Origin of the sequence: Bradyrhizobium sp. SZCCT0153, from assembly GCF_018129995.1 — a bacterium.
Taxonomy (GTDB): Bacteria; Pseudomonadota; Alphaproteobacteria; order Rhizobiales; family Xanthobacteraceae; genus Bradyrhizobium; species Bradyrhizobium japonicum_G.
The window spans coordinates 1-54,135 of sequence record NZ_JAFCKS010000007.1; the positions used below are offsets into that span (position 1 = coordinate 1).

59 protein-coding genes and 1 pseudogene (1 of these 60 only partly in view) are annotated in these 54,135 nt (G+C 64.8%); 31 read left to right on the forward strand and 29 right to left on the reverse strand.

Annotated elements, in window-relative coordinates:
• Window positions 1-214 precede the first annotated feature (214 nt).
• Window positions 215-961, reverse strand: coding sequence for a DUF599 domain-containing protein (locus tag JQ572_RS26640; protein ID WP_211385821.1), 747 nt, complete (start codon window positions 959-961; stop codon window positions 215-217).
• 124 nt (window positions 962-1,085) lie between these two features.
• Here JQ572_RS26640 and JQ572_RS26645 point away from each other — a divergent pair, with 124 nt between their 5' ends.
• The 5 genes from JQ572_RS26645 to JQ572_RS26665 all read left to right on the forward strand — a co-directional run bounded on the left by JQ572_RS26645 (window position 1,086) and on the right by JQ572_RS26665 (window position 4,205).
• The gene (locus JQ572_RS26645; RefSeq protein ID WP_211385822.1) at window positions 1,086-1,748 is read left to right on the forward strand and encodes a glutathione S-transferase family protein; all 663 of its coding nucleotides are present in this window, start codon (window positions 1,086-1,088) and stop codon (window positions 1,746-1,748) included.
• Between the two features lie 86 nt (window positions 1,749-1,834).
• Window positions 1,835-2,203: a YidB family protein gene (locus tag JQ572_RS26650; protein WP_211385823.1), complete on the forward strand. Its 369-nt coding sequence runs from the start codon at window positions 1,835-1,837 to the stop codon at window positions 2,201-2,203.
• 177 nt (window positions 2,204-2,380) lie between these two features.
• On the forward strand, window positions 2,381-2,584 hold the full coding sequence (locus JQ572_RS26655; protein WP_007611353.1) for a hypothetical protein: 204 nt from the start codon (window positions 2,381-2,383) through the stop codon (window positions 2,582-2,584).
• 154 nt (window positions 2,585-2,738) lie between these two features.
• Window positions 2,739-3,722 (forward strand): hypothetical protein, encoded by a 984-nt coding sequence (locus tag JQ572_RS26660; protein WP_211385824.1) that lies wholly within the window; start codon window positions 2,739-2,741, stop codon window positions 3,720-3,722.
• A gap of 42 nt (window positions 3,723-3,764) precedes the next feature.
• Complete coding sequence (locus JQ572_RS26665; protein ID WP_211385825.1) at window positions 3,765-4,205, forward strand: DUF1489 family protein; 441 nt, start codon at window positions 3,765-3,767, stop codon at window positions 4,203-4,205.
• Here JQ572_RS26665 and panC read toward each other — a convergent pair.
• Window positions 4,202-5,053 carry a pantoate--beta-alanine ligase gene (panC, locus tag JQ572_RS26670; protein ID WP_211385826.1) on the reverse strand — a complete coding sequence of 284 codons (852 nt, stop codon included), beginning with the start codon at window positions 5,051-5,053 and terminating at the stop codon, window positions 4,202-4,204. The genes JQ572_RS26665 and panC overlap by 4 nt on opposite strands.
• A gap of 284 nt (window positions 5,054-5,337) precedes the next feature.
• Between panC and JQ572_RS26675 the strand changes: the two genes are divergently transcribed.
• From JQ572_RS26675 to JQ572_RS26690, 4 genes are all read left to right on the forward strand, one after another.
• Entirely contained in the window at window positions 5,338-6,261 is a 924-nt protein-coding gene (locus tag JQ572_RS26675; protein ID WP_211385827.1) for a division plane positioning ATPase MipZ, read from the forward strand.
• A gap of 345 nt (window positions 6,262-6,606) precedes the next feature.
• Window positions 6,607-7,467 carry an alpha/beta fold hydrolase gene (locus tag JQ572_RS26680; protein ID WP_211385828.1) on the forward strand — a complete coding sequence of 287 codons (861 nt, stop codon included), beginning with the start codon at window positions 6,607-6,609 and terminating at the stop codon, window positions 7,465-7,467.
• A gap of 149 nt (window positions 7,468-7,616) precedes the next feature.
• The gene (locus tag JQ572_RS26685; protein ID WP_211385829.1) at window positions 7,617-8,366 is read left to right on the forward strand and encodes a VWA domain-containing protein; all 750 of its coding nucleotides are present in this window, start codon (window positions 7,617-7,619) and stop codon (window positions 8,364-8,366) included.
• A gap of 64 nt (window positions 8,367-8,430) precedes the next feature.
• The gene (locus JQ572_RS26690) at window positions 8,431-9,156 is read left to right on the forward strand and encodes a DnaJ domain-containing protein (protein ID WP_211385830.1); all 726 of its coding nucleotides are present in this window, start codon (window positions 8,431-8,433) and stop codon (window positions 9,154-9,156) included.
• A 223-nt stretch (window positions 9,157-9,379) separates the two neighbouring features.
• Here JQ572_RS26690 and JQ572_RS26695 read toward each other — a convergent pair whose 3' ends face one another.
• A complete protein-coding gene (locus JQ572_RS26695) occupies window positions 9,380-11,227 on the reverse strand; it encodes a D-alanyl-D-alanine carboxypeptidase (protein ID WP_211385831.1) in 1,848 nt (615 codons plus the stop codon).
• 388 nt (window positions 11,228-11,615) lie between these two features.
• Between JQ572_RS26695 and JQ572_RS26700 the strand changes: the two genes are divergently transcribed.
• From JQ572_RS26700 to clpA, 3 genes are all read left to right on the forward strand, one after another.
• Window positions 11,616-11,951 carry a phasin family protein gene (locus tag JQ572_RS26700; RefSeq protein WP_211385832.1) on the forward strand — a complete coding sequence of 112 codons (336 nt, stop codon included), beginning with the start codon at window positions 11,616-11,618 and terminating at the stop codon, window positions 11,949-11,951.
• Between the two features lie 558 nt (window positions 11,952-12,509).
• Complete coding sequence (gene clpS / locus JQ572_RS26705; protein ID WP_211385833.1) at window positions 12,510-12,842, forward strand: ATP-dependent Clp protease adapter ClpS; 333 nt, start codon at window positions 12,510-12,512, stop codon at window positions 12,840-12,842.
• Between the two features lie 289 nt (window positions 12,843-13,131).
• Entirely contained in the window at window positions 13,132-15,540 is a 2,409-nt protein-coding gene (gene clpA, locus JQ572_RS26710; protein ID WP_211385834.1) for an ATP-dependent Clp protease ATP-binding subunit ClpA, read from the forward strand.
• Between the two features lie 69 nt (window positions 15,541-15,609).
• Here clpA and JQ572_RS26715 read toward each other — a convergent pair whose 3' ends face one another.
• The 6 genes from JQ572_RS26715 to JQ572_RS26740 all read right to left on the reverse strand — a co-directional run bounded on the left by JQ572_RS26715 (window position 15,610) and on the right by JQ572_RS26740 (window position 20,680).
• Window positions 15,610-16,068, reverse strand: a complete 459-nt coding sequence (locus JQ572_RS26715; protein WP_211385835.1) for a peptidase associated/transthyretin-like domain-containing protein — start codon at window positions 16,066-16,068, stop codon at window positions 15,610-15,612.
• A gap of 108 nt (window positions 16,069-16,176) precedes the next feature.
• A complete protein-coding gene (locus JQ572_RS26720) occupies window positions 16,177-17,598 on the reverse strand; it encodes an MFS transporter (RefSeq protein ID WP_211385836.1) in 1,422 nt (473 codons plus the stop codon).
• Between the two features lie 79 nt (window positions 17,599-17,677).
• A complete protein-coding gene (locus JQ572_RS26725) occupies window positions 17,678-18,025 on the reverse strand; it encodes a c-type cytochrome (RefSeq protein ID WP_211385837.1) in 348 nt (115 codons plus the stop codon).
• A 253-nt stretch (window positions 18,026-18,278) separates the two neighbouring features.
• Entirely contained in the window at window positions 18,279-19,304 is a 1,026-nt protein-coding gene (locus JQ572_RS26730; protein WP_211385838.1) for an aldo/keto reductase, read from the reverse strand.
• Between the two features lie 116 nt (window positions 19,305-19,420).
• Window positions 19,421-19,615 (reverse strand): hypothetical protein, encoded by a 195-nt coding sequence (locus JQ572_RS26735; protein WP_249129394.1) that lies wholly within the window; start codon window positions 19,613-19,615, stop codon window positions 19,421-19,423.
• Window positions 19,616-19,723: 108 nt separating this feature from the next.
• Entirely contained in the window at window positions 19,724-20,680 is a 957-nt protein-coding gene (locus JQ572_RS26740; protein WP_211385839.1) for an AraC-like ligand-binding domain-containing protein, read from the reverse strand.
• Between the two features lie 197 nt (window positions 20,681-20,877).
• Here JQ572_RS26740 and JQ572_RS26745 point away from each other — a divergent pair, with 197 nt between their 5' ends.
• On the forward strand, window positions 20,878-21,894 hold the full coding sequence (locus JQ572_RS26745; RefSeq protein WP_211385840.1) for a carbon-nitrogen hydrolase family protein: 1,017 nt from the start codon (window positions 20,878-20,880) through the stop codon (window positions 21,892-21,894).
• 11 nt (window positions 21,895-21,905) lie between these two features.
• Window positions 21,906-22,946 carry a phenylacetaldoxime dehydratase family protein gene (locus JQ572_RS26750; protein WP_211385841.1) on the forward strand — a complete coding sequence of 347 codons (1,041 nt, stop codon included), beginning with the start codon at window positions 21,906-21,908 and terminating at the stop codon, window positions 22,944-22,946.
• On the opposite strand, the gene JQ572_RS26755 is transcribed toward JQ572_RS26750, so the two are convergent.
• Window positions 22,943-23,581, reverse strand: a complete 639-nt coding sequence (locus tag JQ572_RS26755) for an HAD family hydrolase (RefSeq protein ID WP_211385842.1) — start codon at window positions 23,579-23,581, stop codon at window positions 22,943-22,945. The two genes, JQ572_RS26750 and JQ572_RS26755, sit on opposite strands and share 4 nt — an antisense overlap.
• Before the next feature lie 357 nt (window positions 23,582-23,938).
• Here JQ572_RS26755 and JQ572_RS26760 point away from each other — a divergent pair, with 357 nt between their 5' ends.
• The 3 genes from JQ572_RS26760 to JQ572_RS26770 are packed head-to-tail and all read left to right on the forward strand — an operon-like array spanning window position 23,939 to window position 24,720.
• Window positions 23,939-24,187, forward strand: a complete 249-nt coding sequence (locus JQ572_RS26760; RefSeq protein ID WP_349643113.1) for a hypothetical protein — start codon at window positions 23,939-23,941, stop codon at window positions 24,185-24,187.
• A gap of 47 nt (window positions 24,188-24,234) precedes the next feature.
• Window positions 24,235-24,477, forward strand: a complete 243-nt coding sequence (locus tag JQ572_RS26765) for a hypothetical protein (RefSeq protein ID WP_211385844.1) — start codon at window positions 24,235-24,237, stop codon at window positions 24,475-24,477.
• Window positions 24,478-24,519: 42 nt separating this feature from the next.
• Window positions 24,520-24,720, forward strand: coding sequence for a hypothetical protein (locus JQ572_RS26770; protein WP_211385845.1), 201 nt, complete (start codon window positions 24,520-24,522; stop codon window positions 24,718-24,720).
• On the opposite strand, the gene JQ572_RS26775 is transcribed toward JQ572_RS26770, so the two are convergent.
• Window positions 24,710-25,258: a type 2 periplasmic-binding domain-containing protein gene (locus tag JQ572_RS26775; RefSeq protein WP_249129397.1), complete on the reverse strand. Its 549-nt coding sequence runs from the start codon at window positions 25,256-25,258 to the stop codon at window positions 24,710-24,712. The two genes, JQ572_RS26770 and JQ572_RS26775, sit on opposite strands and share 11 nt — an antisense overlap.
• Window positions 25,259-25,486: 228 nt before the next feature.
• On the opposite strand from JQ572_RS26775, the gene JQ572_RS26780 reads away from it, so the two are divergent.
• The 4 genes from JQ572_RS26780 to tsaA all read left to right on the forward strand — a co-directional run bounded on the left by JQ572_RS26780 (window position 25,487) and on the right by tsaA (window position 28,181).
• A complete protein-coding gene (locus JQ572_RS26780; RefSeq protein ID WP_211385846.1) occupies window positions 25,487-26,446 on the forward strand; it encodes a lytic transglycosylase domain-containing protein in 960 nt (319 codons plus the stop codon).
• Between the two features lie 125 nt (window positions 26,447-26,571).
• On the forward strand, window positions 26,572-27,312 hold the full coding sequence (locus JQ572_RS26785) for an AzlC family ABC transporter permease (protein WP_211385847.1): 741 nt from the start codon (window positions 26,572-26,574) through the stop codon (window positions 27,310-27,312).
• On the forward strand, window positions 27,309-27,659 hold the full coding sequence (locus JQ572_RS26790; RefSeq protein ID WP_211385848.1) for an AzlD domain-containing protein: 351 nt from the start codon (window positions 27,309-27,311) through the stop codon (window positions 27,657-27,659). Before JQ572_RS26785 ends, JQ572_RS26790 begins: the two co-directional genes overlap by 4 nt.
• A gap of 30 nt (window positions 27,660-27,689) precedes the next feature.
• Entirely contained in the window at window positions 27,690-28,181 is a 492-nt protein-coding gene (gene tsaA, locus JQ572_RS26795; RefSeq protein WP_211385849.1) for a tRNA (N6-threonylcarbamoyladenosine(37)-N6)-methyltransferase TrmO, read from the forward strand.
• A 121-nt stretch (window positions 28,182-28,302) separates the two neighbouring features.
• On the opposite strand, the gene JQ572_RS26800 is transcribed toward tsaA, so the two are convergent.
• The 4 genes from JQ572_RS26800 to JQ572_RS26815 are packed head-to-tail and all read right to left on the reverse strand — an operon-like array spanning window position 28,303 to window position 31,302.
• Window positions 28,303-28,731, reverse strand: coding sequence for an HIT domain-containing protein (locus tag JQ572_RS26800; RefSeq protein ID WP_211385850.1), 429 nt, complete (start codon window positions 28,729-28,731; stop codon window positions 28,303-28,305).
• A 51-nt stretch (window positions 28,732-28,782) separates the two neighbouring features.
• Window positions 28,783-30,024 (reverse strand): GNAT family N-acetyltransferase, encoded by a 1,242-nt coding sequence (locus tag JQ572_RS26805; RefSeq protein WP_211385851.1) that lies wholly within the window; start codon window positions 30,022-30,024, stop codon window positions 28,783-28,785.
• A gap of 58 nt (window positions 30,025-30,082) precedes the next feature.
• Window positions 30,083-30,829 (reverse strand): glycerophosphodiester phosphodiesterase, encoded by a 747-nt coding sequence (locus JQ572_RS26810; protein WP_211385852.1) that lies wholly within the window; start codon window positions 30,827-30,829, stop codon window positions 30,083-30,085.
• 5 nt (window positions 30,830-30,834) lie between these two features.
• A complete protein-coding gene (locus tag JQ572_RS26815) occupies window positions 30,835-31,302 on the reverse strand; it encodes a RidA family protein (RefSeq protein ID WP_007603263.1) in 468 nt (155 codons plus the stop codon).
• Window positions 31,303-31,547: 245 nt separating this feature from the next.
• Here JQ572_RS26815 and JQ572_RS26820 point away from each other — a divergent pair, with 245 nt between their 5' ends.
• The 3 genes from JQ572_RS26820 (at window position 31,548) to JQ572_RS35150 (ending at window position 33,065) form a co-directional block, all read left to right on the forward strand.
• A complete protein-coding gene (locus tag JQ572_RS26820) occupies window positions 31,548-32,393 on the forward strand; it encodes a cell envelope integrity EipB family protein (RefSeq protein WP_211385853.1) in 846 nt (281 codons plus the stop codon).
• 74 nt (window positions 32,394-32,467) lie between these two features.
• A complete protein-coding gene (locus tag JQ572_RS26825; RefSeq protein WP_211385854.1) occupies window positions 32,468-32,869 on the forward strand; it encodes a RidA family protein in 402 nt (133 codons plus the stop codon).
• Window positions 32,838-33,065 carry an NUDIX domain-containing protein gene (locus tag JQ572_RS35150; RefSeq protein WP_433996206.1) on the forward strand — a complete coding sequence of 76 codons (228 nt, stop codon included), beginning with the start codon at window positions 32,838-32,840 and terminating at the stop codon, window positions 33,063-33,065. The genes JQ572_RS26825 and JQ572_RS35150 overlap by 32 nt, the downstream gene beginning before the upstream one ends.
• Window positions 33,066-33,170: 105 nt before the next feature.
• Here JQ572_RS35150 and JQ572_RS26835 read toward each other — a convergent pair whose 3' ends face one another.
• Genes JQ572_RS26835 through JQ572_RS26845 form a run of 3 tightly spaced genes read right to left on the reverse strand, consistent with a single transcriptional unit; the run spans window position 33,171 to window position 35,175 of the window.
• Entirely contained in the window at window positions 33,171-33,578 is a 408-nt protein-coding gene (locus JQ572_RS26835) for an ACT domain-containing protein (protein WP_211385855.1), read from the reverse strand.
• The gene (locus JQ572_RS26840) at window positions 33,578-34,867 is read right to left on the reverse strand and encodes a DNA polymerase IV (protein ID WP_211385856.1); all 1,290 of its coding nucleotides are present in this window, start codon (window positions 34,865-34,867) and stop codon (window positions 33,578-33,580) included. Before JQ572_RS26840 ends, JQ572_RS26835 begins: the two co-directional genes overlap by 1 nt.
• On the reverse strand, window positions 34,864-35,175 hold the full coding sequence (locus tag JQ572_RS26845; RefSeq protein WP_015685596.1) for a DUF3572 domain-containing protein: 312 nt from the start codon (window positions 35,173-35,175) through the stop codon (window positions 34,864-34,866). The genes JQ572_RS26840 and JQ572_RS26845 overlap by 4 nt, the downstream gene beginning before the upstream one ends.
• Window positions 35,176-35,403: 228 nt before the next feature.
• Here JQ572_RS26845 and JQ572_RS26850 point away from each other — a divergent pair, with 228 nt between their 5' ends.
• Window positions 35,404-35,769: a response regulator gene (locus tag JQ572_RS26850; protein ID WP_007603272.1), complete on the forward strand. Its 366-nt coding sequence runs from the start codon at window positions 35,404-35,406 to the stop codon at window positions 35,767-35,769.
• Window positions 35,770-35,783: 14 nt separating this feature from the next.
• Window positions 35,784-37,157, forward strand: coding sequence for a PleD family two-component system response regulator (locus JQ572_RS26855; protein ID WP_211385857.1), 1,374 nt, complete (start codon window positions 35,784-35,786; stop codon window positions 37,155-37,157).
• 235 nt (window positions 37,158-37,392) lie between these two features.
• On the opposite strand, the gene JQ572_RS26860 is transcribed toward JQ572_RS26855, so the two are convergent.
• On the reverse strand, window positions 37,393-37,992 hold the full coding sequence (locus JQ572_RS26860) for a TetR/AcrR family transcriptional regulator (RefSeq protein WP_211385858.1): 600 nt from the start codon (window positions 37,990-37,992) through the stop codon (window positions 37,393-37,395).
• A 130-nt stretch (window positions 37,993-38,122) separates the two neighbouring features.
• On the opposite strand from JQ572_RS26860, the gene JQ572_RS26865 reads away from it, so the two are divergent.
• Window positions 38,123-39,361: an MFS transporter gene (locus JQ572_RS26865; RefSeq protein WP_211385859.1), complete on the forward strand. Its 1,239-nt coding sequence runs from the start codon at window positions 38,123-38,125 to the stop codon at window positions 39,359-39,361.
• Window positions 39,362-40,013: 652 nt separating this feature from the next.
• Here JQ572_RS26865 and JQ572_RS26870 read toward each other — a convergent pair.
• The 5 genes and pseudogenes from JQ572_RS26870 to JQ572_RS26890 all read right to left on the reverse strand — a co-directional run bounded on the left by JQ572_RS26870 (window position 40,014) and on the right by JQ572_RS26890 (window position 44,940).
• The gene (locus JQ572_RS26870; RefSeq protein WP_211385860.1) at window positions 40,014-40,394 is read right to left on the reverse strand and encodes a hypothetical protein; all 381 of its coding nucleotides are present in this window, start codon (window positions 40,392-40,394) and stop codon (window positions 40,014-40,016) included.
• 472 nt (window positions 40,395-40,866) lie between these two features.
• A complete protein-coding gene (locus tag JQ572_RS26875; protein WP_211385861.1) occupies window positions 40,867-42,105 on the reverse strand; it encodes an acyltransferase family protein in 1,239 nt (412 codons plus the stop codon).
• A 155-nt stretch (window positions 42,106-42,260) separates the two neighbouring features.
• Window positions 42,261-42,925, reverse strand: a pseudogene (locus JQ572_RS26880) (helix-turn-helix domain-containing protein).
• Between the two features lie 397 nt (window positions 42,926-43,322).
• Window positions 43,323-43,490, reverse strand: coding sequence for a 50S ribosomal protein L33 (gene rpmG / locus JQ572_RS26885; RefSeq protein ID WP_007603295.1), 168 nt, complete (start codon window positions 43,488-43,490; stop codon window positions 43,323-43,325).
• Window positions 43,491-43,614: 124 nt separating this feature from the next.
• Window positions 43,615-44,940, reverse strand: coding sequence for an LLM class flavin-dependent oxidoreductase (locus tag JQ572_RS26890; RefSeq protein ID WP_211385862.1), 1,326 nt, complete (start codon window positions 44,938-44,940; stop codon window positions 43,615-43,617).
• 219 nt (window positions 44,941-45,159) lie between these two features.
• Here JQ572_RS26890 and JQ572_RS26895 point away from each other — a divergent pair, with 219 nt between their 5' ends.
• Window positions 45,160-45,702: a hypothetical protein gene (locus JQ572_RS26895; RefSeq protein WP_211385863.1), complete on the forward strand. Its 543-nt coding sequence runs from the start codon at window positions 45,160-45,162 to the stop codon at window positions 45,700-45,702.
• Here JQ572_RS26895 and JQ572_RS26900 read toward each other — a convergent pair whose 3' ends face one another.
• Genes JQ572_RS26900 through topA form a run of 4 tightly spaced genes read right to left on the reverse strand, consistent with a single transcriptional unit; the run spans window position 45,703 to window position 52,042 of the window.
• On the reverse strand, window positions 45,703-46,452 hold the full coding sequence (locus JQ572_RS26900; protein WP_211385864.1) for an NUDIX hydrolase: 750 nt from the start codon (window positions 46,450-46,452) through the stop codon (window positions 45,703-45,705).
• 31 nt (window positions 46,453-46,483) lie between these two features.
• Entirely contained in the window at window positions 46,484-46,924 is a 441-nt protein-coding gene (locus JQ572_RS26905; RefSeq protein WP_211385865.1) for a DUF983 domain-containing protein, read from the reverse strand.
• Window positions 46,918-49,266: a ribonuclease R gene (gene rnr / locus JQ572_RS26910; RefSeq protein ID WP_211385866.1), complete on the reverse strand. Its 2,349-nt coding sequence runs from the start codon at window positions 49,264-49,266 to the stop codon at window positions 46,918-46,920. Before rnr ends, JQ572_RS26905 begins: the two co-directional genes overlap by 7 nt.
• 19 nt (window positions 49,267-49,285) lie before the next feature.
• On the reverse strand, window positions 49,286-52,042 hold the full coding sequence (topA, locus tag JQ572_RS26915) for a type I DNA topoisomerase (RefSeq protein WP_211385867.1): 2,757 nt from the start codon (window positions 52,040-52,042) through the stop codon (window positions 49,286-49,288).
• Window positions 52,043-52,270: 228 nt separating this feature from the next.
• On the opposite strand from topA, the gene JQ572_RS26920 reads away from it, so the two are divergent.
• Window positions 52,271-52,510 (forward strand): hypothetical protein, encoded by a 240-nt coding sequence (locus JQ572_RS26920; RefSeq protein WP_211385868.1) that lies wholly within the window; start codon window positions 52,271-52,273, stop codon window positions 52,508-52,510.
• A gap of 58 nt (window positions 52,511-52,568) precedes the next feature.
• Here JQ572_RS26920 and JQ572_RS26925 read toward each other — a convergent pair whose 3' ends face one another.
• On the reverse strand, window positions 52,569-53,036 hold the full coding sequence (locus JQ572_RS26925) for a winged helix-turn-helix transcriptional regulator (protein ID WP_211385869.1): 468 nt from the start codon (window positions 53,034-53,036) through the stop codon (window positions 52,569-52,571).
• 122 nt (window positions 53,037-53,158) lie between these two features.
• On the opposite strand from JQ572_RS26925, the gene JQ572_RS26930 reads away from it, so the two are divergent.
• Together JQ572_RS26930 and JQ572_RS26935 are read left to right on the forward strand one after the other, a co-directional pair.
• Window positions 53,159-53,932, forward strand: coding sequence for an SDR family oxidoreductase (locus JQ572_RS26930; protein ID WP_211385870.1), 774 nt, complete (start codon window positions 53,159-53,161; stop codon window positions 53,930-53,932).
• A gap of 176 nt (window positions 53,933-54,108) precedes the next feature.
• Window positions 54,109-54,135: the beginning of a hypothetical protein gene (locus JQ572_RS26935; RefSeq protein ID WP_211385871.1), read on the forward strand. The gene runs 156 nt beyond the window's last position; only the first 27 of its 183 coding nucleotides appear in the window; the start codon lies at window positions 54,109-54,111; its stop codon lies beyond the right edge, outside the window.

A 54,135-nucleotide genomic window follows, 5' to 3' on the forward strand; every position in this document is an offset into this window, starting at 1 on the left:
GCTTTTCGCGCAGCGGACCGCGGGTGCCAGCCGGCACCCGGCCTTCCCTGCGCCCTCTTGGCTTAAAGAGGGTGGAGCGACCAAGCAAAGCTCGGGCGAATTGCGCCGCGAGGACGCGAAGGCGTGCCTGCAAGTCGAAATGTGTGTCGCAGGACTGTGATGTCACCCCTCGCTCCGTCATTGCGCTCGCATGAGCACGCGGAGAAAGCATGCGTCACATCTCGCTCTCGCGCTGCGGAGCCCAATGACCGCGCTTCTGCATCGCGTCGCCGTCGGTCGCCACCTCCGGCGCCATTGCAGCCCATGCACTGGAGGCGAACTGACGTCGCCAGGTCACGATCACCACGGCTGCCGTGGTCACGAACAGCACCCAGGGGCTGACGAACCAGCCGAGATAGCCGAGTGCGAAGAAGAAGGCGCGCTGGCCGCGGTTGAAGTGGCGGCCGGCCGACTCGAACACACGCGAGGTGCGGATCACATGAGCTTCGGCCTGCGGCGTGCCGCGCTGCGAGGCCGGCGGCATGCCGCCGAACAGGATCGCGACATAGTTGAACAGGCGGTAGGCCCAGGCGAACTTGAAGAAGGCGTAGACGCAGATCAGCACCAGGCCGACGCATTTCAGCTCCCACATCGCGGGCGAGGTGCTGAGGTCGATCGGCAGCTTGCCCAAAATGGTGATGGCGTCGTTGGTGGCGTGCAGCAGCGCCAGAGCGCCGCCGAGCGCGAACAGGCTGGTCGAGGCGAAGAACGCGGTGCCGTTCTGGAGCGAGGCCATGATCTGCATGTCGACCATTCGGGCCTCGCGATCGAGCAGGCGGCGGACCCAGACCTCGCGATAGCCGTTCATGCGCGCCGACAGGCTGTTGCGGCCATAGGCCGAGTGCTCGAGCGTCATGGCATAGACCAGCCATTCGATGACGAAGAAGCTGATCGCGGTGATGTCGACCCAATGCCTGCTCATGTCTGTCTCCTCGCGAGATCGCAACGATTGCCACGCATGATCCAGCCCGGCAACGATTGATTGGTGGCACGCGTTGGCGCTAAAAGCAGCCGCATCCGGCAGACTCTCGAGAAGGACTGGTGACATGGCTGCGCTGAAACTCGCGATCGGCAACAAGAACTACTCGTCATGGTCGATGCGGCCCTGGCTCGCGCTCCGCGCCAACGACATCCCGTTCGCGGAGACCGTCATCCCGCTCTACACCGACAATCCCGCGGACAAGGAGCAGATCATCTCCTTCAGTCGCGCCGGCAAGGTGCCGGTGCTGGTCGATGGCGATCTCACGGTGTGGGATTCGCTCAGCATCATCGAATACATCGCCGAGCGTTATCCGGAAAAGAAGCTGTGGCCGGACGATGTCGCCGCCCGCGCCCACGCCCGTTCCGTCTGCGCCGAGATGCATTCGGGCTTCATGGCCCTGCGCAACGAATGCGGCATGAACCTGCACCGCCCCGTGGGTCCCGTGCCGTTGTCGGCGGACGCCAAGGCCAACATCGCGCGCGTGCAGGAGATCTGGCGCGAGTGCCGGACCCGGTATGGTGCCGGCGGACCTTTCCTGTTCGGCCGCTTCGGCGCGGCGGATGCGATGTATGCCCCGGTCGTGCACCGCTTCCGCACCTACGCGATCGAGGTCACGCCGGAGACCCAGGCCTACATGGACACGATGCTCGGTCTGCCGGCGTTCCAGGAATGGACCAAGGACGGGCTCGCCGAGACGCTCGTCATCGCAAAGTTCGAGACCATGTAACCCGCAATCGTGATCGGGCCTCGCTTGACGTTGAGCAAGCCGGCGGCGCTCAATCGCCCGGTGATCGGCAAGGAGAGCAGACGGCCATGGGAATCCTGGACTCGCTGGAGAACAACCCCGCGCTCCGCAGTGCGCTCGGCCAGCTCGGCGCCGCCGTGTTGCCGGCCGTGCTGAACGAGGTGCTCGGCAGCAACAATCAGGGCGGCCTCAGCGCGATCGTCGCCAAGCTCCAGCAGGCCGGCTTCGGCGAACAGGTCAAATCCTGGCTCGGCAACGGCCAGAACCTGCCGATCTCGGCCGACCAGCTCCGCGCCGTGCTCGGCAGCGACACCGTTCGCCAATTGGCTGCGCGCTACAACATCCCGGTCGACCAGCTCGGCCAGATTCTGGCCCAGGAAGTGCCCAAGGCCGTGGACCACGCCAGCCCCGACGGCCATCTGCCCCATAGCGCCTGAAGGGCCGGTTCCGGCGGTATCATCCGCTGGCCGATCACTCTGAAAAGACTGCAAAATTGGTGCCTTTGCCATGCCGCATACTGCTGGCCAAAAAGCCCGGTCGCATGCTATATGACGGGCGGGTTTCCGGCCGGCCGCCGCAGTGGGACCATGGGCGGGGCAGGCGCTGTTTGAGTGATGGAGAGGGTGTTGAAGCACAAATTCCCGATTGGAGCGCGCGTATTGTTCACGGCCAGCAACGTCGCGCGCCCCGCTGCCAGCGGCTCGTATGAGGTCATCCGTCTGCTGCCGACCGATGGCGACGACTGCCAGTATCGGATCAAGAGCTCGACCGAAGCCTTCGAACGCGTCGCCAAGGAAAGCCAGCTCGCGCTGTCCTGAAGGCCGACGCCGCCGGCATCGGCGCCTCCGGGAATTTGTGTCCTGCCGCCGTCAAAAGGCCCGCTTCACCTTCACAAGGTGGGCCGGGGCGGTTGCCGGTTCGCGGTGCTCGCTTTGACCATTCGCTCTTTGCTCGCGTGAGGGGACGTCGCGCATGAACTGGGCATGGGCCACTTCGCTGGATCAAATCTGGCGCTCGCCGGCCTTTCCGATGTGGATGACGCTGGCGGCTGCCGGCTTCTTCGGACTGATTCTCCTGATCACGCTGCCGCGCGCCGAGAGATCGGTCGCCAACGGCGCGCTGGCCGTCATTACGCTGATCGCGATTGCCACAGCCGTGGCTGCGACCGTGCGCGTCTATGGACCGGCGGGGCAGGCCATGCCGACCGAGGCGCGCGCCCAGGCCGCCGTCACCGCGAGCCTGCCGGCGCTGTCCTGTCTCGACGATCTCGCCGGCGATGCTGTGGCCATTGGGTGCGAGAAGGCGCTGTTCGGCGCGCCTGACGCGGCGGCCGCGGCCGTCGCCGCCACAGCGGCCCGCATCGACCGGCTGACCGCGCTCGGCGATGCGGCAACCGCCGACAACGGCCTGACGCTCGACACGAAGGTGCTGCGCAAGTCGCTGGAGCGTGATCGCTATGGCCTGGTCGCGCAGGTGCTGGTCGCGCGCGACGGCTGCACGCAGTTCGACTGCGCGGCCTTCCGCTCGCTGAGCGATCAGCAACAGGTCGCGGCCAACATGGATTCCCATCTCTACGACACGCTGGTCGCACGCTATGCGCCGACCTGGAATGCGCCCGCAGCGGCGCCGTCGATGCCGGCCACGGCTGCGCTTGCCGGGCTGCCGCCGTCGATGCCGACGGGCAAGCCCACCAATGCGGAGTTCCCGAGCGCCTCGTCGACGCCCCCGGTGAGCATCATGAATCCGGAGCCGCCGGCCCGCCAGGCGGCGCCGGCCGCAAACGCAGCCGCAGCGCCGGCTCCGCGCGCGCCGGCTGCGGCCGCGGCGCAGACCGCAGTGCACGCCGCACCGGCCGCGAAGAAGCCGCCTGCACCGAAGGCTGCGCGGGCGCCGGCGGCAGCACCGGTTCCGCTCGCACCGCCGGCCGCGGCTCCCGCAGCTGCGGATAACGAGTAGATCGGCATTCCAAATGGGTGGCTGCCCGGCTAATGCTTGGGCATGCCACTACATCTGATCAAGCTCGCCGTCGGCTGCGACTCCGTCAAGGAATTGAAGGAGTGGATCGCCGAACGGATGCAGACCGCCAAGAAGAAGGGTCTGCCGCAACATCACATCCACATCACCCGCATGGTGCCCAAGCGCGACGCGGAGATTCTGTCGGGCGGGTCGCTCTATTGGGTAATCAAGGGCGAGATCGCCGCGCGCGAAAAGATCATCGGCATCGAGCCGTTCCGCGACAAGGACGGCATCGGACGCTGCCGGATCGTGATGCAGCCGAAGGTGATCCCGGTGTCGCCGCGACCGATGCGGCCGTTCCAGGGTTGGCGCTATCTCGCCGATGAATCCGTGCCGCCCGATCTCGGCAAGTCCGCCGCCGGCTCGATCGCGGCCATGCCCGAGCCGATGCGCCGCGAGCTGCGCGATCTCGGATTGCTCTAAACCGCGAGATTGTCGATCAGCCGGGTGCTACCGAGATTGGCGGCGACCAGGATCCGCAACGGGCCGTCCTTGCGCGAGGCGACCTCTGCCAGCGTCGCGGCGTGGCGCAGCTCGAAATAGTCGAGCGCGAAGCCGGCGGCCGTGATCATCCCGGCCCCGTGCGCCATCGCGGGGGCGATCGCCTCGCCGGCACGGATGCGCGCGGCGCTCTCCTTCATGGCGCGGTACAGCGTGGTCGCGGTCTGCCGCTCCTGAGGCGACAGGTAGACGTTGCGCGAGGACATCGCGAGCCCGTCGCGCTCGCGGACGGTGCGGGAGCCGATCACCTTGACGCCGAGGTCGAGATCCCGCGCCATCTGCGTCACCACCCGCAATTGCTGAAAGTCCTTCTCGCCGAAGATCGCGACGTCCGGCCGGCATTGCGTGAACAGCTTGCCGACGACGGTGGCGACGCCGCCGAAGAAGTGCGGCCGAAAGCGGTCCTCGAGGCCGGCCAGCGCCGGTCCCTCCGGCACGATGCGGGTCGCAAAGCCCTCCGGATACATGGCCTCGGCGCCGGGATGCCAGACGACATCGACGTCCTCGGCCGCGAGCTTGGCGATGTCGGCCTTCCAGGTGCGCGGATAGGCGCCGAAATCCTCGGTCGGGGCGAACTGCGTCGGGTTGACGAAGATCGACACCACGACGCGGCTTGCGCGCCGCTTGGCAAGGCGCACCAGCGACACATGCCCGTCATGGAGCGCTCCCATGGTCGGCACCAGCGCGATCGTGGCCTTGCGCTTGCGAAGATTGTCGACGGCGCGTCGCAGGGCAGGGACCGTGCGGGCGATCAAGGGGCGTGGCGACATCGGGACTCGGCGGGGTTGGGATTTGGAGCGGGCGCGGCTCGTGGTCCGGCCGGCTAACCTTAACAAGCGGGCGTCATGGACGCCATGCATCCGGATGCGGCACAGCATCCCGCGCAAGCCTGCGGAGGATGTCGCGACATTGTGGGCTGGATCACAGACGCGAGGCGGCACAGCGATTCATGATGAAAAACGGCGCGCTGCGATTTGCATGACCTGTCACGCATTTCACTTGACCGCAGACGCGGCCAATTCGAAGATCATCGTCGGGGGTGTTGAGGATCGCGATGCTTGTGCAAGCTAGCCAAGGCCAGTCCGGCTCGGCGCATGTGGTCGTGCTCGGCAACGAGAAGGGCGGCTCCGGCAAGTCGACCACCGCCCTGCACATTGCGGTGGCGCTCCTGAAAGCCGGCCAGCGCGTCGCCACCATCGACCTCGACTGCCGTCAGCAGAGCTTTACCCGTTACATCGGCAACCGGTCCGCCTGGGCACGCCGCACCAAGCTCGACCTCGAACTGCCGGTGCATCGCTGCATCAAGCTCGGCGAGACCATGCAGATCGCCGAGAACGAGAATTCCGAGTTCCAGCAGTTCATGGAGGCGGTCTCTGCGGTCGAGCGCAGCTTCGACTTCATCGTGATCGATACGCCCGGTACCGACAGCTACCTGATGCGGCTCGCGCACTCGATGGCCGATACGCTGGTGACCCCGATCAACGACAGCTTCCTCGATTTCGATGTGCTCGGCACCGTCGATCCGGCGAACTACGCCGTCACGGGCGAGAGCCATTACGCCGAGATGGTGCGGGATACCCGCCGCAAGCGCCGCCAGCTCGACGGCGCGACCACCGACTGGATCGTCGTGCGCAACCGCCTGTCCATGCTCGGTTCGCGCAACAAGCAGTTGGTTGCCGAGGGCCTCAAGGATTTGTCGCTGCGACTCGGCTTCCGCTACGTCGACGGCTTCGCCGAGCGCGTCGTCTATCGCGAGTTCTTCCCGCGTGGTCTGACCGCCCTCGACGAGATCGACGAAGCCACGCTCGGCATGCGGCCCAATCTCGGCCATCTCACCGCGCGGGAGGAGGTGACGAGCCTGCTGCGTCAGCTCAAGCTGCCGCTCGACGAGCGCGGCCGCCGCCGCGCGGCGAACCGCGCCGAGTGGTTCAATCAGGTCGACAAGCCGCTCGAGGTCCACGACATCCTCGGCGCCTGAGGCAGCGGTATATCGCTACTTCCAATCGATAAGGCGGTCGCTTCCCGCGGGAACCCAAGCCTGCGCTCGGTCGTTTTCACCACGCGTTTACTGCAAAATTGAACCCAATCGAGACCGGTTGCGTCGGATGGTGACCTGCACCCTCACGTAGCCGTAAGAAAGTGGGTGCCCAAGAAACGCGTGCGACGCACAATGAAAGGGCTGCCAATTCACAATATTTAGCCTTCCTGTCACGCGGCTGTGACATATATTAGGGAATAGGCGACCAGGGGCCGAAGAGCTCCGGAAGAAACACGATTTTCAACAGGGATCAGGCCGCAAAAGAGCCTGAGGCTGAGGACGAAAATGAAGCGTGGAATTGCCGTTCTGGTTTCCGTCGGTGCCCTCTGTGGCGTCGCCTATTTCACCGCGAGCAAGTGGGCGATCAAGCACGAGACCATCACCTTCTACGACGCTTCGCGCGACAACCGTCCGGTGCCCGTCGACATCGCGATCCGCCGCGACAAGGAAATGCAGGCCAATGCCGGCATGATCACGTTGCCCGTTGCCGTGATCAATCACGGCAATACCGTCAAGAACACCGAGTACGGTTTCCTCGCCAACATCTTCGCCGCGCGCGGCTACATGGTCGTCAGCCCGCAGCATGATTTGCCGACCGATCCTCCGATGGTGACCAAACCGGGCGAGCTCTATGTCGGCCGCCTGCCGCAGATTCTGCGCGGCGTCGCCAACATCCATCTCGCCATGCAGGAGATGAAGAAGGTTCAGCCCAACGCCGACTACGCCAAGGTGACGATGGTCGGCCACTCCATGGGCGGCGACATCACGATGTATTTCGCCAAGCAGTATCCGGATGAGGTCAAGAAGGTCGTCACGCTCGACAATCTGCGTGTGCCCTTCGTCACCGCCGGCAAGTTCAAGATCCTGTCGTTCCGTTCGCAGGATCCGCAGTTTAAGACCGATGCGGGCGTGATCCCGACCGAGGAGGAGTGCGAAAAGGCCGGAATCCAGGTCGTCAAAACCGAATTCCAGCACAACGACATGCGCGACACCGGTCCGGATGTGGCCAAGAACTCGATTCAGGGCATGCTCGACAAATTCCTGAGCGCGACCGACAGCGACGTGGCGCCGGTCAACACGCAGGCTTCCCCGCCCAAGATTCTCGAGCCTGGTCCGGTCGCTCTGATGGCGCCCGCCAAGAGCTGACAGCCTCCTCGCTGACAGCCTACTCGCTGACATCGCCCTCATCGTCAGCAGCGATTTCAAAGCCCCTGCCGGCCTCCGCTGGCGGGGGCTTTGCTCATTGACCGGGCTGCACGCGCTGACCACATTAGTTGCTCACGCAGGGTCAAGAGATGTCGGGCGAACCCATCAAACCGTGCGGCCGCGATGCCGTCTCGGCGCAATCTGGCGGCGCAGTGCCGCAGGCGGGGACGGCGACCTCGGAGGACATCGCGGCCTTCGTCGCCAAGGCGCGTGCGCTGTCGCCGCACGCTCCCGGTGCGAAAGGCCGGCTGATCTTCGCGCTGGATGCGACGATGAGCCGGCAGCCGACCTGGGACATGGCGTGCGCGCTGCAGGCCGACATGTTCCGCGAAACCGCCGCGCTCGGCAGCCTCGACATCCGGCTCGTCTACTATCGCGGCTTCAACGAGTGTCGCGCCACGGCATGGATCTCCGACAGCGCCAGGCTTGCGGCGCTGATGAGCAAGATCGATTGCCGCGGCGGCGATACCCAGATCGGCAAGGTGCTGAGCGAGGTGCGGCGCGAGGCGGTTGCGTCCGGCGTGCGTGCCGTTGTCTTCGTCGGCGACGCCATGGAGGAGAAGGTCGACGAACTCTGCGCCAAGGCCGGCGAGCTAGGCATGCTCAAGGTGCCCGTGTTCATGTTTCAGGAAGGCCATGACGCCGTGGCCGAGCAGGCCTTTCGCGAGATCGCCCGGCTTACCGGCGGGGCGTGGTGCCGGTTCGATCCGGGCGCGGCGGCGCAATTGCGCGAGCTGTTGCGCGCAGCCGCGGCCTATGCCGCCGGCGGCCGCGAGGCGCTGTTGCAATTGGCCAAAACCGCGAACGGCGCGGCGAAGCTGATCGAGCAGCTCAAGTGAGGCGGGTTTGCCTGGCGGGATGCAACGGCATGCTTTTTCGGCGTGACGCAACTATATTCCGGCCATGACCCTGATCGCCGGCGTTGTCGCAATTATCACGCTTTATCTGCTGCTCCAGATGTTCCGTTCCGCGAATCCGGCGGTGCTGGCGCGCACCATCAAGTTCGGCGGCGGCGTCGTCGCGCTGGCGGTCGCAGCCTTCACGGGCCTGCGGGGCGAACTGGCGGTGGCGATCCCGCTCGGCATATTCGGCGCCGGGCTGCTCGGCTGGACGCCGCTGGCGAACGCCGGCTTCGGCAATATCGGCGGGCTGTTCGGCGGCGGCGCGACGCGCCCGTCCGGACAGGCCTCGCGTGTGCGCTCGCAATTCCTGGACATGCGGCTCGACCACGATTCTGGCCGACTCGCGGGCCAGATCGTCGCCGGGCCTCACGCTGGGCGCGATCTCGACGAGTTCGATCTTGCAGGCCTGCTGGCAATGGTCCCGGCGTTCGATGCCGAGAGCGTGGCCCTACTTGAAAGCTATCTGGACCGCCGGTTTCCCGCTTGGCGTCAGAACGCGCAGGGCGACGCGGCAGGGGGGCAGCGTCGCACGGTTGCGACCGGCAAAATGACGACGGAGGAAGCCTACCAGATCCTTGGCTTGCAGCCGGGGGCGGGACGTGACGACATCAGCCGGGCTCACAAGTCCCTGATGAAGAAACTCCATCCCGACCAGGGGGGCTCGACGTATCTCGCTGCCCGTGTAAACGAGGCCAAGGATACTCTGCTTCGTACGCATAACGGCTAACTCCGGCTCCACGCTACAAACGCCAGTCCCGCGTGAGTCCCGCTTGCTCTGTTTGCCGTCGCCCCGATGCCCGCCATTGCCGGCGTGGTCGATCCCTTGAGTAAAGTTTTAACCGTAAATCCTTGACGAGAGGTTGTCGTGGAACGGCCTTGTCATCACCGGACCCCGAAAATCAAAATGCCCGCGCAAGGCGCGGGCATCTTGATCGAAGCGGTGCGAAAGATCAGTTGCGAACGGTGATGCAGGAGATGTCGGCGCGCTTCAGGGCGCGGCAGACGGCTTCGGCCTGGTCGCGCTCGAGCCCGGCGAAGCGGGCGCGGTAGAGCTTGCGATTGTCTTTGGCGACGACCGGCTCGGTGAACGGATCGGCTTTGCTGAGCAGGCCGCGGGCCGAGCTGCGCGCAGCGTCTATGCGCTGCTGGGCTTCGTTCTCGCTCTCGAGTGCGCCGACCTGGACGATCCAGCCGCTGTGGGTGACGACGGGCCTGGTGGTGGAGCTCATCTGGATCGGCTGCGGCGCCGGGTCGGCTGAAGCGAGCCTCGGGGCCGCCGGGGCGGCGGCCGCGGTTGCGGCCGGCAGCACACCGAGGATGCCGTTGCCGGTGCCGAAGCCCGCCGGCTGCCGCGGCAGCTCGGTCCGGGCCATCTCGGCCCTCGGCGCTTCCGGATGGCTGACGATCTCGGGCCTGTTGATGAGGTCTGCCCGCGCGACCACGGCGCCGGAGGTTTCCGCGACGTCGGAGCGGGGCGCAATCGTGCTCGTAACCTGCGGTGCGACCTGAGTTGGGGCAGCGGAGGCGACTCTCACGGCGCCGGCCTTGACCTGAACCGTCTTGACCCGGACCGGCTTCATCGGCTCGGACGAGCCGGGGATGATGGAGAGCGGCTGGCTCGAGATCACGCCATTGGTGAGCGGCGCCGGCTCGATTTTGGATTCAGTCGGCCGAACTTCGGGCTTGTTGATTTCAGGCCTGGGCTGAGCCGGTGGCACCGCGGCAGTCGCAGCTGCGAGCGTCGACAGGCGCGCGGCGAGACGTGACGGGGCTGCTTCAGGAGCAGGGGCCGCTGCGGCCTGGGCCTGGGGGGCGGGGCGCGCCGGAGTATCCGACGCGTCGGCGACCTCGGTGCTGGCGTCGGAGCCGTTGCGCTCGGTAACCGCGGCAACGGTGTGAGTGGTCGCGCCCTTGTCGAGGTTCTCCGCGAGCAGGTTGCGCATGATGGCGTCGCGCGAGCCGCCGCTGCGGCCGCCCAGCACCACGCCGATCAGGTGTCGGTTGCCGCGGCGCATCGAGGTCACAAGGTTGAAGCCGGAGGCGCGGGTGTAGCCGGTCTTGATGCCGTCCACGCCCTCGACGCTGCCGAGCAGGTGATTGTGATTGCGGATCGACTGTCCGTGCCAGTTGAACGTCGAGGTCGCGAAATAGCGATAGTAACGCGGGAAGCGCTCCTGGATGGCGCGGCCGAGCGTGGCCTGGTCGCGCGCGGTCGTGACCTGCTCGTCGTTGGGAAGGCCGTTGGCGTTGCGGTAGACCGTCTTGGACATGCCGAGCGAACGCGCCTTGCGCGTCATCATGGTGGCGAAGTCGTCCTCGTCGCCGGCGATGGCTTCCGCGATCACCACGGCGGCGTCGTTGGCGGAGCGGGTGACGAGACCCTTGATCGCGTCCTCGACGCGGATGGTCTGGCCGGCGCGCAGGTTCAGCTTGGTCGGATCCTGATCGGCGGCGTGTTGGGACACTGGCATCTCGGTGTCGAGCTTCATCTTGCCGGACTCGAGGCGCTCGAACAGCAGATAGAGCGTCATGATCTTGGTGAGCGACGCCGGATGGCGGATACCGTCGGGGCTTGTCGCCTGGAGCACGGAGCCGGAATTGCCGTCGACGATGATCGACGCAAATTTCGGGCTGGAACTCTCGGATATATCGCGCTGTACCCGGTGATGCGCGTAATGACGCCGGTGGCGCCGCGCCTCGGCAGCATCGGTGGTGAAGATGACCGCGGTGGTGACCGTAAGAAGCCCGAAAACGCCAACCCGCGCCAAGCGCGAGGAAGACAAGTTTTTACGAAGCATGAAACCCCGTCCCCGTTTCTGACTTGATCACCGGCCCGTGAGGCGAAATTGTGCCCAATGGACCCGGGATCATTACCTGCTCAGGCTGTCCGTCCGCTGGTGTTCGCCGCGGGAGACGTTGAACCTGAGCCGCTGTTCTGGCTAAGGTGATGTTCTCAAACGGCTTTTGGCCGCTTGCGGAAGTTGAACACGTCCAGGGAATCAAAGTAGGGGGCCGCGGTTTCCAAATGCTTAAGGAACCATTGCGGGAAACCCCGGGAATCTCAGCGATTTGCATGTTAGTTTTGTGCGACGCACAAGATTCTTGACTTTTTTGTGCGTTGCACTAATTGTGGGCAGAGTCAGGGAGCCGGGGCTTCCCGACAAAGTCAGGGAAAAGGATTCCAAGATGTTCAAGGTTGAAGACTTTCAGAACTACGGGAAAGAGCACTTCGAGCAGTACGTTGCCTCCGCGACCTCGGTGCAGCACGGCCTCCAGGCGATCGCCAGCGCCTATGGCGACTACACCAAGAAGTCGTTCGAAGACACCAAGTCCTTCGTCGAGAAGCTTTCCGGCGTGAAGTCGCTGGACAAGGCCATGGAAGCGCAGACTGATTTCGCCCGTTCCGCTTACGAGACCTTCGTTGCGGAATCGCAGAAGATCGCCGGCCTCTACAGCGACCTCGCCAAGCAGGCATTCAAGCCGGTCGAGACCATCGTGTCGAAGTTCACTCCGGCCAACTAACGTTCTCTGGAAGTCCTGGAATCGAAAAGCCCGGCTGATGCCGGGCTTTTTTTCTTGGTCGCAGGGGATTCGCTTCGGCGCGCCACGCAGCTTCGACAACGGCGTACCGAGGTCCTCGAATTGAATTCGGCGGTGTTCGCACCGTAGAAATCCGGAGGCATCCTGCGCGAGATCGTGCCAGCCGCGACGGCGGCCGGTTCCTGATCAAACGCCTTCAAAGCGGGCGGGGCGGAAGGTTTTGTCAAATCGGTCCGGATTGATTAACCTCGGTGAGGATCGCCCGAACCGGGAATCGGGGCCGCTGCGGCCGTCGGCCGAGCCGTCGCACGCTTGCGGCGAGCCGGGGGCGGGCCCATATTCGGTGAAGCCAATCCGGCTCGAACCGGACCGGCTGGAAGCGGCGATCCGACAGGGCGGCGCGCCTGTGCGAAGCTCCGAAGGCTGGGGCTGCGCAGTGTACTGCCATACGCTTCCGTGGGGAATTTGAACGCCTGAGCCATGCCGCAATTGTCTTCCAGACCAGACCTGTCCGCGGCCTCCGCGGCCCACGCTCCTCGGATGAGCAACGACGAGAACCGTTCCGGCGGTCCTGCCGCGCCAAATACGTCCGTCATCACCAAGGTCAAACCGAAGACCAAGCGGCCGAACCTGTATCGTGTGCTGATCCTGAACGACGATTACACGCCGATGGAATTCGTCGTCCACGTGCTGGAGAAATTCTTCCAGAAGGACGCCGAGGCCGCCACCAAGATCATGCTGCACGTCCACCATCACGGGATCGGTGAGTGCGGCGTGTTCACCTACGAGATCGCCGAGACCAAGGTGACGCAGGTGATGGATTTCGCCCGCAAGCACCAGCATCCGCTACAATGCGTGATGGAAAAGAAGTAAGGCCTCTCACGGCGCGTTCGAAGCCGCCTCTTGTGCATGTCGCAATGTGATCGCCGCGTGATGTCTGCGCGCGATGTTCGTCGCCGCCGGAAAAGCCTTGGAATTCTGCACGGACCCCGATCGCGCCCAAATGGGAACGGGTCTTGCATCGTAACCGGCGCAGGTGCGCATCCGCCTGAGTCGCGGAACCGGTCTTTCGCGGCGATATTGTATACCTATATGTGACAAAGGTTGTTGTTGCCTGACCGGGCGATGGCGATCATGATGGTGGGGGCCATAGAGGACGCGAATGCCGACTTTTTCTCAAAGCCTTGAACAATCCCTGCATCGTGCACTGGCGATCGCAAACGAGCGTCATCACCAATACGCGACGCTCGAGCATCTCTTGCTCTCCTTGATCGACGACTCCGATGCAGCCGCGGTCATGCGCGCCTGTAGCGTCGATCTCGACAAGCTCCGTACGAGCCTCGTCAATTATCTTGAGACCGAATTCGAGAACCTGGTGACGGACGGCGCCGACGACGCCAAGCCGACCGCCGGTTTCCAGCGCGTGATTCAGCGCGCGGTGATCCACGTGCAGTCGTCCGGCCGCGAGGAGGTGACTGGCGCCAACGTGCTGATCGCGATCTTCGCCGAGCGCGAAAGCCACGCCGCGTATTTCCTGCAGGAGCAGGACATGACGCGCTACGACGCGGTCAACTACATCAGCCATGGTATCGCCAAGCGGCCCGGTGTGTCCGAGGCGCGGCCGGTACGCGGCGTCGACGAGGAGACCGAGACCAAAGGCAGCGAGGACGCAAAGAAGAAGGGCGAGGCGCTCGAGACCTATTGCGTCAACCTCAACAAGAAGGCGCGCGACGGCAAGATCGATCCGGTGATCGGACGCAATTCCGAGATCAACCGCGCGATACAGGTGCTGTGCCGCCGGCAGAAGAACAATCCGCTGTTCGTGGGCGAGGCCGGCGTCGGCAAGACCGCGATCGCCGAAGGCCTCGCCAAGCGCATCGTCGACAGCGAGGTGCCGGAGGTGCTGGCGGCTGCCACCGTGTTCTCGCTCGACATGGGCACGCTGCTCGCCGGCACGCGCTATCGCGGCGACTTCGAGGAGCGCCTCAAGCAGGTGCTGAAGGAGCTCGAGGCGCATCCCAACGCCATCCTGTTCATCGACGAGATCCATACCGTGATCGGTGCGGGCGCGACGTCGGGCGGGGCGATGGATGCCTCGAACCTGCTGAAGCCGGCACTCGCCTCGGGCACCATCCGCTGCATGGGCTCGACCACCTACAAGGAATACCGGCAGCACTTCGAGAAGGACCGCGCGCTGGTGCGGCGCTTCCAGAAGATCGACATCAACGAGCCGACGGTCGAGGACGCGATCGCGATCCTCAAGGGTCTCAAGCCGTATTTCGAGGATTACCACCGGCTGAAATACACCAATGAGGCGATCGAGGCCGCGGTGCAGCTCTCCTCGCGCTACATCCACGACCGCAAGCTGCCGGACAAGGCGATCGACGTGATCGACGAATCCGGTGCGGCGCAGATGCTGGTCGCCGAGAACAAGCGCAAGAAGACCATCGGCATCAAGGAGATCGAGACCACGATCGCCTCGATGGCGCGGATTCCGCCGAAGAGCGTGTCGAAGGACGACGCCGAGGTGCTCAAGCATCTCGAGCAGACCCTGAAGCGCACCGTGTTCGGTCAGGACAAGGCGATCGAGTCGCTCGCCGCCTCGATCAAGCTCGCACGCGCGGGCTTGCGCGAGCCGGAGAAGCCGATCGGCTGCTACCTGTTCTCCGGTCCCACCGGCGTCGGCAAGACCGAGGTTGCCAAGCAGCTTGCGGCCTCCCTCGGCGTCGAGCTCCTGCGCTTCGACATGTCCGAATACATGGAGCGGCACACCGTCTCGCGCCTGATCGGCGCGCCTCCCGGCTATGTCGGTTTCGACCAGGGCGGTCTGCTCACCGACGGCGTCGACCAGCATCCGCATTGCGTGGTGCTGCTCGATGAAATCGAGAAGGCGCATCCCGACCTCTACAACGTGCTGCTCCAGATCATGGACCACGGCCGGCTCACCGACCACAACGGCAAGCAGGTCAACTTCCGCAACGTGATCCTGATCATGACTACGAACGCTGGCGCGGCGGATCTCGCCAAGCAGGCGTTCGGCTTCACGCGCTCGAAGCGGGAAGGCGACGACCACGAGGCGATCAACCGGCAGTTCGCGCCGGAATTCCGCAATCGCCTCGATGCCATCGTCTCGTTCGGCCATCTCAGCGTCGAGGTGATCGGCACGGTGGTCGAGAAGTTCGTGCTTCAACTCGAGGCGCAGCTTGGCGATCGCGACGTCACCATCGAGCTGTCCGAGCCCGCCAAGGTCTGGCTGGTCCAGCATGGTTACGACGAGCAGATGGGCGCACGTCCCATGGCCCGCGTGATCCAGGAGCACATCAAGAAGCCGCTGGCCGACGAAGTGCTGTTCGGCAAGCTCAAGGGCGGCGGCCACGTTCGCGTCGTTCTCGTCAAGGACGAGGCCGACGAGACCAAGGAGAAGATCGGCTTCGAGTTCCTCGACGGCCCGGTCACGCCGAAGCAGGAGAAGCTCCCCGGCGCCCGCAAGCGTCCGCCGGGCAAGTCCAAGCCGGGCGGCCCCGGCGGCTCGAAGGGGCCGACCTCCAAGGGCCCGCTGGTCAAGGTCTGATCCGCGCGCAATGAATCAAAAGGCCGGCTGAAAAGCCGGCCTTTTTGCTTGTCGCAGCAGTGAGTGATTCTAAGTGCCGGTGTCGGGCGCGGGTGCCGCTGGCGGCCGCGGCTTCTTCGGCGCAGGCGGCCGCGTGCGGGCAGGAGCCGACGGCTGCATCGTCACGATGACCGGATTCGGCTTGTGATCGGTTGCGGCGCCCGTTGCGGCATCGACCCCCATGCCGACGACACCGCCCAGCAGGAGATTGCCGGCAAAGCCGGCGGCCCCGCCGCCCTGAATGTCTCGGCTGAGCGGCACGATCTGCGGTTCATAGCCTTCCTTCTGGAAGGTGATGGAGATGTCGGCGTTCCGCTTGACGACCACGGCGCAGGGCGTCGTGCAGGTGGTCGGAACCTCCAGTCCGCTGACCACGGCTTCCACGCCCGAAGGTGTCGATGAGATGCTGATGTTTTCAGTCGTGCCGCGAGTCACAGACGCGCAGCCGCCCAGCATGACGCTGAGCGCCACAATTCCAAATGATCGCATGAAATGCCCCTTGTCCCATCGCCAATGAAGCGCAACCAAAGCGCGAGCGCAATCATTCTTGGGTGGCATGGTAAAACTACGGGTTGTCGCCGGCCGGGCGGTGACGCGCTATTCGCCGCGCAGGCGCTGGTCGTCCTGCACGCGGACGTGCTCCGCGCCGCGCGCGCCCGCGGGCGACAGCCGCAGCATGCTCAGCGCCGCGCCGCAGAGCGCGAAGCCGACGGCGGTGAGCAGCGCCATCTGCGTTCCCTCCAGCGGATAACGGCCGAGGAACAGCGCCACCAGCGCCGCACCCGTGGTCTGGCCGAGCAGTCGCGCCGTGCCCAGCATGCCGCTCGCGCCGCCGGCGCGCTCACGCGGGGCGGCGGCGATCATGGTGCGGTTGTTGGGGGTCTGGAACAGGCCGAAGCCGGCACCGGCCAGCGCCATCCGCCAGATCACGTCGAGCGGCGTCGGCGCCGCTGGCAGGAAGGCGAGCGCGCCAAGCCCGCAGGCGAAAAGCGTGAGCCCGATGCCGCCGAGCAGGCCGGCCGGATAATGCTCGACCAGGCGGCCGGCGAGGGGCGCTGCGAACGCCACCGCGATCGGCCATGGCGTGATCAACAGGCCCATATGCACCGCCGAATAGCCGAAGCGGCTCTGCAGGTAGAAGGGAATCGCGACGAAGGCCAGCATCTGCCCGCAGAACGAGGCGATCGAGGTCGCAATCGACAGTGCGAACACCGGGATGCGCAAGAGGTCGACCGGCAGCAGCGGCGACTTCATGTGGGTTTCGCGGTAGATCAGCAGCGCGCCGGCGACGAGAGCGATGGCGAACTGCACGAGGCAGGTGGCGGCGGCCTCGCCGTGCCCGACGCTGTCGACCGCGGCGATGCCGACGCCGAAGGTGATGGCGGACAGCCCCGCGCTTTGCCAGTCGAAGGAACGGCTCGCGGGCGTGGTGTGCGGCAGGCAGCGCAGGCCCAGCACCAGCGTCACCGCACCGAGCGGCACGTTGATGGCGAACAACCAGGGCCAGCTTCCGACCGCGAGGATGCCGGCGGCGAGCGTCGGGCCGATCGCGGCCGAGAAGGCGACGACGAGCGCGTTAAGCCCGATGCCGCGGCCGAGCTGGCTGCGCGGATAGGTGAAGCGCACCAGGGCCGAGTTGACGCTCATGATGCCGGCCGCGCCAAAGCCCTGGATGATGCGGGCGATCGTCAGCAGCGGCAGCGTATGCGCCAGCGCGCAAAATGCCGATGCCAGCGTGAACAGTGCAAGCCCGACCAGATAGACACGGCGATAGCCGACGATCTCGCCGAGCGAGGCGAGCGGCAAGAGCGAGATCGTGATCGCGAGCTGGTAGCCGTTGACGATCCAGATCGAGATAGCTGGGCTCGCGTCGAGGTCGGCCGCGATCGTCGGCAGCGCGACGTTGGCGATGGCGCTGTCGACGACGGCCATGATGATGCCGAGCGCAATGGTCAGCACCGCTCGGTTCCGCTGCGGCTGCGGCAGGCCGTCGGCATGCTCGATCGTAGTTGACGACATGGCAAACGTGTTCGGTTGAGGCGCGGTTGCTCGTCCGCAACTTGGTCCGACCCGGGATGGTTCCAGCCAAAGCCGACGGCTATTTCGGCTTCTGCGGCTCCTGAATCGCTCTGAGATAGTTTACCACGGCCTCGGCGTCGTCGCGGCCGAATCGAAACGTCGGCATGAAGCGGTGGATGCTGCTGTAGCCGTCCTGAAGGCGCTGCATGAAATCGGGATCGTAGAGCTTGTTCTCGCCGAGGCGGCGAAACGGCGGCGCCACCTTGTTTGGGCTCGTGCCGGTCCTGCCGACCGCGTGGCACTGCGAGCACATCCGCTGCAACAGTGCTTCAGCGTGCCGCTGCTCAATGTTCTCGAAGTTCTTGGCTTGACCATCGGCGCTCCATAGCACGCCAACGGCCAGCAGAACCGGCGTGAACCTCTTCATCGAGCATTCCCCGTCATTCCCAGCGCAAGTCTGCCTTGCCCCAGACGTAGAATGCGACCAAGGCGATCGTTACTGCTATCGAGAAGATCAGGATGCGGCGATCCCAATCGATCCTCTCGTTCTCACCCCTTCTGAGAGTGAGAGCCGTGAACAGGGCCTTCATGGCAAATCGGCGCATCGGGAGCCTCGCGACGGCCGCAGGATGCCACGCCCGACGCAAGCGGGCTTGACGCAGCTCAAGGGCGGGCGCGCCTTACACCGGCGGCGGATTGCGGTCGGAGAAAGTCCCCCGCTGGTGCCAGTAGGGGTAGGGCAGCGTCACCTTGCTGGCGACATCGAGCTTGGCGATCTGATCCTTGGTCAGCGACCAGCCGATCGCGCCGAGGTTTTCGCGCAGCTGTGTCTCGTTGCGCGCGCCGATGATCAGCGTCGAGACGGTCGGACGCTGGAGCAGCCAGTTCAGCGCGATCTGCGAGACACTCTTGCCCGTCTCCTTCGCGATCTCGTCGATCGCATCGACGACGCGGTAGACATGCTCGTCCGGCACCGGCGGGCCGAAGTCGGCGGTCTTGGGCAGGCGGCTCACCTCGGGCTTCGGCTGGCCCCGGCGGATTTTTCCGGTGAGGCGGCCCCATCCGAGCGGCGACCAGACCACCGCCCCCAACCCCTGGTCGAGGCCGAGCGGCATCAGCTCCCATTCATAGTCGCGCCCGATCAATGAATAGTAGGTCTGGTTGGCAACGTAGCGCGGAAAACCGTGCTTGTCGGCGACTGAGAGCGACTTCATCAGGTGCCAGCCCGAAAAATTCGAGACGCCGACATAGCGGATCTTGCCGGCGCGCACGAGCACGTCGAGGGTCGCGAGCACCTCTTCAGGCGGGGTGAAGGCGTCGAAGCCGTGAAGCTGGAACAGGTCGATGTAATCGGTGCCGAGCCGGGCGAGCGAAGCATCGATGGCCGCGAGCAGATGCTGCCGTGACGATCCGATGTCGTTGGGGCCGTCGCCGAAGCGGAAGGTTGCCTTGGTCGAGACCAAAATCTTGTCGCGGCGGCCCTTTATGGCCTCGCCGAGAACACGCTCGGACTCGCCGAGCGAATAGACGTCGGCGGTGTCGAACATCGACACGCCGGCCTCGAGGCAGATATCGAGAAGGCGGCGCGCTTCGGTCGCGTCGGTCGTCCCCCACGCAGCAAGGCGGCCCACGCCGCCGAAAGTGCCTGTTCCCAAGCTCAAGGCGGGCACCATGAGGCCTGAGCGGCCCAAGCGTCGGTATTCCATCGATATGCTCCTCGGCTGGCCGCTGATGGATCCCTGCAGCCTTGGTCCTCGATGGTAGTGCAAGCACGCGCCGTGTCCTACGCCGCGCTCACATACCGGCCTTGCTTGGAAACGGCCTAGTCATGCAGGCGCATGTCCTCGACGACTGCGTCGGTCAGGCGCGCGCTGATCGTCGTCGCCGAAAGCTGAGCGACGCCTCTTGTTGCAGACGAGGGAAGGCAGACGGCCTCGCCGTCACGCGCCTGCCGCGGCAGGAGCGTCAGGCCCCAGCCCAGCACGACCAGCACCCTCCGATCCGCCTGTCGTGACATGAGTCCTCATGTGCGCCAGCCTGATGCCGGCGGGACGATCTGACAATCTGGATTGCCGAGCATCGCCTTCGCCCGAGGCGAAGGCTCGGACCGATGCCTGTCTTGATATCAATGCCGCAATTGACTCTGCCGGAAGTCGCGCGGGGACATCCCGAAATGCTCGCGGAAGACCCGGCCGAAATGCGAGAGGTCGTTGAAGCCCCAGGCGAAGGCGATCTCGCTGATGTGGCGGTGGGCGAGCACGGGGGTGGCGAGGTCGCGCCTGCATTGAGCAAGACGCTCACCGAGGACATAGCGCTGGAACGAGGTGTCCTCGTCGGCGAGGAGATCGTTCACGTAGCGGGAGGACATGCCGAGCGCCACTGCGGTATCGGACAGCGAGAGGTCGGGATCGGCAAGGTGAGCCCGGATATGCGCCTTCAGCCGGTAGAGCAGGGCGGAGCGATGCGTCGAGGACGGCAGCGGCGTCCTGCCCAGCCGTTCGCCCAGTGCCATGGCGAGGACATCGACGGCCTGTTCCGACAGAGCGGCGGCGTGGAGCGGATCGATCTGATCCGCGCTCTGGCACAGCCGGGCGATGAAGTCGTAGGCGATCCTCTGCAGCGGCGAATCTGGTCCGAAAGAGCTGGCGGTAAGGGCTTCGGTCGCGCCGAGCCGGCGCTGCAGCATCTCGCGCGGCACCTTGAAGATGGTCTGCGAAAATGTGCCGTTGAACTTCAGCTCATAGGGCCGGGTCGTGTCGTAGAGCGCGAACTCGCCGGGGTGGATCACGGTCTCGCGGCCGTCCTGCACCACGCCGCCGTCACCGCGATTGCCGAGCGCGACCAGCACGAAATCCTGATCCGAGCGCGCGATGCGCGAGGGCGTGCGAAATACATGCTGACGGTCCGAGCAGACCTCCGAGCATACAGCCTTGCCGAGCGGAGCCTGCGTGACCGAGCCGCGAAAGGCGCTGCCGAGGTCGGACTTGCAGTCCAGCCCGACGAAGACGTCGCAGACGATATCCTGCCAGAGCGCAAGCCGCCGGTGGCCGGGGCTGTCGTCCGTGGTGAACTGGATTGGCATCTGGAGAGCCTCCCTTTCACATCCCGCAAAATCGCGTGTTGGCGCAGCTCCGACCCAACCGGAGGCAAATCCCGTACCGGGCCGCGATCCCGTCCGGTCGAGTTTTCGTTCCGCGGCGGTCGAGCGCCCGGCCGCCGGGCTTGGCCAAATAGACTGCATCGGACGTGGCTTCCGATCAACCGGCAATGGAGGCGGCAATGGGCATCGAACATCCGAAATACAAGGTCGCAGTGGTGCAGGCGGCGCCCGCCTGGCTCGATCTCGACGCCTCGATCGACAAGTCGATCGCCCTGATCAGGGACGCCGCCGAGAAGGGCGCCAAGCTGATCGCCTTTCCGGAAGCGTTCATCCCCGGTTACCCCTGGCACATCTGGATGGATTCGCCGGCCTGGGCGATCGGCCGCGGCTTCGTGCAGCGCTATTTCGACAATTCGCTCTCCTACGACAGTCCGCAGGCCGAGCGGCTGCGCGATGCCGTGCGCAAGGCGAAGCTTACCGCCGTGATCGGCCTTTCCGAACGCGATGGCGGCAGCCTTTACCTGGCGCAATGGCTGATCGGGCCGGACGGCGAGACCATCGCAAAGCGCCGCAAGCTGCGGCCGACCCATGCCGAGCGCACCGTCTATGGCGAGGGTGACGGCAGCGATCTTGCCGTGCATGCGCGGCCCGACATCGGTCGCATCGGCGCGCTCTGCTGCTGGGAGCACCTCCAGCCGCTGTCGAAATACGCGATGTATGCGCAAAACGAGCAGGTGCATGTCGCGGCCTGGCCGAGCTTCTCGCTCTACGATCCCTTCGCGCCGGCGCTCGGCGCTGAGGTCAACAACGCCGCTTCGCGTGTCTACGCGGTGGAAGGCTCCTGCTTCGTGCTCGCGCCTTGCGCGACAGTCTCGCAAGCGATGATCGACGAACTCTGTGATCGGCCGGACAAGCACGCGCTGCTGCATGCCGGTGGCGGCTTTGCTGCGATCTACGGCCCCGACGGCAGCCAGATCGGCGACAAGCTCGCGCCGGACCAGGAAGGGCTGTTGATCGCCGAGATCGATCTCGGCGCCATCGGCGTCGCCAAGAACGCCGCCGATCCTGCCGGGCATTATTCCCGGCCCGACGTGACGCGGCTGCTGCTCAACAAGAAGCGGTACCAGCGCGTCGAGCAGTTCGCGCTGCCGGTCGACACCGTCGAGCCCGCGGACATCGGCGCAGCGGCGAGCTGAGAGGGTTGATCATGGAATCCGCAATTCCCCTGCATCTCGAGACTCAGCGCTCGCGCCACAAGCGGGTGCCGGACGATTATCAGCCGCCATACCCGTCGTTCGTGGCGCGCTACAAGCCCGCGGTCAGTCGTGTCGTCATGGCCTATTTCGGCGTGCAGTATCGCGGCGCCGCACCGGCGGCGGCGATGGAGGCGCTCGCTGAAATCGGCGGCCGGTTCGCCGGCGAGTGCGGTCCCTCGCATTGGGACCGCGCGCAATATCTCGACCACACCGGCCATGAGAACGTCGTCTCGGTGGCCTATTGGGACGACATCGCGCGTTTCGACGCCTGGTTCGAACCGGGGCGTGAGGCCTGGACCGCAAGGCAGCGCGAGGGCGTCGGCACCTTCATCGAGGTGCTGCGTCCCGCACTGGCGCGGCACGAGACGCTGTTCTCCTCGCTCGGCCGGCCCGAAGGCGTGGCAGTCATCGCCGACGGCATGAGCGGCGAGGTGCAGGAGCACGCCTATTGGGGCGGCATGCGTGACCGCATCCCGCTGTCGCAAACCGATGCGCTGGCGCCCGGCGGTGCTCCGGAGCTGGTCCGCGATGGCGCGCGGCTGCGGGTGAAGGCTCACGACAATCTCTGCCTGATCCGCTCCGGGCAGGACTGGAGTGACACCGAGGCCTCCGAGCGAAAGCTCTATCTCGACGACGTCGAGCCGGTGCTGCGCGAGGGCATGGATTTTCTGAGCGACGACGGGCTCGGCATCGGCTGCTATGCCAACCGCTACATGCGCGTGCTCGCGGCCGAGGGCAGCGCGAGCGAAAAATCCTACGGCCAGAGCTGGTGGAAGAGTCTCGCCGCCCTGGAGCGCTGGGCAGAGTCGCATCCGACCCATGTCAGGATCTTCGGCGCGGCGATGAAGTACCTCTCGACGCTCGGACCCTCGGCAAAGCTGAGGCTCTATCACGAGGTCACGGTGGCGGCCGCGGACGAGCAGTTCTTCGAATATCTGAACTGTCACCCGAAGACCGGCATGCTGGCGGCGGTCGAAACGGTCGGCGCCTAGGCCACGCAATGGCCGAGCAGCTCGGGATGCGCGGCGCAGATGTGATGCGCGCCGGCGTCCCTCAGCTCGGCCTCGCTGCCATAGCCGTAGAGCACGCCGATCGCGGTCATGCCGTTGGTGCGAGCACCGACCACGTCATGGCTGCGGTCGCCGATCATGATCGCCTGTTTCGGGTCGACCTCCGCCTCGTCGAGCGCGTAGCGCAGCAGGTCGCGCTTGTCGACGCGCGTCCCATCGAGCTCGGAGCCGAACACGCGCTCGAAATAGGGCTTCAGGCCAAAATGATCGACGATGCGGGTGGCGTAGACCGCGGGCTTGCTGGTGGCCACGAACATGCGCGGCGTTGTCGTGGCCAGCGTTGCCAGAGTATCCGTGATGCCGGCATAGGCCTCGTTCTCGAACAGGCCGACATCGCTGAAGCGCTCGCGATAGAGCAGCAGCGCGCGGTCGGCGAGTTCCTCGCTGCCGGTGAGCTTTTGCAGGCTGGCATGCAGGGGCGGACCTATGCACCAGGTCAGCTCGTCCTCGTCCGGCACCGCGAGGTTCAGGCGCTCCAGGGCGTACTGGATCGAGCGGGTGATCCCGGGCTTGGGATTGGTCAACGTGCCGTCGAGATCGAAATAGATCGTAACCATGTTGCCGTGCCTGTGTTGATACCGCCGTCCGTTGTTTGACCTAAACGAGGCCACGGGCCAAGGCAACGCGCCAAGACAAGACGCAACAGCTCTCACGCCGAAATCCGCCCTACTGAGGTCGCTTACCGTTTAACGCTCGCTATTGGCGTGAGGGAAGCGTAGACTCGCGCCATCACCGCCCTTCCCATGGCATCCACCGGTGACTGAGGGTCACGAGCGCTCCCGCCGACTGAGCAGGAGCATGCATGTCTCAATTTCGTCTGGCCGAATGGATCGTGCCGCCGGTGGTCGTTCCATTGTTTCTCCTGCTTCTGGTCGCCGCTGCGGCTGTCCTGCATGGATAGGAAAGGCGCCCGTGTGAGTGCGATTCTTGTCGCATTGACGCTCGGCACATTGTCGCAAGGCGCCACCGCGGCAGGACCGGAATGCCGCGTGATCGAAAGCACGAGCGGCCGTCTCGCCTGCTACGACGCCGCGTTTCCTCCGAAGGAGAAAACGCCCGTTGCTGCGGAGAACGAGACGTCCCGCGCCGCTTACAAGGACCCGTTCGTTGCGGAAGAGGCCAGAACCGCAGCGAAGCTGAAGAACATCTGCCGCGGCTGTTGAGGGGGGCTCATTCGCCGCGTTTTGCAGCCGGCCAAAGGAAGTTCCCCGTGGTCAGCGAAACAACTTATGTCGTGCAAGCCTTCAACCCCGGCAAGGGCGGAAATTTGAAGCCGGGATCTCCGATCGTCTGCAAGTCGGAAAGCGGCGCGCTGCGAACGGCCGAGAGACTGGCATTGATCAAACTCGCCGTCGTTGCGTTCTCGTCGAGCGGCGATCCCGAAATGGGCGACTATGACGACGAGCCCAAGATATTATTCCGGAAGGGCGAGCTGCCGGCGTCCTTCGACTGAGTTCGGGCTTGGGATCGAAACGAAATTTTCAGGAGAGGCCGGATGAGCGAGCGACTTGAAACACTGAAGAAGGCCCGCGATCGCATGATCGAGGACAGGGACGCGCATGCGAAAGTGCTGGCCGCTCCCTTTGTGCGCGACACGGCCAAGCGAGCGCGCAACAAGTTCGTGGAGATCCAGGCGCTGATCGATGCGCTCGACCGCGCCATTCGCGGCGAAAGCCCGGTTCCAATCAAAAACTAGACCGGCAAGCGACAACACTGGCGGAGCGTTCATCGCCGATGGCCGCTGCCGCTCCCTCATTATTGTCTCGCCCATTCGACGATCGCCGTTGTCTCCGCTCCTGCCTGGGTTTCGCGTAGGCTCGCAAATTCAGTCTCGGTAGATCGCTGTCGCCTTCGAGCGCTTGGTCGGACCACAGCCCCGTGGCCGGCCAGATGGTCAGATAGAGCAGTTTCAGGCCGCGAGCTGCCAGTGCCTTCTCGTAGAGCGGGCGCGCCTGCACATTGGTGGCGCGGGCGAGATCCACCGATTGGACCAGGAAGGGCAGGGTGGACAATCCGAGCACCGGATCGAGCCTCGAAAGCGCCCCCGCGAAGGCATCGCCTCCGGCGATCCGACGGTCGATCGTGGCGCGCGGCATCTCGCCAGAATTGATCTTGAGGGCGTTTTCGTAGGCGTTCGCGACGGTCACAAAACCGTGCGTCCTTTCGGAGACGCGGCTGGCGAAGGTCGCGAGCCCGATCTCGGAGATGTTATTCTCGGGGTATTCCGTGGTCATCCGCCAGGAGACCTGCGCCAGACCTGCGCCATGGCCGGCGCGGCGGTCAGGAGGAGTGCGGTGAGGGCCAGGATCGCCCGGATCCGTTTGGCGAGGGAGCGCATTGGGAAAGGCAGGTCAGGCAGCATATTGGCAACTCATCGAACCATGGCAGGATGCCACAATCTGGCGGATCATCTTGTTGCACGCCGCACCGGCGCGCGCCACGGGCCCGCCTGCCCGCGGTGGATGCAGATTGCATGGCGCGTCATCACTGTACTGTTTGTTTCGGCGACAGCGGTGGCAGCAGAGGACAGCTCGCCCGCGAGCTCCGACGTCGCCGTCCCCAGTGCCGAAGAGCCCGCCAAGCCGGCGGAGAAATCCACCGACGCGCGCGAGAGCGACACGCGGGAGTCGATCTGCCTGATCGTCGAGGCGGCCGCGCGCGATGCCAACCTGCCGCTGGAGTTCTTCGCCCGCGTGATCTGGCAGGAGAGCCGCTTCCAGGCCGATGCCGTGGGGCCCATGACGCGCAGCGGCGAGCATGCGCAGGGGATCGCGCAATTCATGCCGGGCACCGCGAGCGAGCGTGGGCTGCTCAATCCCTTCAATCCGGTACAGGCGCTGCCGAAGTCGGCCGAATTCCTGAACGAGCTGCGCAACCAGTTCGGCAATCTCGGCCTCGCTGCCGCCGCCTACAATGCCGGGCCGCGCCGGGTGCAGGAATGGCTCGCCGGCACCGGTCCGATGCCGGAGCAGACACGCAACTACGTTCTCGCCATCACCGGCACATCCGTCGATGCCTGGGCCAAGGCAGGGGGCACCGGCAAGGGGCCGCCAAGCGCGCCACCGACGAGCTGCCGCGATCTGATGGCCCTCCTGAAGCGCGCTCCGAATGCCTTCGTCGCCGAGCTGGAGCAGCATGTCGAGCTTGCCGCCGCAAAGATCTGGGGCGTGCAGCTCGCCGCCGGCTTCGACCGCAACAGGGCGCTGGCGATGTATTCCCGCGCCGTCACCCGGCTCGGCCCCGTGATCGGAGAACGCGATCCGAGCCTGCTAAGCTCGGTGATGCGCAGCCGCGGCACGCGCGCCTTCTATCAGGTGCGCATCGGCGCCGACACGCGGAGCGAGGCGGACGAACTCTGCGGTCGAATCCGCAAGTCAGGCGGGGCTTGCTTCGTGCTGAAGAACCGTGGTGTGAGCGGGTAGGGCATTCCGGAACGACGGTCGCGAGCGCCACGCGTGCATGCCAGCCCCGCCGCCCGCTTGCTTGACGCCAGCCCTCGCTTTGCCCGTTATGCCAGCACGATTCCTCACCCCGGCCCAAGACTCCCGTGGCGCTTCCTCCGCTCAATTCACCTCAATGGCAAAGCCCGTGGCGCGCCTTTGCGTGGGGGCTGCGCTCGATCACGCAGACGATCCTCACAATCGTGCTGTTCGTGACCTATCTCGGAATCGGCGCGCTCGCTCACGACACCCATTTCAGTCTGCTCTGGGCGCTCTGCTCGACGCTTTTCGTATGGGCAGGTCCGGCGCAGATCATCCTGATCACGACGCTCGGCTCCGGTGCGACCGTCATCCAGTCCGCAATCGCGGTCACCGTCAGTGCGATCCGCCTGTTTCCGATGGTGGTCTCGGTGCTGCCGCTGATGCGCACGCCGACGACCAAGAGGCGCGAGCTGGTCTTTGCCGCTCACCTCACCGCGGTGACGCTGTGGGTCGAATGCCACCGCTTCCTGCCGCAGGTGCCGCGCGAGCGGCGCATCGCGTTCGTCCACGGGCTCGGCTGCGGCCTGGTCTCGGTGTGCCTTACCGCCAATGCGGTCGGCTATTTCCTTGCCGCCAATCTCACGCAGACGCTTGGCGCGGCGATCCTCTTGCTGACGCCGCTGTCCTTCCTGTTCTCGACCGCGCGCAACAGCCGCGAGGTCGCCGATGTCGTCGCGCTCGCGCTGGGGATACTGCTGTATCCGCTGGCCGCGAAGATGAACTCCGGCCTCGACATCCTCGTCAGCGGCCTGATCGCGGGCACGATCGCCTATGGCGTGCATTGGTGGCGGGAGGTGCGCGCATGAGCTATGCGCAGCTCATCGGCGACTGGCATGCGCTAGCGGTGCTGTTCGTCGCCGGCGTCGTTCCCAACCAGATATGGCGGATGCTGGGCCTGTGGTTCGGCGGCGGCATCGACGAGGGCTCCGAGCTTCTGGTCTGGGTGAGGGCGGTCGCCACCGCGATCCTGGCCGGCGTCATCGCCCAGATCGTGGTCGAGCCGCCGGGTGCGCTCGCCAGCGTGCCGGATGTCCTGCGCTATGGCTCAGTCGGCGCCGGCCTCGTGGTCTTCCTGCTGACCCGCCGCTCGATCTTCGCGGGCGTGGTCGCGGGCGAAGTCTTCATGCTGGCCGGCAAGTGGTGGTTGGGTTAAAACTCCGGCGAACAGCAGGGAACTGGAAATATGGTTCGCGAAAACGAGCTCCGCGAAGGCGAGGTCGCCATCGAGCTGCCGCCGACGGGGGATGCCGGCCTCGTCTTCATCGGCCGCATCCGCACGCCCTGGACCTCGCGGCTGGAGACGCCGCGGCAGGGGCGGCATGACGGCCCGATATGCCGGATCGAGATCTTCGAGCCGTTCCTGCCGGCGATCAAGGGCGTCGATTTCTACAGCAATCTCGAAGTGCTCTACTGGCTCGACAAGTCGCGCCGCGACATCCTCCTGCAAAGCCCGAAGAATAACGAGAAGACTCGCGGCGCCTTTTCGCTGCGCTCGCCGGTCCGGCCCAATCCGATCGGCACCTCGATCGTGAAGCTCGTTGGCATCGAGGGCAACGCGATCCTGGTGCGCGGGCTCGATTGCATCGACAATACGCCGCTGATCGACATCAAGCCCGACCGCTGCGAGTTCACCCCATTGGCCGCGCCGCAGCCGGGGGATTTCCAGACCGAATAGGGGGGGCGCTCCGCTCTAACGTCGTCGTTGCGAGGAGCCCTTGCGGCGAAGCAATTCAGACTGTCTCGGCGGGAGCAGTCTGGATTGCTTCGCTTCGCTCGCAATGACGAGTGGGAGAGACTTAGACCGCCTGCAACGCCGCGATTAGCTTGGTTGCGTTCTCTTCCAGCACCTTGACGTCTTCCTTGCGGCTGGCGGGCGGCAGCATGGCCACGCCGTCGTGGCGCGGCATCACGTGCATGTGCAGGTGAAACACCACCTGTCCGCCGGCGGCCTCGTTGAACTGCTGCACGGTGATGCCGTCGGCCTTGAACGCCTTCATCGCAGCGGCGGCGATCTTGTGCGCGCCGCGGGCGACATGCGCATAGTCGTCGGGCTTGATGTCGAGGATGTTGCGGGCAGGGGCCTTCGGGATCACCAGCGTGTGGCCGGGCACCCGCGGCATGATGTCGAGGAATGCGAGCACATGCTCGTCCTCATAGACCTTGTGACAGGAGAATTCGCCGCGCAGGATCTTCGCGAAAATGTTGTTGGGATCGTAGGCGGTCATGGCTGCGGCTCCTCGAGATTTTTGCCTACTGTCACCAGCGGCGCGAGGGCGTCAAGGCGCCTCGTCGACGCCTTTGCGGAACGGGCCGAGCTCGGCGAGCTCCCGCCCAGCCTCCGCGACATAGGCGCGCTCGCGCTTGAGGTAATCGTCGATGGCGCGGCGCAGGCCGGGATCGGCGATGAAGTGGGCGGAATGGGTCGTCCGCGGCAGGTAGCCGCGCGCGATCTTGTGCTCGCCCTGCGCGCCGGCCTCGACATTCCCCAAGCCGTGTTTGATCGCGAAATCGATCGCCTGATAGTAGCAGACCTCGAAATGCAGGAAGGGATGATGCTCGACCGCGCCCCAGTTGCGGCCGAACAGCGTGTCCGAGCCGATGAAGTTGATCGCGCCCGCGATCCAGCGATCGTTACGGCGGGCCATCACCAGCAGCACATCCTGGCTCATGGTCTCGCCGATCAGCGAGAAAAATTCCCGCGTCAGATACGGCCGGCCCCATTTGCGTGAGCCGGTCTCCATGTAGAACGTGAAAAACGCATCCCATGCGTCTTCGGTGATATCGCGGCCCGTGAGCCAATGGATCGTGACGCCGGCGGCCAGTGCGTCGCGCCGCTCGCGCTTGATCGACTTGCGATGGCGCGAGTTCAGCGTCGCCAGGAAGTCGTCGAAGCTCGCAAAACCCTCATTGTGCCAGTGGAACTGCTGGTCGGTGCGCTGGAGGAAGCCGTGCCGGGCCAGTAGCTTCCACTCAGCCTCGCGCGCGAAGGTGACGTGGACCGAGGAGGCCTTGCTGACGCCGCACAGCGCCACCAGCCCGCTCGCCAGCGCTTCCGTGATGCGCTCGTGGTCGACGCCGTCTCGGACCAAGAGCCGAGGGCCGGTCGCGGGCGTGAAGGGAACCGAGACCTGCAGCTTCGGGTAATAGCGCCCGCCCGCACGCTCATAGGCGTCGGCCCAGCCGCGGTCGAACACGTACTCACCTTGAGAGTGCGATTTCAGATAGCAAGGGACGATGCCAGCGACGCGGCCGTCGAGCTTGGCCACGAGATGCCGCGGGCCCCAGCCGGTGCGGATTGTGGCTGAACCTGATTTCTCGACGGCGGATAGAAATGCGTGGGAGACGAAGGGGTTATAGGCAGGCTTTGAGAGTCCGAGGGAATCGCCTGGAAGTCCGGACGAGGTTCCCTTGCCATGTCCGTTACAAGCCGTGCCGGGATTGGCGCAGGCGTCCCAATCCTCAGCAGATACCTCGCCAATCGAGGGTACAGCCTCGAGCGTGATTTCAGATGATGCCATCGTGCCCAAGATCGTGCATTGCAGCAGTGACTTCAAGAGGGCGTCCCAAGAGGGCGTCCTAAGGCACGAACCCCTCGAAGATCATCTGATCCGCATATTGCCCGACCCGCGTCCGCTGCTCGGGCGTGCGCACGGTCCAGCCCAGCAGGGCGCAGCCAAAGACGTTGCGGGCGATCCAGGGGGCGGGGGCCGGGAGGTGGTCGACCTTGAAGGCGACGAAATGCGGCTGGGTCTGGAAGCCGTGGCGCAGGTACAGCATGCTGTCGCGCTGCTCTCGGGTCAGGTAGGCCCAGTACTCGTCCTCATAGCTCCGCTGCGCGACGATGCCGCGCGGGCGGGAGGGCAACAATTCGCGCAGAGCCAGCACCTGGTCGGGGTCGAAGGACATGCCGACCGCTGCCCCCTGATAGGACGCCAGCACCTCGGCCATCCGCTTCACCAGCTTGCGGTCGCCGCCAAAATGGCTCTTCACCTCGATCACCAGCGGCACGCGGCCGGCCACCATGGCGCAGAGGTCGGACAGCGACATCATCCGCTCGTCGGTATCCCTAAACTTGATCGCCTTCAGTTCGGCGGCGGTCTTCTTGACCAGATCGCCGGTCGCCTCGGTGAGGCGGCCGAGCGCATGGTCGTGATGCACCATAGCCTCGCCGTCGGCGGAAAGCTGGATATCGACCTCGATCGAGAAATTGCCAGCGATGGCAGCCTGCACCGCGCCCGGCATGTTCTCGACGATGCCGCGGGAAATGTCGTGCAGGCCACGATGGGCGACCGGCCGGGCTGTCAGCCAATCAGGAGCGCGCATTCGCGTCAGGCGACCTCGAACACGCCTTCGACCTCGACCGCCGCATCCGCGGGGAGCGAGGCGACGCCGACGGTGGTGCGGGCGTGGCGGCCCTTGTCACCGAAGGCGGCGACCATCAGGTCGGAGGCGCCGTTCAGCACCTTCGGCCCGTCCAGGAAGTCCGGGGCGGAGTTGATGAAGCCGCCGAGGCGCACCACGCGGACGACCTTGTCGAGGTCGCCGAGGGCAGCCTTGACCTGGGCCAGCAGGTTGACGGCACAGCCGCGGGCGGCCGCGGCCCCTTCTTCGATGGTCACTCCGGCGCCGAGCTTGCCCTTGGCGATCAGCTTGCCGGCGGGATCGAAGCAGACCTGGCCGGAGACGAACAGCAGATTGCCGGTGCGCACGAACGGCACGTAATTGGCCACGGGGGTGGGGGCCTCGTGCAGCTTGATGCCCTGTTCCGCCAGTTTCTGCTCGACCGTGCCCGCCATCTTCGACCTCGTTGTCCAAAATTCATCCGCTCCGGCGCGTCCGTTGGCGGCCGGGCGCGCCCTGTTTCGCCCATCGTGCAGCCACATGCAAGCAACCGGAAGGCCCGCATTTTGTTGAGGCAGGGCAGGCGGTTCAGGGTGAGGGTCGCAAATTTACGTGAAACGGCCTCAGTTGCGGCGCAATGGAACGGTCATTAAAATGTCGAATCTGCGCTTCCCCAAGGACGCATCTTCAAGGAACAGACATGGTGCACCTTTTCCGGACTTCACTCGGTGTGATGGCGCTCGCGGCAGCCGTCTTTGGAGCCGGGGGCGGGGCTTACGCAGCCAGCGGTCCGTTTCTCGCGCATCAGGCGCTCTATGACCTCAGTCTGGTGAAATCGCGCTCCAATTCGGTCAACAGCGCGCGCGGGCGCATCCTCTACAACTTCACCGGAAGCTCGTGCGAGGGCTACACCTCCGAATTCCGCCAGGTCTCCGAGCTCGACAGCGGCGAGGGCAAGATCACGCTCAGCGACCTCCGCTCCAATTCCTGGGAGGACGCTGCGGGCAAAAGCTATCGCTTCAAGATCGAGACACGGATGAATGAGGCCGACGCCGGCCGGGTCGACGGCTCCGCGGAACGCGACGGCGACCACATCAACGTCAAGCTGAAGCTGCCGGCGCCGAAGAGCTTTACCCTCGACGGCAAGATCGTGTTCCCGACCGAGCAGATCCAGCGCATCATTGCCGCCGCCAAGGACGGCAAGTCGCTGCTCGAGCTGTCGGTTTATGACGGCTCCGACGACGGCCAGAAGGTCTACAACACGCTGACCGTGATCGGCCAGCCGATCCCCGCCGAGCGCGCCGGCTCGTCCGATCCGTCGACGTCCGACGAGCATATGAAATCACTCAAGCGCTGGCCGGTCACCGTCAGCTATTTCGACCGCGAAGCCCAGCAGAAGGAAGGCGAGCAAACCCCCGTCTATGCGATGGCGTTCGAGCTCTACGAAAACGGTGTCTCGCGCCAGCTCGTGCTTGATTACAACGATTTCGTGATCTCCGGCGCGATGGGCAAGTTCGACGTCAAGGACAGCAAGCCCTGTAATTGAGGGCGAGGCGTCTAGCCCTTGTCGCACTCTGCGGCTACGCTTGTTCCCCACCACAAACTTCCGGGAGCTAGCCTATGCCCAAGCTCGATCATCTCCGCCCCAGCGGCCTGCACCACAATCCGGCCTATTCCCATGTCGTCACCGCCACAGGTGCGCGCACGATCTACATCTCCGGCCAGGTGTCGGTGGACGAGGAAGGGCGGATCGTCGGCGAAGGCGATATTGCCGCGCAGACCATCCAGGTGATGCAAAATCTCGGCCACGCGCTGAAGGCGGCCGGTGCGAGCTACGCCAACATCGTCAAGATCACGACCTTCGTCGTGAACTACAAGCCGGAGCTGCGCCCGATCATCGGCAAGGCCCGCTCCGCCTTCTTCGAAGGGATGGAGCCGCCGGCTTCGACCCTCGTCGGCGTCTCCGCGCTCGCCGCGCCGGAATGGCTGATTGAGATCGAGGCGATCGCGGTCGCGGATTAAAGTCGAAGCCGGCGAGCACCCTCAGGCCGCGCTGAAGCGGGAATTGTCCGAGGAACTCGGCATCGACGTCGATCCAAGCGGGATGATCTATGTCGGACGATATACCGCGCCTGCGGCGCACGAGCCTGGCCGGCAAGTCGATGCGGAACTTCCGCATCGTCATCGCGCACCCGGTCGCTCCCGGAGCGGAGATTGAGGAGATTCTCTGGCTCGATTCGTCCACGCCCGGAGCCTTAAAGCTTGCACCTCTGACGCGCGACAGGCTGCCTCCGCTGTGCTCGCGGCCGGCCAAAACGATGGATTAGTCCAGACTCACGTTTGATACATCCTGCAGAGCGGCCATCGCATCATCGGCCCTGTCGACGGGTACGAAGAGATGGTCGTGGTGGAAGGCCGAAACGGCGTTCACGCTGATGCCGGAGTCAGCCAGATGTGCGGTGATGGCCGCAAGAAAGCCCACCGCATCGAGCGCGGAGTGAACCGTCAAGGTGATCAAACGCGAGGGGAATTCGTAGCGCAATCCCACGGCTTCGGCTTCGTCACGCAGGATCACCAGCGTCGTTCCTTCCCGCTCGCGGAATGTCAGCAGCGGGCTGATCGCCGCCGGAACGCGCTCGTTTGCCGGAATCGTGCAGAACACGAAGATGCCAGGCCGCAGCTCCGGCTTCATGTGTCTCAGCAGCGCGGTAAGGTCTCGTTCCCCCGACATCACTCCTGCGCCTTCTCCGGCCCGTCATACGCAATGCCGCGGATCACCGCGGCGCTGCCGAATTTCTTCCGCAAACTGTCCACCGCGCGCTCGGCATGGGCGGCGCGGCGGTCGAGCATGTCGGTGTCGTCGGAGGCCGAGCCCTCGCGCAGCGCGCTGACGCCGGCGCCCATCAGGCGGAAGGCGGTGCCGTCGATCTCCTTGGCCAGCATCTCGCGGCAGATCGAGAAGATCTTGGCGGCGAGCTGCGTCGGCGCTGCGATCGACTGCGAGCGGGTGCGCTGGCGGAAATCGGCGGTCTTCAGCTTCAACGTGACGGTGGATCCGGCAAGCTCGCTGCTCTTGAGCCGCGACGAGGTCTTCTCGCACAGCCGCCACAAGATCTTCTCCAACGTCGCGAAATCGCGGATGTCGGTCTCGAAAGTGGTCTCGCTCGAGATCGTCTTGGCGCCCCGATCTGGCTCGACGCGGCGGTCGTCGATGCCGCGCGCGAGCCGCCATAGCCGGCGGCCGTCGCTCGGAAACTGCCGCATCATCTCGATCTCGTCGGCCTTCTGCAGATCGGCGATGATGCGGAAGCCGCGCTGAACCAGGCGCTCCTGCGTGGCCGGTCCGACACCGAAGATGAAGCCGACCGGCCTCGAAGCCAGCATCAAACGCGCTTCCTCCTGGTCGAGCGCGGCGAAGCCGCGGGGCTTGTCGAGGTCGGAGGCGATTTTGGCCAGGAACTTGTTGCAGGACAGGCCGACCGAGACGCTGATGCCGATATCGCGCTCGATGTTGCGCGCGAACCGCGCCAGCACCTTGGCCGGGATCATGCCGTGCACCCGCTCGGTGCCGGAGAGATCGAGGAAGGCCTCGTCGATCGAGAGCGGCTCGACCAGCGGTGTCAGCGCCTGCATGGCCTGCCGCACCTCGCGGCCGACGCGGACGTATTTCGCCATGTCCGGCCGGATCACGGTCGCATGCGGGCAGGCTTCCAGCGCCTTGTACATCGGCATCGCCGAGCGCACGCCATAGGTGCGCGCGATGTAGCAGGCGGCGGACACGACGCCGCGTTTTCCCCCGCCGATGATGACGGGCCTGTCGGCGATCTCAGGATTGTCGCGCTTCTCGACCGTCGCGTAGAAGGCGTCGCAGTCGATATGCGCGATGGTAAGGCTCGCGAGCGCGCGATGGCGGACGAGGCGAGGAGAGCCGCAGGCGGAACAGCGCCGCACGCCCGCATCCAGATCGGCCGAACAATCCCGGCAGAAGCAGCGGGGCCCGGCCGGATCGGGAGCGCTCACGGCACGTCGCGCTCCCAGGTCCGGTCGCCCAGTGCGTCACCGAGGACCTGCCGGGCCGCAGCCACGTTGGTGGGGTGCAGTTCCGCGGAGCTGGCAAAGGCCTTCACGGTGGCGTCATCGCGCATCACGAAATCGAGCACGCTGAGCAGGAAACCGGGATCCGAGGCGGCGTTCCGGAGCGACTCCGGGCCGACGCCTGTCTCAGCCAGGAACAGGCCCAGCCGCTCAGGATCGCCCGCGACGAAAGACAGGGCCTGAATCGCAACGATTTCAGCGACTTCGCGAGGGTTGTGAACAGGCTTTTTCAAGGGGCCGGTTTGCCTTTCCGTTAACTTTAGGTGTCTACTTTGAAACCATCATGCCCGAGTCTCTGGACCCTCGACAAGCAACTGGAAACCACATCGCAGAAAGTGGGCCCTCGGGTTTAACGAAACTAGAGCGAATTCGAGGCTAGTTTGAATCCAGTTTTTGAAGCGCCGGCGAGCGGCGCCTGAGGCGCCACATGCATCGGTCTGCGGACCAAACAGGAGGGCGGGATGGCTAAGACCGTCCTGATCGTGGAAGACAACGAGCTCAACATGAAGCTCTTCCGCGACCTGTTGGAGGCGCACGGCTACCAGACCACGGGCACCAGCAACGGCTACGAGGCGCTCGATCTCGTCCGCAAGATGCGGCCCGACCTCGTGCTGATGGATATCCAACTGCCGCAGGTCTCGGGCCTCGAGGTAACGCGCTGGATCAAGGACGATCCGGAGCTGCGCTCCATCCCGGTCGTCGCGGTCACGGCGTTCGCGATGAAGGGCGACGAAGAGCGCATCCGCGAAGGCGGCTGCGAAGCCTATTTGTCCAAGCCGATCTCGGTCGGCAAGTTCATTGAGACGGTCCGGCGTTTCATCGGATAGGAAGTGAGTTCAAAGTGTCCGCGCGTATCCTCGTCGTCGATGACGTCCCTGCCAACGTCAAGCTGCTCGAAGCCCGTCTGTCGGCCGAATATTTCGACGTGATGACCGCCTCCAACGGCGCCGAGGCACTGGCGATCTGCGCCCGCGCCGAGTGCGACATCATCCTGCTCGACGTCATGATGCCCGACATGGATGGCTTCGAGGTCTGCCGCCGCCTCAAGACCGATCCGGCCACGCACCACATTCCGGTCGTGATGGTCACCGCGCTCGACAGCCCCGCCGACCGCAATCGCGGGCTGGAAGCCGGCGCCGACGACTTCCTGACAAAGCCCGTCTCCGACGTCGTGCTGATCGCCCGCGTGCGCTCGCTGACGCGGCTGAAGATGATGACGGACGAGCTGCGCATGCGCGCCATCACCTCGCTCGAGATCGGCATGCAGGCGCCGGAGCGCACTGCGGTCGCCGACACCGGCAAGGGCGGCCGCATCCTGCTGGTCGACGACCGCGAGTCCTCCTATGAACGGCTGGCCGGCCTGCTCGCAGCCGAGCACACCGTCGATGTCGAGCCGAACCCGACGGAAGCGCTGTTCCACGCCGCCGAGGGCAATTACGACCTGCTGATCGTCTCGCTCGACCTCAACAATTTCGACGGCCTGCGGCTCTGCAGCCAGGCGCGTTCGCTGGAGCGCACGCGCCACGTGCCGATCCTGGCGATCGCGGACCCCGAGAACTCGACACGGCTGCTGCGTGGGCTCGAGATCGGCGTCAACGACTATCTGCTGCGTCCCATCGACAAGATCGAGCTGCTGGCGCGCGCCCGCACCCAGATCCGCCGCCGCCGCTACACCGACCACTTGCGCGACAACGTGCAGAACTCGATCGAGATGGCGATCACCGACGCGCTCACCGGCCTGCACAATCGCCGCTACATGGAGAGCCATCTGGCGACGCTCGCCGAGCAGGCCGCGACCCGCGGCAAGCCGCTCGCGCTGATGATCCTGGACATCGACTACTTCAAGTCGATCAACGACAATTACGGCCACGACGCCGGCGACGACGTGCTGCGCGAATTCGCGGTGCGCGTGCGCAAGTCGATCCGCGGCATCGATCTGGCCTGCCGCTACGGCGGCGAGGAGTTCGTCATCGTGATGCCGGAGACCGATCTCCACGTCGCCGGCATGGTCGCCGAGCGCCTGCGCCGCTCGATCGCGGGCGAGCCGTTTGCCGTCCACAAGGGCACCAAGCGCATCGAGGTCACGATCTCGATCGGGCTGACCACGCTGGAGCAGAAGGGCGAGGCGGTTGCCGACGTCCTCAAGCGCGCCGACACGGCGCTGTATCGCGCCAAGCACGATGGCCGCAACCGGGTGGTGTCGCACGCGGCGTAACGCCGGCGACACAAGAAATGCGAAAACAACCCCATGCACAGTAGCCGCGCCAGTCGGATCAACGGCTTACGCGGGCCGCGAAAATCGCTTGCGCCATCGGCAGCGTCGTTTGACACGTCGGGCAAAACAGGAGCATTTTAGTAGGATCGGGCGGGGCGTGAATGAACGCTGTCGCCGCATCCATGGGGCCCGGATCCGCGCTTCGCTTGTCCGGGACGACAGCGGTTATTTGAGGCTAGGGCTTGCCTCGCTTCACAAGCGGCTTCGCACCATCCCCCACATCCACGCCTGCATTGCGCAGCAGCACCTTCGCCGCTTCCTTCGCCGCGCGCGCCATCGCGGGGTCGTCGCGCACGAGGTCCTGCGCGATGGAGCCGTCGACCAGCAGCACGAGCTGCGTCGCGAGCGCATCCGCATCGGCGACGCCGAGCTCGATCAGCCGCTCGCGAAACCAGACGCGGCGGCTTTCCTTGAAGGCGATTGCGATCTTCTTCACGGCGCGGTCGGCTGGGCCGAGCTCGGCGACCGCGTTCACGAACGGGCAGCCGCGAAAATCCCTGGCGGCGAAACGCCGTTCCAGCGAATCGAACGTTGCCAGGATCTGCTCGGCCGGCGGCTTGTCCGAGGCGCGGGGCTGCACGAAGCGGCGTTCGAGGTACGCCGCGATCAGCGCATCCTTGGAGGGGAAGTGGTTGTAGAGCGTGCGCTTGGAGATCCCGATCTCGGCCGCGATGGTATCGACGCCGATGGCGCGAATGCCTTGCAGATAGAACAGCTTGTCGGCGGTCTCGAGGATCCGCTCCTTCATCGTCTGTGGGGTCGTCGGGGGAGCCATGCGATAGCGTGCGTCCTGTTGGCTTGACAAGCGTCCACCTTTCATAGCCTAAGTACACAGGTCTGTGTAACCAAAATCAACCGATATTGCAGACGTCGGCGCGTGCGCCGCGCCCACGAGGGAGAAGAAAATGCCCCTGTTGCAGGTCCTGCGCCCGACATTGCCCATCCTGATCGGCGCTTCGATCATGCTCACCCTGAGCATGGGACTGCGGCAGTCGCTCGGCATCTTCATGCAGCCGCTCACGCATGACATCCACATTTCGATCTCGGATTTCACGCTGGCGCTGGCCGTGCAGAACCTCGCCTGGGGCTTCTTGCAGCCGCTCGCCGGCGCGATGACGGTGCGCTACGGCTTCCGCCCGATCATGATCGTGGGCTCGCTGATGTACATCGCGGGCCTCGTGCTGATGGCGACCGCGAACGGTCTCGTCAGCATCATGATCGGTGCCGGCGTGCTGATCGGGACGTCGCTGGCCTGCACCGCGGCCGCGATCGCGATGTCGGTGGCGGCACGCGCGGTCCCTGCGACGGTGCGCTCCACCGTGCTCGGCATCGTCTCCGGCGCCGGCTCGCTCGGCGCTCTTTTGTCGGCGCCGATCGGGCAGCTGCTCAACGAGGGCTTTGGCTGGCGCGTCGGGCTCGCCGGCTTCGTCATCATGTCGGTGCTGATGCTTCCGGCCGCGTGGTATGCCGGCCGCGTCGACGGGGTTCCGCTGCCGAAGCCCACGGCCGACGACATCGGCGATGCCACCGCCATGACCGCGGCGAAGACCGCGTTCGGCAATGCGTCCTTCGTGGTGATGACCTGCGCCTATCTCGTCTGCGGCATGCAGCTCGTGTTCCTCACCACGCACCTGCCGTCCTATCTCGCCATCTGCGGCCTCGATCCGATGCTGAGCGCACAGACGCTCGGCATGATCGGCGGCTTCAACGTGCTGGGCTCGCTTTTCTTCGGCTGGGCCGGCCAGCGCTGGAACAAGCTGGCGCTGCTCGGCGGCATCTACATCCTGCGCTCGCTGGCGCTCGCCTGGTACTTCACGCTGCCCGCGACTCCGGCCTCGACGCTGCTGTTCGGCGCGATCATGGGCTTCCTGTGGATGGGCGTGGGGCCGCTGGTGGCAGGCGCGGTCGCCGAGATGTTCGGCCTGCGCTGGCAGGCGATGATCCAGGGCCTTGCCTTCATGAGCCACCAGATCGGCAGCTTTCTCGGCGCCTATGGAGGAGGGGTGATCTACGACGCGCTCGGCTCCTACACCATGGCCTGGCGCATCGGCGTCGCGCTGGGCCTTGCCGGCGGCATCATCCAGGTCGCGTTCGCGCTGATCCGTCCGTCGCAGCCGCCAGCGCCGGTGTTACGGACGGCGTAGGCGGGGCGCGTGCTTATGAGCGTCCGCTTGGGAGTTTGCAACGGACGCCGGGCCTTGGGGATGAGCCTCGCATAACGCTCGATCGGAGCGGCCCCGATTAGACGTCTGGCCAGTCGTGCGGTCTCTCGTCCTTGGCTCTTTCCTCGGCCAGGAGCCGTAACAGCGTTTGGTGCCGTGCTTCGTCGCGTGACGGGTCACCTTCACTGATGGCGATCAGCTTCTCGTAACGTCTGATGTTTTCGTGGCTTATGTAGTTTTGCATTGCGCCCTCCGACGGCGGGTAGCGTGGCGCGCTGAAGCCAATATTAGCTGCCCTTTGCGCATTTGGTGCAAGGCTTATTGCTGGTCGGACGAGAAATGCCTCAGCGGCGCTGTCCTTAATGGGCGAGCGCGGCTTGGATGCTTGCCGACCCAGAATTGAGGAAGGCGGCGCTTCATCCGCCGGAGAAGTAAGCCGCCTCAGTTGGCCATGTTCCTTTGATCCGGCTCAAACGGTCTCCGCTTCCGTGGCAGACCGTGCGGCCATGTCCGACCCTGGCAAAGTCGAGAATAAGGAAACGAGGCCGTCTCCCTTGGACGAGGCACGCCGGTTGATCGAGGAATATGCCGCCGAACTCCGAGAAGTCATCCAGAAGCTCCGCCGCAAGATGAATTAGAGCCGCTGCCAAGGCGCGAGACCCCCTCGTGCAAGCGCCGCGGTGCTTCTCATACCGCCGTAAGTCTGCGCGACGTGTACAGTGAATGCGAGCATCATGTGATCGATGAAGAGTTGGTTGATCTCAGCGGGCCTACCCAGCGCTTGCAGGAGCGACCCACCAATATGACGGATGACCGCGTCGTCATGGCCGCCGCCGAGCTGCGAGGGAAGCTCACCAACGCGCGGTGCGGCTGACTGCTCAGAGATGCCGTCGAGTGATGTACGCGAAAGGTAGAAATGAAGGGAGTGGAAGGGCTTATCGATGACGAAGCGAGGATCCTTCTTCATATCGTAGAAGTACGCTGCGCCCGAGCGGACATCGGTCCGGACGGACATACCACGCTGCCAAATCTTGCAGTTGGGGGAAATCGTTGAGTGCAAGGGTTACAACATAGGCATCTGCAAGTCCCATCTCGCCGGATGGGCGAGACACAGCAGCGTCGACGCGGGTTTCAGTGACAGCAATCTCCGCGTTGCGCAGCGAACGCGTGATCAGCGAGACCGGTTCATGCTCCATGTGCATGAACCGCTTCACAGTCGGACCGTAGAAGCCTATTTGTGCCATATGGACCAGCTCGTCTGCAGAATTTGCCGTAGCAGATTTCAGCGGAGCCGGACGCCAATCTACGGATCCCAGTGCGGGGGTCTACACTAGCAATGGCGTCCAAAGTGGTTCTCGCAATTTCTTGAACTGGGCCCGTTGTTGACATCAACTAGCTCTGCGTCGACGTCGTCTTCCGCGCGTAAAGCCGACGCGACAATTTAGAAGCATCTCGGCTCTCGTGCTCTACGCGCAGCGCGGCGCCCCTTAGGACGCCGCGACGTTCACCTTCACGGAGACGGGCAGGGGAAGACGCAGCCCCCGGGCCAATGCCCGGCGTCTCGACGCCGGCTGTCTTTCCGGCAGCTTTCCGAACTGGGAGAGGGTTTGCATCATAGCGCATCTGACGGCTGGCTCGATCCTTGCGCAAATGAACCAGCAGAGCAGGACAAGCATGCCCAGCGCGATCCATAGGGCCGAGGTGGCATCCAGGCCTGAAACGACCAGGGCGCGGATGATCGCCGTGCCAATGACGTTGTGGGTCAGATAGAGCGGATAGGCGATCAGCCCGAGCGTTCTCGAATAGGCCGGTGCTTCAGGCGAAGCGGTGCCAGCCGAGCGCCTGCTCCGGTTCGCGGCAATTGCAATGAGGAGCACCGCAGCCGCCCAGACCATGATCGGCACAAGGGCCGATTGATCCGAGATGGCGGGAATGGACGTCAAAAAGAAAGAAGCAAAGAAGTAGATCTCCGCGGCGCCCGAAAGACACGTGACGGCAACCGCTACCTGTTCGAGCGCCGTCAATTGCCTGTTCGCGGAGATGAACAGCCAGATCCCCAGCGCAAAGAAGCAGCCATGCGTCAACAGGAATGCCGCGCACGGCACCCGGAACATCAGAATAACCAGATAAGGCAGGTCGGACGGCGTCGTGCAGGACAGTACGAGCAGCGCGACGGCGTTGAAGATTGCGCTGTAGACGGTGAGACCCCAGGCCAGGTGTCGCAGGGTGATTGTCTTCGTGAGCATCGCGCAAAACACGAGTCCATAGAACGCCGTCTCGGCTGCCAGCGTCCAGTAGACCTCGTCAAGCCATTGACCTGTGACCCCCTTGGGGACCATCAGCATGGCGTGGATGTAGGGCAGAATGAATTCGGATGCCGGTCCGCTCCCGAAGACAAGCAGAACGAGCAAGGTCGCGGTGGCGCACACCCAGACGGCCGGATAAAGCCTGAGCGCGCGACCGAGAAGAAACGCGGCCGGTGAAGATTGGCTCGCGGAATTCGCGATGACGTAACCGGAGATGACAAAGAAGATTTCAACGCCGACCCAGCCGAACCATGTGAAGGGCGCGGCGGACGGGTAAAGAACATCGGCGGCGACGTAGTGCTCGAAGCCCGGGACGCCAATCGAAACCCAGGCCCAGGACCAGAACATCTGGTGAAAAATGGCGACTCCGAGAGCGGTCCCGAAGCGCAGCGGATCCAGCAGGGGCAAATGGCTCTTCACGGGAATGGACCAATGTCATGCAACGATCCCGCTGGAGATATTGAATCCTTTCACTGGGCTCTTTGAGGTGGGTCACACTTGCTCCGCCGCCGTCGGTCGCCCGGCCGGGATCAGCTGCTTGCAACCCCAGGGCAGACCAATCGCATCAATTCCGCTCATTGATCGAACTCGGTCAGTTTCGCTCGATCTCGCAACAAGATTTGTCGCTGGGACTGCCCGATGAAGCTGAGAATGTCGCGATCCCTGAGCTCCGACAGGGCACGTGACACCGTCTCCAGCGTCAGCCCCAGATAGTCGGCGATGTCGCGGCGGTTCATGGGGAGGCTCATGACCCCCGCCGCAGTCAAGCGGACGTCCATTTCGATCAGGAAAGCCGCGACTTTCTCGATTGCCGTTTTCCTCCCGAGCAGCAGCATGTGAGTTTCGGCATGTTGAAGGCTGCCCGTGACGAGCCTGAGGATGTTGTTCGTCGCGGTCGCATCGCCACGTTCCTGCTCGACGACATTCTGGCGCTCGGTCAGGCGAACAGTCGTTTCGACGATTGCTTCGGCGGTAAACCGGTGAACTGCACCGTTCTCGACGCCGAAGATGTCACCCGGCAGATGGCCATGATCTGCCGCCGACCGTCAGCCAACAATTTATAGCTTCGAACCGCTCCGCTCTTGACCTGGTAGAGGTATTCGGTCGGCTCCGCCTCTCCAAAGATCTCGGTGCCGCGCCGATATTTGAATTCACTGCAAAACACGGCGTGGCCCGCGAGCGCATTCAATTCGCTCGAGCTTGGCCGATGAGGTGCAGCTTGTTGCTTTCTTACGAGCATTCGTTCCTCCCCCGCGTTTCAGCGGAACCTGGCTAAGGCTATGGGAAAAACCGGCAAGCACTGTTGCGGGAGATCAAATTTGATGTGGTGAGCGCAGCGGTAGGGGAGCAAGGCGAAAAGGAAAAAGCCGCCAGCTTTGGGGGCGCTGGCGGCTTGTTGGTGGGGACGTAGCGGTGGGATTGCTACGTGCTGTCCTGTTTAGCGATCTGCCGGCAGATATTGTTGATCTCAGTCAAAGCGCTCGTGGCCCGGACGCAGCGCAGCGTCACTTCGACGATGTGCTGCAGAGCGGGGGCCCATGTGTCCGCATCGCGCGTGGGACTTTCCGGGTCCAAAATGAAACGGGGCCCGAAAGGGCCCCGAAGTATTCAACGTTCCGCGATCTTGCTTGATCTGCTTACTTGATCTTGGCTTCGCGGAATTCGACGTGCTTGCGCGCGACGGGGTCGTACTTCTTCTTGACCAGCTTGTCGGTCATGGTGCGCGAATTCTTCTTGGCGACGTAGTAGAAGCCGGTGTCGGCCGAGGACACGAGCTTGACCTTGATGGTGACCGCTTTGGCCATGTTCAGAACCTCAGAAATGAAGGGAATCTGGAGCCGGCCAAACGGCCCGCGTTGGCCGGCAACCTAGCCAGAAACCGCCTGATGTCAAGGTTTTAGGGCCGGAAAACCACCCAAATCGGGCCCATTACGCCTCGAAGAACCGGTTTTTTGGCCGCGGCAGGCCCAGATTCTCCCTCAAAGTAGCCCCTTCATACTCTTTCCGGAAAATCCCGCGCCGCTGCAGCTCCGGGACCACCTTGTCGACGAAATCGTCGAGGCCGGCGGGCAGGAACGGGAACATGATGTTGAAGCCGTCGGAGCCGCGGCCGACCAGCCATTCCTCCATCTGGTCGGCGATGGTCCTTGCGGTCCCGACGAAGGACAGGCCGCCATAACCGCCGACGCGCTGGGCGAGCTGGCGCACCGTGAGTTTTTCGCGCGCGGCGAGGTCGACCATGCGCTGGCGGCCGCTCTTGCTGGCGTTGGTCTCGGGGATTTCGGGGAGAGGGCCATCGGGATCGAAGCCCGAGGCATCGGTGCCGAGGATGACCGAGAGCGAGGCAATGGCGCTGTCGTAGTGCACGCGGCTGTCGAGCAGCGCGCGCTTCTCCCTGGCCTCGTCGACGCTGTCGCCGACCACGACGAAGGCGCCGGGCAGAATCTTGAGGTGCTCGGGGTCGCGGCCGACCTTCTCCATGCGGCCCTTGATGTCGGCATAGAGTTTCTGGCTGTCGGCAAGGCTGCCGCCGCCGGTGAACACGGCTTCCGCCGTCTCCGCCGCAAGCTGCCGGCCGTCCTCGGAGGCGCCGGCCTGCACGATCACCGGCCAGCCCTGCACGGGGCGGGCGATGTTGAGAGGGCCGCGGACCTTGAGATATTTGCCGTGGTGGTCGAGCGTGTGCATTTTCGAAGGATCGAAGAACAGGCCGCTTTCGACGTCGCGCACGAAGGCATCATCGGCGAAGGAATCCCACAGGCCCGTGACGACGTCGTAGAACTCGCGGGCGCGCTTGTAGCGCTCGGCGTGCTCCATGTGGTCGTCGAGGCCGAAATTCAGCGCCGCGTCCGGATTGGATGTGGTGACGATGTTCCAGCCCGCCCGGCCGCCGCTGAGATGGTCGAGCGAGGCGAAGCGCCGCGCGACGTGATAGGGCTCGTCGAACGTGGTCGAGCCCGTCGCGATCAGGCCGATGCGCTCGGTGACGGCCGAGAGCGCCGACAGCAGCGTGAACGGCTCAAATGAAGTGACGGTGTGGCTGCGCTTGAGCGCGTTGACCGGCATGTTCAGCACGGCGAGGTGATCGGCCATGAAGAAGGCGTCGAACTTGCCGGCCTCGAGCTTCCGGATCAGCGTTTTGATGTGTCCAAAGTTGAAATTGGCGTCCGGCCAGGCGCCGGGATAGCGCCAGGCGCCGGTGTGGATGCTGATCGGGCGCATGAACGCGCCGAGCTTGAGTTGCCGTTGTGCCATCGCGCCCTGGTCCGTTTTGTGTGACGTTCGGGAAGACATAGGCACGCCTGGGAACTCCGCCATTGGGGGAGGCGGGAAGAATTTTTTGTTTTTCGCGATCAGCTCAGCACAATCGCGTCATTCCGCGGCGCCGAGTGACGGGTGCGGGAGAAGGCTTATCGAACCAATCCGCCGCCGGCGCCGACCAAGCCAAGACCTTCGCTTCCAAGGAGACTCTTGATGGCCGGCGCAATGAGCGTGGACGGCGGAATCGTCCGCATCGACCGGCCCATGCCCTGGATCGGCCGGCTGCTGTCGCTGCCGCTGCTGGCGGCGAGCGGCTATCTCCTGTGGAATGTCGCGCTCGGCCTGCGCCAGGATTTTTCCGGCTTCGGCCGGCTCGCCGACGATCTCGTGCCGGTGCTGGTGTTCACCGGCCTCGGGCTGCTCGTCGGCATCCCCGGCCTGATCCTGCTGACCTTCCGCACCTTCGTCGTGCTCAACGAGACGCTGCGCCAGATCATCATCACCCGGCAATTCGGCCCGCTGAACATCCGCAGGCAGCGCAGTCTCGCCGACTATCATTTCATCAGCATCACCGACGACTGTGATGCGGATCTGACGACCTATGACGTCAATCTCTGCGGCAACAAGGGCACCGAGCCGATCACGCTTCAGAGTTTTACGAGGCGGGAGCAGGCGGACCAGCTCGCAAGCGAGATCGGCCGCGTCCTCAAACTGCCGGCGCGCGACTATGTCGGCACCGAGCCCGACGCCGATTGATCAGCTCAAAATATCCTTCTGCATCTTGCCGCCGTAGAAATGGAAGAACGGCACGGGTGCATCGTGGCCGAGCGGGCCGGTGGCCAGGCGCGTGTCGAGCTCGTTGAGGACGTTGCGCGTCATCGGATGCAGATCGGCGAGCGGCTTCGAGCCGAGCTCGACCCACACCAGCTCGACCAGCTCGGCGTCGGCATGGATCACGCCGTCGACGCTGTGGGCGATCGCGGAGGCGTCCGCCGTGAAGAAGCGGGTGTCGAACCGCTTGACGCGGCCGGGCGGGGTGATCGCGCGCGCGATCAGGAACAGGCTGGAGGGATCGGGCAGCAGACCCGCATCCGCAAACGGCTTCCAGGGGCCCTCGAGCCTGGGCGCCTTGCCCTCGGCCTTGCGCCCGAGGCAGAGACCGGTCTCCTCGCAGGCCTCGCGGATCGCGGCAATGGCGAGCGATTTGGCGCGCGAGGGCGGCGTCTTCGGGCTGCCCTTGGCGAGATTGGCTTCCAACTCGGACGTGATGGGGGCGGCACAGGGCACGCGATAGTCGTCCTTGTCGACGCGGCCACCGGGGAAGACGAACTTTCCGGGCATGAACACCACCTTGTCGTGGCGCTTGCCGACCAGGACTTTTGGAATGGCGCTGCTGCGATCGACCAGGATCAGCGTCGCCGCATCCTTCGGGCGGAAATAGGGATGGTGGTCGGCTTCCTTGCCCTCGTGGATCTTTGCCTTTTCCGCCTGCGCCGTATCCGTCATGTCCTCACCCAAACCGCTTCTTGCTTATTGCTTACACCGGCGGAATACCATCCGGAGGGTTGTCGTCAAAGCCGTGCATGCGCAGAGCCCATTGCAATCCGACCACGGCTCCCTTGACCGGCTGGAGCAACGCGAGCGAGGCCAGGAACGTAAAGGGCAGATAGGCCGCAAAGCTGATCCAGACCGGCGTGGTGTAATTGGTCTCGATCCAGAGGATGCTGGGCACCACGATGTGGCCGACGATGACGATGACGAGATAGGCGGGCAGGTCGTCGGCGCGGTGCGGCGTGAAATCGAGGCCGCAAGCCGAGCAATTGTCCGCCGTCTTCAGGAAGGCGCGGAACAGCTTTCCCTCGCCGCAGCGCGGGCAGCGGCCGCGAAAGCCGCGTTTCATCGCCGTCCAGAGGTCGCGCTTCTCGACGAGGCCGGTCTCGCGGGTCCATATCTTCGGCGCCGTGCTCATCGTCACCATGCCTTGCCTTTCTGTCCCTTGCCTTTTCCCTTGGGCTTCTTGCCCTTGCCGGGCTTCTTCGGCTTCGCCGCCTTGTGCTTCTTCGCCGGGCTGCGTCCGGGCTGCGCCTTGAACGAGGGGCGGCGTTGCGGGCCGGATGGCCTGCGGCCCCGCGGCGCGGTCTCGCCGGTCGACGATAGCAGCTCGAAGCGCAGCGCGCCTGCGATGGGAGCGGCCTCGATCAGGCGGACGTCGACGACGTCGCCGAGCTGATGCATGGTGCCGCTGCGCGTGCCGACCAGGGCGTGGCGGCCCTCGTCATAGTTGAAATATTCCGTGCCGAGGGATCGGATCGGGATCAATCCGTCGGCGCCGGTCTCGGCCAGCTTGACGAACAGGCCGGCGCGCGTGACGCCGGAGACGCGGCCCTGGAAGCTCGAGCCGATGCGGTCGGCGAGATGATGGGCGATCAGGCGGTCGACGGTCTCGCGCTCGGCCTTCATCGCGCGCCGCTCGGTCACCGAGATGTGGGCGGCGACTTCGCTCAGGGTTTCCGGCGTCTCGCTGTCGGGCAGGGCGCCTTCGCCGAGCCCGAGCGCGCGGACCAGCGCGCGATGCACGACGAGGTCGGCGTAGCGGCGGATCGGCGAGGTGAAATGCGCGTAGCGGCGCAGGTTCAGGCCGAAATGACCGTAATTCTCTGAGGAATATTCGGCCTGCGCCTGGGCGCGCAGCACCACTTCGCTCACCAGCGGGAAGTGGTCGTGGCCTTCGAGCTGCGCCAGTACGCGGTTGAACAGCGCCGGGCGCAGCGCGCCGCTCTTGGCGAAGGGAACATCGAGCGTCTGCAGAAATTCCGCCAGCGCGTGGACCTTCTCCAGCGTCGGCTCGTCATGCACGCGGTAGATCAGCGGCAGCGACTTCTTCTCGAGCATCTCCGCCGCCGCGACATTGGCGAGGATCATGAACTCCTCGATCAGCTTGTGCGCATCGAGCCGGTCGGGGACGACGACGCGATCGACCGTGCCGTCGCTCTTGAGCAGGATCTTGCGCTCGGGCAGATCGAGATTGAGCGGATCGCGCTCGTCGCGGGCGCGCTTGACGCAGGCATAGGCGGCGTAGAGCGGCCGCAGGATCGGATCGAGCAGGGGGCCGGTGGTGTCGTCAGGCCTTCCGTCGATCGCGGCCTGTGCCTGGGCGTAGCTCAGCTTCGCCGCCGAGCGCATCAGGATGCGATGGAAGCTGTGGGAGCGCTTGCGGCCGTCCGGGCCGATCACCATCCGCACCGCGAGCGCGCCGCGCGGCTCGCCCGGGACCAGCGAGCAGAGATTGTTGGAGATGCGCTCCGGCAGCATCGGCACGACGCGGTCGGGGAAATAGACCGAATTGCCGCGGTCGAGCGCATCGCGGTCGAGCGCGGTGCCGGGGCGCACATAGAAGCTCACATCGGCGATCGCGACGTTGACGATGAAGCCGCCCTTGTTGTTCGGATCAGGGTCGGGCTGCGCATGCACCGCGTCATCATGATCTTTGGCGTCCGGCGGATCGATGGTGAGAAGCGGGACGTCGCGCCAGTCCTCGCGCCCCTTCAGGTTCGCAGGCTCCGCCGCTTCGGCTTCGTGCTCCGCCGCGGGACGGAATTGCAGCGGGATGTCGTGGGCGTAGATCGCGATCAGGCTGATCGCCTTCTCGGACTTGACCGAGCCGAGTTTCTCCTTCACGCGGCCGGAGGCGAGGCCAAATCCGCGCGAGCGGATGATGTCGACGCTGACGAGGTCGCCGTCCTGCGCGCCGTGCGTCTCGGCCGGGGCGATGTTCAGCTCGCGGTCGGCAGACTTCTTGTCGACCGGGACCAGCCGTCCGCCGCCTTCGGGCAGGCTGCGGAACACGCCGAGGATGCGGCTCCTGGTCTTGTCGAAGACCTTGATGATGTGGCCGCGATAGGCGGGGCCTTCTGCCTCGTCGTAGCGCTCGACGCGCAGCAGCACGCGGTCGCCGCTTCCGGCCGCGGTGCCGGGCTTCGGCCGGCGCGGCAGAACGATGAGGATCTTTGGCGGTTCGCCGCTTTCGACCTCGTCCCATTCGGTGGGGGAGGCGATCAACTCGCCGTCGGCGTCGCGGCCGGTGATGTCGGCGACCAGCGTCGGCGGCAGGCTGTCCGGCTCCGAGACCTTGTGGCGTTTCTTCTTGATGGTTCCGTCATCGGCGAGCTCGCGCAGCATGCGCTTGAGCTCGACGCGATCGGCGTTCTTCAGGCCGAACTCGCGCGCAATTTCGCGGGTCCCGACGTTTCCGTGGTTTGCCTTGATGAAGGCGACGATGGCGCTCCTGTCGGGAAAGCCATGGTCATTCTTGCGTTTCACTTAACCTCTAATTCTTGATCTAAGTCTTGCCGGCACTTTTCTTGGCCGGAGTATTTGCAGGATTCTTGGTGGCGGCGGCCTTTGTCGGCGACGTCTTGGCGGTCGACGACACGGCGGCGCGCGCCTTGCTGGTGGATTCGGATTTGGCCGCGGCTTTCTTTGCGGCCGGTTTCTTTGGCTTTGGCGCGGCATCATCGCCGTCCGCGGCCTTCTCCGCAGCCTTCTTGGCCTTGGCCGGCTTGGCCGCTTTCTTCGCCTTGGGTTTTCCGCCGCCCTTGGCCGCGCGCTCGTCGATCAGCGCGATCGCCTGCGGCAGCGTGACGGTGTCCTTTTCGAACTCGGCCGGGATCGTCGCGTTGACGCCGCCGGCCGTGACGTAGGCGCCGTAGCGGCCGCTCTTCACGGTGACGGTGCCAAGCGTCGGATGATCGCCGATCGCCTTGCCCGGGTCGGCGCCGAAGCGGCGGCTCGGGCCCTTGGCGACCTTCTCGGCGATCAGCGTGACCGCGCGGTTGAGGCCGATGTCGAACACCTCGTCGCCGGCCTCCAGGCTGGCGTAGGTCTTCTCGTGCTTCACGAACGGACCGAAGCGGCCGAGACCCGCGGTGATCGGCTCACCGGTCTCCGGATGCTTGCCGATCTCGCGCGGCAGCGACAACAGCTTCAGCGCGAGCTCGAGCTCGACATCGCCCGGAGAAGTGCCCTTCGGAATGCCTGCGCGCTTGGGCTTCTCGCCTTCCTCGTAGTCCTTGGGCTCGCCGAGCTGGATATAGGGCCCGAAGCGGCCGGCCTTGACCCAGACATCGCGACCCGTATCAGGATCCTGGCCGAGCGAACGATCGGCACTGGCCTCGCCATCGGCGGCAAGCTGACGGGTGTAACGGCATTCCGGGTAGTTCGAGCAGCCGACGAAGGCGCCGAACTTGCCGGCCTTGAGATTGAGCCGGCCGTTGCCGCAGCTTGGGCACTGCCTGATGTCGCCGCCATCGGTGCGCGGCGGATAGATGTGCTGCCCCAGCATGTCGTCGAGCACGTCCAGCACCTGCGCGACGCGCAGATCCTTGATCTCGTCGACGGCGCCGATGAAGCCGGTCCAGAAGTCCTTCAGAACCTGCTGCCAGGAGATCTCGTTGTTGGAGATGCGGTCGAGCTGCTCTTCGAGATTGGCGGTGAAGTCGTATTCGACGTAGCGGCTGAAGAAGCTTTCGAGGAACGCGACCACGACGCGGCCCTTGTCCTCGCCGTGCAGGCGCTTCTTCTCCAGCTTGACGTAACCTCGGTCCTTCAGGACCTGGAGGATCGAGGCATAGGTCGAGGGCCGGCCGATGCCGAGCTCTTCCATGCGCTTGACCAGCGAGGCTTCGGAGAAGCGCGGCGGCGGCTCGGTGAAATGCTGGGTGACGGCGAGCGACTGGCGCTTCAATGCGTCGTTCGGGCTCATCGCGGGCAGGCGGCGGGAATCCTCGTCCTCCTCGTCGTCGCGGCCCTCCTGGTAGAGCGCGAGGAAGCCGTCGAACTTGACGACCTGCCCGGTGGCGCGCAGCTCCAGCGTGCGGCCGCCCACTTTCGCCGTGATGTCGACGGTGGTGCGTTCGAGCTCGGCAGATTCCATCTGGCTCGCGATGGTGCGCTTCCAGATCAGCTCATAGAGCCTGGCCTGATCGGCATCGAGCTTGCGGCTCATGCTGTCGGGGCGGCGGGACATGTCGGTCGGGCGGATGGCTTCGTGCGCTTCCTGCGCGTTCTTGGCCTTGGCCTGGTACTGGCGGGGGGCTTCCGGCACGTAGGCGTTGCCGTAATCCTCGCCGATCACCTTGCGCGCCTGGGTGATCGCGGACGGATCGATCTGCACGCCGTCGGTACGCATATAAGTAATGAGTCCGGTGGTCTCGCCGCCGATGTCGATGCCTTCATAGAGGCGTTGGGCGATGCGCATCGTGTGGGCCGGCGCAAAGCCGTATTTGCGGCTGGCTTCCTGCTGCAGCGTCGAGGTGGTGAAGGGCGCCTGCGGATTGCGCCGGGCTGGCTTGGCGTCGACCGCGGTCACCGCGTAGCTGGCTGCTTCCAGCGCCTTCTTGAAGTCCTCGGCTTCCGCGCCGGTGCCGATGTCGAGACGCTGGATCTTCTTGCCGTCGGCGCCGACGAGACGCGCCTCGAAGGCGTCGCCGCGCGGCGTCAGCAGGGTCGCGATCAGCGACCAGTATTCGCGAGCGACGAACTTCTCGATCTCGAGTTCGCGGTCGCAGACCAGCCGCAGCGCCACCGACTGCACGCGGCCGGCCGAGCGGGCGCCCGGCAGCTTGCGCCACAGCACGGGGGAGAGGGTGAAGCCGACCAGATAGTCCAGCGCGCGGCGCGCCATATAGGCGTCGACCAGCGCGCCGTCGATCTGGCGCGGATTCTTCATCGCGTCCGTGACCGCCTGCTTGGTGATGGCGTTGAACACCACGCGCTCGATCTTCTGATCCTTCAGCGCGCGCTTTTCCTTCAACACCTCCAGCACGTGCCAGGAGATGGCCTCGCCCTCGCGATCAGGGTCGGTGGCGAGAATCAGGCGATCGGCGCCCTTCAGGGATTTGGCGATATCGTTGAGCCGGCCGGCCGCCTTGGGGTCGATCTCCCAGATCATCTTGAAATTGGCGTCGGGATCGACGGAGCCGTTCTTCGCCGGCAAGTCCCGGACATGGCCGAACGAGGCCAGAACCTCGTAGGACGAGCCCAAATACTTGTTGATCGTCTTGGCTTTCGCCGGCGACTCCACAATGACGATATTCATGTAGTTCCAGTAACTTATGGGAAAATTTGGGGCCGAATTCGAAGGGATTCGGGTCGGCCCTTTCGTCCCGAACATGGGTGGTGAGGCCCTCGCTGTCAAATCGAAGGGTGTTGAAGGCCCTCCCGATGGGAAAAGTTTCATATCAAGAAAGTTGCAAAATACCACCTTGGAGTTGCGGCCGATGTAGGCGTAATGTTTCCTTGGGGCATGGATTCGGCTGGGGGGCTGGTGACTAAGCCGGGAAAGAAACGGGCGCGTGCCGCATCGGACGCGGCAGCGGGCTCGCGTCACGAGGAGCCGGGGGAGGGCGGCGTCGAGGAGGCGGTCGCCTTCATCGCCGAGCAGGCCGGGGCATTGCGCAAGCTCGCCGAGCGCCACAAGCTCGACGTGCTACATTATCTGCTGGGCATGACCAAGCTGGAAGCCGACGAGCATCTGCGGCTGCGGAGCAAGCGCAAGCTGTCGTGAGGGCAGGATTCTAAAGTAGCCCGGATAGAGCGCAGCGGAATCCGGGCTAAAGGAGCCCTCAGGCCGATCGTCGCCTTGGTGCGGGCCGCGGCTTCAGCATGGTATCGGCCGGCGCGAGCAGGCGCCCGTCCTCCGCGCGCATTTCCAGCTTCTTCACCGGGCGGCCCTTGGCGCGATCGACCAGGATGGTCGCGATCTCCTCCGGGTGATCGTCGAACTCCTCGCTCCATTGCCGTAGCGCCACCAGGATTGGAAAGGTGCCGTGGCCCTTCGGCGTCAGCACATATTCCTGGTAGACGCTGCCGTCGGAAGCGGGTGCCGTCGCCAGAATGCCGTGGTCGACCAGCGCGCGCAGCCGCGCCGACAGGATGTTCTTGGCCATGCCGAGCTTGTTCTGAAACTCGCCGAAGCGGCGCACGCCGAACAGCGCCTCGCGGATGATCAGCAGCGACCACCAGTCGCCGATCTCCTCCAGCGAGCGCGCGATCGGGCAGGCATCGCCCTCGAAGCTGGTTCGTTTCACCATCGTCTGTCGTCCTGTCGCATTCGCCAGAATTGGGCGGCGATCACGCGCTTGTGTGGTTGCATCATAAAACCAAATGGCCTAGATGGCAATCTAGTTTTATCATGCAACTACTGGAGGCGAGCATGAGGCTGAAGGACAAGACGGCACTGATTACAGGCGGCAACAGCGGCATCGGGTTTGCGACGGCAAAACTGTTCGTGGCCGAGGGTGCGAAGGTGGTGATCACCGGGCGCAACAGGGAGACGCTGGAGGCGGCGGCGAAGGAACTCGGCCCGAACGCAATTGCGCTCGCTGCCGATGCCACCGACATCGCGGCGACCGAAGCTGCGATCAAGCAGGGCGCCGAAAAATTCGGCAAGTTCGACATCGTGTTCGCCAATGCCGGCATCGCCGGCGGCACGCCGCTCGGCTCAGCCACGCTGGACGTTTTCGAGAAGGTCATCAGCACCAATCTGACCAGCGTGTTCTTCACCGTGCAGTCCGCGCTGCCTTATCTCAACGACAACGCCTCGATCATCCTCAACGGTTCGGTGATCTCCGTGCTCGGCATTCCCGGTTACTCCGCTTACGGTGCTGCGAAGGCCGGCGTGCGGGCGATGGCGCGGATCATGGCCTCGGAACTGTCGCCGCGCGGCATCCGCGTCAACGTCGTTGCGCCCGGCGCGATCCGCACGCCGATCTGGGGCGCCGCGATCGCAACGCCCGAGGCGGAGAAGGCATTCGAGAAGCGGATCGCGCTGACGACGCCGCTGGGGCGCATTGGTGAAACAGATCACGTTTCGAAGACGGTGCTGTTCCTCGCCTCCGACGATTCCGCGCATGTGCAGGGCCAGGAAATCTTCGTCGATGGCGGCGCTGTTGCGTCTCCAAGCGGCGCGCCGATCTATCGCGGTTGATCAATCCTGGTGCAAATTGAATCGACCGGCGCAGCGGCACGCGGTTGCGCCGGCCGGTTCCCACATTTTGCGAGCTGTATTTTCTGAACCTTGCGTGACGCGTTGAACCTTCGGTTGCGCTGCCAAGACCCTTTTACGGGCAGGGGTCACGAAGACTCATTTCGATGGAGCCCGATATGCCAAAGGCAGCTCGTATTTTTTCG

Coding starts and splice junctions, on each gene's coding strand:
- JQ572_RS26640 (WP_211385821.1), bottom strand. CDS start 961: ATGAGCAGGCATTGGGTCGACATCACCGCGATCAGCTTCTTCGTCATC.
- JQ572_RS26645 (WP_211385822.1), top strand. CDS start 1,086: ATGGCTGCGCTGAAACTCGCGATCGGCAACAAGAACTACTCGTCATGG.
- JQ572_RS26650 (WP_211385823.1), top strand. CDS start 1,835: ATGGGAATCCTGGACTCGCTGGAGAACAACCCCGCGCTCCGCAGTGCG.
- JQ572_RS26655 (WP_007611353.1), top strand. CDS start 2,381: ATGGAGAGGGTGTTGAAGCACAAATTCCCGATTGGAGCGCGCGTATTG.
- JQ572_RS26660 (WP_211385824.1), top strand. CDS start 2,739: ATGAACTGGGCATGGGCCACTTCGCTGGATCAAATCTGGCGCTCGCCG.
- JQ572_RS26665 (WP_211385825.1), top strand. CDS start 3,765: ATGCCACTACATCTGATCAAGCTCGCCGTCGGCTGCGACTCCGTCAAG.
- panC (WP_211385826.1), bottom strand. CDS start 5,053: ATGTCGCCACGCCCCTTGATCGCCCGCACGGTCCCTGCCCTGCGACGC.
- JQ572_RS26675 (WP_211385827.1), top strand. CDS start 5,338: ATGCTTGTGCAAGCTAGCCAAGGCCAGTCCGGCTCGGCGCATGTGGTC.
- JQ572_RS26680 (WP_211385828.1), top strand. CDS start 6,607: ATGAAGCGTGGAATTGCCGTTCTGGTTTCCGTCGGTGCCCTCTGTGGC.
- JQ572_RS26685 (WP_211385829.1), top strand. CDS start 7,617: ATGTCGGGCGAACCCATCAAACCGTGCGGCCGCGATGCCGTCTCGGCG.
- JQ572_RS26690 (WP_211385830.1), top strand. CDS start 8,431: ATGACCCTGATCGCCGGCGTTGTCGCAATTATCACGCTTTATCTGCTG.
- JQ572_RS26695 (WP_211385831.1), bottom strand. CDS start 11,227: ATGCTTCGTAAAAACTTGTCTTCCTCGCGCTTGGCGCGGGTTGGCGTT.
- JQ572_RS26700 (WP_211385832.1), top strand. CDS start 11,616: ATGTTCAAGGTTGAAGACTTTCAGAACTACGGGAAAGAGCACTTCGAG.
- clpS (WP_211385833.1), top strand. CDS start 12,510: ATGAGCAACGACGAGAACCGTTCCGGCGGTCCTGCCGCGCCAAATACG.
- clpA (WP_211385834.1), top strand. CDS start 13,132: ATGCCGACTTTTTCTCAAAGCCTTGAACAATCCCTGCATCGTGCACTG.
- JQ572_RS26715 (WP_211385835.1), bottom strand. CDS start 16,068: ATGCGATCATTTGGAATTGTGGCGCTCAGCGTCATGCTGGGCGGCTGC.
- JQ572_RS26720 (WP_211385836.1), bottom strand. CDS start 17,598: ATGTCGTCAACTACGATCGAGCATGCCGACGGCCTGCCGCAGCCGCAG.
- JQ572_RS26725 (WP_211385837.1), bottom strand. CDS start 18,025: ATGAAGAGGTTCACGCCGGTTCTGCTGGCCGTTGGCGTGCTATGGAGC.
- JQ572_RS26730 (WP_211385838.1), bottom strand. CDS start 19,304: ATGGAATACCGACGCTTGGGCCGCTCAGGCCTCATGGTGCCCGCCTTG.
- JQ572_RS26735 (WP_249129394.1), bottom strand. CDS start 19,615: ATGTCACGACAGGCGGATCGGAGGGTGCTGGTCGTGCTGGGCTGGGGC.
- JQ572_RS26740 (WP_211385839.1), bottom strand. CDS start 20,680: ATGCCAATCCAGTTCACCACGGACGACAGCCCCGGCCACCGGCGGCTT.
- JQ572_RS26745 (WP_211385840.1), top strand. CDS start 20,878: ATGGGCATCGAACATCCGAAATACAAGGTCGCAGTGGTGCAGGCGGCG.
- JQ572_RS26750 (WP_211385841.1), top strand. CDS start 21,906: ATGGAATCCGCAATTCCCCTGCATCTCGAGACTCAGCGCTCGCGCCAC.
- JQ572_RS26755 (WP_211385842.1), bottom strand. CDS start 23,581: ATGGTTACGATCTATTTCGATCTCGACGGCACGTTGACCAATCCCAAG.
- JQ572_RS26770 (WP_211385845.1), top strand. CDS start 24,520: ATGAGCGAGCGACTTGAAACACTGAAGAAGGCCCGCGATCGCATGATC.
- JQ572_RS26775 (WP_249129397.1), bottom strand. CDS start 25,258: ATGACCACGGAATACCCCGAGAATAACATCTCCGAGATCGGGCTCGCG.
- JQ572_RS26780 (WP_211385846.1), top strand. CDS start 25,487: ATGCAGATTGCATGGCGCGTCATCACTGTACTGTTTGTTTCGGCGACA.
- JQ572_RS26790 (WP_211385848.1), top strand. CDS start 27,309: ATGAGCTATGCGCAGCTCATCGGCGACTGGCATGCGCTAGCGGTGCTG.
- tsaA (WP_211385849.1), top strand. CDS start 27,690: ATGGTTCGCGAAAACGAGCTCCGCGAAGGCGAGGTCGCCATCGAGCTG.
- JQ572_RS26800 (WP_211385850.1), bottom strand. CDS start 28,731: ATGACCGCCTACGATCCCAACAACATTTTCGCGAAGATCCTGCGCGGC.
- JQ572_RS26805 (WP_211385851.1), bottom strand. CDS start 30,024: ATGGCATCATCTGAAATCACGCTCGAGGCTGTACCCTCGATTGGCGAG.
- JQ572_RS26810 (WP_211385852.1), bottom strand. CDS start 30,829: ATGCGCGCTCCTGATTGGCTGACAGCCCGGCCGGTCGCCCATCGTGGC.
- JQ572_RS26815 (WP_007603263.1), bottom strand. CDS start 31,302: ATGGCGGGCACGGTCGAGCAGAAACTGGCGGAACAGGGCATCAAGCTG.
- JQ572_RS26820 (WP_211385853.1), top strand. CDS start 31,548: ATGGTGCACCTTTTCCGGACTTCACTCGGTGTGATGGCGCTCGCGGCA.
- JQ572_RS26825 (WP_211385854.1), top strand. CDS start 32,468: ATGCCCAAGCTCGATCATCTCCGCCCCAGCGGCCTGCACCACAATCCG.
- JQ572_RS26835 (WP_211385855.1), bottom strand. CDS start 33,578: ATGTCGGGGGAACGAGACCTTACCGCGCTGCTGAGACACATGAAGCCG.
- JQ572_RS26850 (WP_007603272.1), top strand. CDS start 35,404: ATGGCTAAGACCGTCCTGATCGTGGAAGACAACGAGCTCAACATGAAG.
- JQ572_RS26860 (WP_211385858.1), bottom strand. CDS start 37,992: ATGGCTCCCCCGACGACCCCACAGACGATGAAGGAGCGGATCCTCGAG.
- JQ572_RS26865 (WP_211385859.1), top strand. CDS start 38,123: ATGCCCCTGTTGCAGGTCCTGCGCCCGACATTGCCCATCCTGATCGGC.
- JQ572_RS26870 (WP_211385860.1), bottom strand. CDS start 40,394: ATGTCCGTCCGGACCGATGTCCGCTCGGGCGCAGCGTACTTCTACGAT.
- rpmG (WP_007603295.1), bottom strand. CDS start 43,490: ATGGCCAAAGCGGTCACCATCAAGGTCAAGCTCGTGTCCTCGGCCGAC.
- JQ572_RS26890 (WP_211385862.1), bottom strand. CDS start 44,940: ATGGCACAACGGCAACTCAAGCTCGGCGCGTTCATGCGCCCGATCAGC.
- JQ572_RS26895 (WP_211385863.1), top strand. CDS start 45,160: ATGGCCGGCGCAATGAGCGTGGACGGCGGAATCGTCCGCATCGACCGG.
- JQ572_RS26900 (WP_211385864.1), bottom strand. CDS start 46,452: ATGACGGATACGGCGCAGGCGGAAAAGGCAAAGATCCACGAGGGCAAG.
- JQ572_RS26905 (WP_211385865.1), bottom strand. CDS start 46,924: ATGGTGACGATGAGCACGGCGCCGAAGATATGGACCCGCGAGACCGGC.
- topA (WP_211385867.1), bottom strand. CDS start 52,042: ATGAATATCGTCATTGTGGAGTCGCCGGCGAAAGCCAAGACGATCAAC.
- JQ572_RS26925 (WP_211385869.1), bottom strand. CDS start 53,036: ATGGTGAAACGAACCAGCTTCGAGGGCGATGCCTGCCCGATCGCGCGC.
- JQ572_RS26930 (WP_211385870.1), top strand. CDS start 53,159: ATGAGGCTGAAGGACAAGACGGCACTGATTACAGGCGGCAACAGCGGC.